At 45.2% G+C, this 57,671-nt stretch carries 56 protein-coding genes and 1 pseudogene (1 of these 57 cut by a window edge); 2 read left to right on the plus strand and 55 right to left on the minus strand.

Features of this window, described 5'->3' with window-relative positions; genetic code table 11:
* The 33 genes and pseudogenes from GPK81_RS09970 to GPK81_RS10125 all read right to left on the minus strand — a co-directional run.
* Positions 1-393 carry the beginning of a glutamate-5-semialdehyde dehydrogenase gene (locus GPK81_RS09970; protein ID WP_215706961.1) on the minus strand. Its footprint begins 858 nt before the window's first position, so only the first 393 of its 1,251 coding nucleotides appear in the window; it begins with the start codon at positions 391-393; its stop codon lies off the left edge, out of view.
* Positions 394-442: 49 nt separating this feature from the next.
* Positions 443-1,003 carry a 5-formyltetrahydrofolate cyclo-ligase gene (locus GPK81_RS09975; protein ID WP_215706962.1) on the minus strand — a complete coding sequence of 187 codons (561 nt, stop codon included), beginning with the start codon at positions 1,001-1,003 and terminating at the stop codon, positions 443-445.
* The gene (locus tag GPK81_RS09980) at positions 981-1,202 is read right to left on the minus strand and encodes a DUF896 domain-containing protein (RefSeq protein WP_118064326.1); all 222 of its coding nucleotides are present in this window, start codon (positions 1,200-1,202) and stop codon (positions 981-983) included. The genes GPK81_RS09975 and GPK81_RS09980 overlap by 23 nt, the downstream gene beginning before the upstream one ends.
* Positions 1,203-1,219: 17 nt before the next feature.
* Positions 1,220-2,083 (minus strand): glutamate 5-kinase, encoded by an 864-nt coding sequence (proB, locus tag GPK81_RS09985; RefSeq protein ID WP_021977760.1) that lies wholly within the window; start codon positions 2,081-2,083, stop codon positions 1,220-1,222.
* Positions 2,084-2,205: 122 nt separating this feature from the next.
* Positions 2,206-3,258: a DUF3048 domain-containing protein gene (locus GPK81_RS09990; RefSeq protein WP_215706963.1), complete on the minus strand. Its 1,053-nt coding sequence runs from the start codon at positions 3,256-3,258 to the stop codon at positions 2,206-2,208.
* Positions 3,259-3,334: 76 nt separating this feature from the next.
* Complete coding sequence (gene ybeY / locus GPK81_RS09995) at positions 3,335-3,829, minus strand: rRNA maturation RNase YbeY (protein ID WP_021977758.1); 495 nt, start codon at positions 3,827-3,829, stop codon at positions 3,335-3,337.
* Positions 3,826-4,851, minus strand: a complete 1,026-nt coding sequence (locus GPK81_RS10000) for a PhoH family protein (protein WP_118064259.1) — start codon at positions 4,849-4,851, stop codon at positions 3,826-3,828. The genes ybeY and GPK81_RS10000 overlap by 4 nt, the downstream gene beginning before the upstream one ends.
* Positions 4,844-6,049 carry a sporulation protein YqfD gene (locus tag GPK81_RS10005; RefSeq protein WP_215706964.1) on the minus strand — a complete coding sequence of 402 codons (1,206 nt, stop codon included), beginning with the start codon at positions 6,047-6,049 and terminating at the stop codon, positions 4,844-4,846. Before GPK81_RS10005 ends, GPK81_RS10000 begins: the two co-directional genes overlap by 8 nt.
* Positions 6,046-6,312, minus strand: a complete 267-nt coding sequence (locus GPK81_RS10010; RefSeq protein WP_021977755.1) for a YabP/YqfC family sporulation protein — start codon at positions 6,310-6,312, stop codon at positions 6,046-6,048. The genes GPK81_RS10005 and GPK81_RS10010 overlap by 4 nt, the downstream gene beginning before the upstream one ends.
* Before the next feature lie 56 nt (positions 6,313-6,368).
* Positions 6,369-6,911, minus strand: a complete 543-nt coding sequence (locus GPK81_RS10015) for a DUF2284 domain-containing protein (protein ID WP_215706965.1) — start codon at positions 6,909-6,911, stop codon at positions 6,369-6,371.
* 2 nt (positions 6,912-6,913) lie between these two features.
* A complete protein-coding gene (locus GPK81_RS10020; RefSeq protein WP_215706966.1) occupies positions 6,914-7,876 on the minus strand; it encodes a tRNA dihydrouridine synthase in 963 nt (320 codons plus the stop codon).
* Entirely contained in the window at positions 7,876-8,667 is a 792-nt protein-coding gene (locus GPK81_RS10025; protein ID WP_215706967.1) for an NYN domain-containing protein, read from the minus strand. Before GPK81_RS10025 ends, GPK81_RS10020 begins: the two co-directional genes overlap by 1 nt.
* A 104-nt stretch (positions 8,668-8,771) precedes the next feature.
* On the minus strand, positions 8,772-10,061 hold the full coding sequence (locus GPK81_RS10030; protein ID WP_021977751.1) for an L-cysteine desulfidase family protein: 1,290 nt from the start codon (positions 10,059-10,061) through the stop codon (positions 8,772-8,774).
* Positions 10,062-10,081: 20 nt separating this feature from the next.
* On the minus strand, positions 10,082-11,047 hold the full coding sequence (locus GPK81_RS10035) for an ABC transporter ATP-binding protein (protein WP_215706968.1): 966 nt from the start codon (positions 11,045-11,047) through the stop codon (positions 10,082-10,084).
* Complete coding sequence (locus tag GPK81_RS10040) at positions 11,044-12,003, minus strand: ABC transporter ATP-binding protein (RefSeq protein WP_021977749.1); 960 nt, start codon at positions 12,001-12,003, stop codon at positions 11,044-11,046. Before GPK81_RS10040 ends, GPK81_RS10035 begins: the two co-directional genes overlap by 4 nt.
* Positions 12,004-12,018: 15 nt before the next feature.
* Entirely contained in the window at positions 12,019-12,852 is an 834-nt protein-coding gene (locus tag GPK81_RS10045; RefSeq protein ID WP_118071465.1) for an ABC transporter permease, read from the minus strand.
* 13 nt (positions 12,853-12,865) lie between these two features.
* Positions 12,866-13,816, minus strand: a complete 951-nt coding sequence (locus tag GPK81_RS10050; RefSeq protein ID WP_021977747.1) for an ABC transporter permease — start codon at positions 13,814-13,816, stop codon at positions 12,866-12,868.
* A gap of 99 nt (positions 13,817-13,915) precedes the next feature.
* On the minus strand, positions 13,916-15,490 hold the full coding sequence (locus GPK81_RS10055) for an ABC transporter substrate-binding protein (protein WP_215706969.1): 1,575 nt from the start codon (positions 15,488-15,490) through the stop codon (positions 13,916-13,918).
* Between the two features lie 178 nt (positions 15,491-15,668).
* Positions 15,669-16,127 (minus strand): MATE family efflux transporter, encoded by a 459-nt coding sequence (locus GPK81_RS18340; RefSeq protein WP_334295255.1) that lies wholly within the window; start codon positions 16,125-16,127, stop codon positions 15,669-15,671.
* Between the two features lie 70 nt (positions 16,128-16,197).
* Positions 16,198-16,608: pseudogene (locus tag GPK81_RS18560) on the minus strand (MATE family efflux transporter); the annotation flags it as partial.
* A gap of 38 nt (positions 16,609-16,646) precedes the next feature.
* A complete protein-coding gene (groES, locus tag GPK81_RS10065) occupies positions 16,647-16,934 on the minus strand; it encodes a co-chaperone GroES (RefSeq protein ID WP_021977745.1) in 288 nt (95 codons plus the stop codon).
* 134 nt (positions 16,935-17,068) lie between these two features.
* Positions 17,069-20,071: a hypothetical protein gene (locus GPK81_RS10070; RefSeq protein ID WP_215706970.1), complete on the minus strand. Its 3,003-nt coding sequence runs from the start codon at positions 20,069-20,071 to the stop codon at positions 17,069-17,071.
* 165 nt (positions 20,072-20,236) lie between these two features.
* Positions 20,237-20,716: a 23S rRNA (pseudouridine(1915)-N(3))-methyltransferase RlmH gene (rlmH, locus tag GPK81_RS10075; protein WP_021977742.1), complete on the minus strand. Its 480-nt coding sequence runs from the start codon at positions 20,714-20,716 to the stop codon at positions 20,237-20,239.
* Positions 20,713-23,460 (minus strand): FtsK/SpoIIIE family DNA translocase, encoded by a 2,748-nt coding sequence (locus GPK81_RS10080; protein ID WP_215706971.1) that lies wholly within the window; start codon positions 23,458-23,460, stop codon positions 20,713-20,715. Before GPK81_RS10080 ends, rlmH begins: the two co-directional genes overlap by 4 nt.
* A gap of 27 nt (positions 23,461-23,487) precedes the next feature.
* A complete protein-coding gene (locus tag GPK81_RS10085) occupies positions 23,488-24,363 on the minus strand; it encodes an undecaprenyl-diphosphate phosphatase (RefSeq protein ID WP_118071470.1) in 876 nt (291 codons plus the stop codon).
* 187 nt (positions 24,364-24,550) lie between these two features.
* Positions 24,551-25,945 carry an NADPH-dependent glutamate synthase gene (gltA, locus tag GPK81_RS10090; RefSeq protein WP_021977739.1) on the minus strand — a complete coding sequence of 465 codons (1,395 nt, stop codon included), beginning with the start codon at positions 25,943-25,945 and terminating at the stop codon, positions 24,551-24,553.
* The gene (locus GPK81_RS10095; RefSeq protein WP_215706972.1) at positions 25,945-26,832 is read right to left on the minus strand and encodes a sulfide/dihydroorotate dehydrogenase-like FAD/NAD-binding protein; all 888 of its coding nucleotides are present in this window, start codon (positions 26,830-26,832) and stop codon (positions 25,945-25,947) included. The genes gltA and GPK81_RS10095 overlap by 1 nt, the downstream gene beginning before the upstream one ends.
* Positions 26,833-26,997: 165 nt before the next feature.
* Positions 26,998-27,711: a ClpP family protease gene (locus GPK81_RS10100; RefSeq protein ID WP_021977737.1), complete on the minus strand. Its 714-nt coding sequence runs from the start codon at positions 27,709-27,711 to the stop codon at positions 26,998-27,000.
* Positions 27,712-27,778: 67 nt separating this feature from the next.
* Entirely contained in the window at positions 27,779-28,522 is a 744-nt protein-coding gene (locus GPK81_RS10105) for a YebC/PmpR family DNA-binding transcriptional regulator (protein WP_021977736.1), read from the minus strand.
* 156 nt (positions 28,523-28,678) lie between these two features.
* The gene (locus GPK81_RS10110) at positions 28,679-29,026 is read right to left on the minus strand and encodes a type II toxin-antitoxin system PemK/MazF family toxin (RefSeq protein ID WP_021977735.1); all 348 of its coding nucleotides are present in this window, start codon (positions 29,024-29,026) and stop codon (positions 28,679-28,681) included.
* A gap of 156 nt (positions 29,027-29,182) precedes the next feature.
* Positions 29,183-30,352 (minus strand): alanine racemase, encoded by a 1,170-nt coding sequence (alr, locus tag GPK81_RS10115; RefSeq protein WP_118064287.1) that lies wholly within the window; start codon positions 30,350-30,352, stop codon positions 29,183-29,185.
* Positions 30,349-31,866 (minus strand): bifunctional ADP-dependent NAD(P)H-hydrate dehydratase/NAD(P)H-hydrate epimerase, encoded by a 1,518-nt coding sequence (locus GPK81_RS10120; protein ID WP_021977733.1) that lies wholly within the window; start codon positions 31,864-31,866, stop codon positions 30,349-30,351. Before GPK81_RS10120 ends, alr begins: the two co-directional genes overlap by 4 nt.
* Before the next feature lie 61 nt (positions 31,867-31,927).
* A complete protein-coding gene (locus tag GPK81_RS10125) occupies positions 31,928-32,575 on the minus strand; it encodes a redox-sensing transcriptional repressor Rex (RefSeq protein WP_021977732.1) in 648 nt (215 codons plus the stop codon).
* Between the two features lie 214 nt (positions 32,576-32,789).
* Between GPK81_RS10125 and abc-f the strand changes: the two genes are divergently transcribed.
* Positions 32,790-34,706, plus strand: coding sequence for a ribosomal protection-like ABC-F family protein (gene abc-f, locus GPK81_RS10130; RefSeq protein ID WP_215706973.1), 1,917 nt, complete (start codon positions 32,790-32,792; stop codon positions 34,704-34,706).
* Positions 34,707-34,751: 45 nt separating this feature from the next.
* Here abc-f and GPK81_RS10135 read toward each other — a convergent pair whose 3' ends face one another.
* Both GPK81_RS10135 and GPK81_RS10140 read right to left on the minus strand, forming a co-directional pair.
* The gene (locus tag GPK81_RS10135) at positions 34,752-35,528 is read right to left on the minus strand and encodes an inositol monophosphatase family protein (protein ID WP_021977730.1); all 777 of its coding nucleotides are present in this window, start codon (positions 35,526-35,528) and stop codon (positions 34,752-34,754) included.
* Positions 35,529-35,562: 34 nt separating this feature from the next.
* A complete protein-coding gene (locus tag GPK81_RS10140) occupies positions 35,563-36,429 on the minus strand; it encodes a pyridoxamine kinase (protein WP_118064291.1) in 867 nt (288 codons plus the stop codon).
* Positions 36,430-36,521: 92 nt separating this feature from the next.
* Here GPK81_RS10140 and pdxR point away from each other — a divergent pair, with 92 nt between their 5' ends.
* On the plus strand, positions 36,522-37,874 hold the full coding sequence (pdxR, locus tag GPK81_RS10145; RefSeq protein WP_215706974.1) for a MocR-like pyridoxine biosynthesis transcription factor PdxR: 1,353 nt from the start codon (positions 36,522-36,524) through the stop codon (positions 37,872-37,874).
* A gap of 60 nt (positions 37,875-37,934) precedes the next feature.
* On the opposite strand, the gene GPK81_RS10150 is transcribed toward pdxR, so the two are convergent.
* The 20 genes from GPK81_RS10150 to GPK81_RS10245 all read right to left on the minus strand — a co-directional run bounded on the left by GPK81_RS10150 (position 37,935) and on the right by GPK81_RS10245 (position 57,637).
* Positions 37,935-38,576: a precorrin-8X methylmutase gene (locus GPK81_RS10150; protein WP_118064295.1), complete on the minus strand. Its 642-nt coding sequence runs from the start codon at positions 38,574-38,576 to the stop codon at positions 37,935-37,937.
* Positions 38,573-40,099, minus strand: a complete 1,527-nt coding sequence (locus tag GPK81_RS10155; RefSeq protein WP_215706975.1) for a cobyric acid synthase — start codon at positions 40,097-40,099, stop codon at positions 38,573-38,575. The genes GPK81_RS10150 and GPK81_RS10155 overlap by 4 nt, the downstream gene beginning before the upstream one ends.
* Complete coding sequence (gene cobD, locus GPK81_RS10160) at positions 40,084-41,136, minus strand: threonine-phosphate decarboxylase CobD (RefSeq protein WP_215706976.1); 1,053 nt, start codon at positions 41,134-41,136, stop codon at positions 40,084-40,086. Before cobD ends, GPK81_RS10155 begins: the two co-directional genes overlap by 16 nt.
* Positions 41,137-41,189: 53 nt before the next feature.
* On the minus strand, positions 41,190-42,164 hold the full coding sequence (gene cbiB, locus GPK81_RS10165; RefSeq protein WP_119247858.1) for an adenosylcobinamide-phosphate synthase CbiB: 975 nt from the start codon (positions 42,162-42,164) through the stop codon (positions 41,190-41,192).
* On the minus strand, positions 42,151-43,554 hold the full coding sequence (locus GPK81_RS10170; RefSeq protein ID WP_215706977.1) for a cobyrinate a,c-diamide synthase: 1,404 nt from the start codon (positions 43,552-43,554) through the stop codon (positions 42,151-42,153). The genes cbiB and GPK81_RS10170 overlap by 14 nt, the downstream gene beginning before the upstream one ends.
* The gene (locus tag GPK81_RS10175) at positions 43,551-45,527 is read right to left on the minus strand and encodes a bifunctional cobalt-precorrin-7 (C(5))-methyltransferase/cobalt-precorrin-6B (C(15))-methyltransferase (protein ID WP_021977722.1); all 1,977 of its coding nucleotides are present in this window, start codon (positions 45,525-45,527) and stop codon (positions 43,551-43,553) included. The genes GPK81_RS10170 and GPK81_RS10175 overlap by 4 nt, the downstream gene beginning before the upstream one ends.
* Positions 45,520-46,251: a precorrin-3B C(17)-methyltransferase gene (cobJ, locus tag GPK81_RS10180; protein WP_021977721.1), complete on the minus strand. Its 732-nt coding sequence runs from the start codon at positions 46,249-46,251 to the stop codon at positions 45,520-45,522. The genes GPK81_RS10175 and cobJ overlap by 8 nt, the downstream gene beginning before the upstream one ends.
* Positions 46,244-47,326, minus strand: coding sequence for a cobalt-precorrin 5A hydrolase (locus tag GPK81_RS10185; protein ID WP_215706978.1), 1,083 nt, complete (start codon positions 47,324-47,326; stop codon positions 46,244-46,246). Before GPK81_RS10185 ends, cobJ begins: the two co-directional genes overlap by 8 nt.
* A gap of 3 nt (positions 47,327-47,329) precedes the next feature.
* Positions 47,330-48,088: a precorrin-4 C(11)-methyltransferase gene (gene cobM, locus GPK81_RS10190; RefSeq protein WP_021977719.1), complete on the minus strand. Its 759-nt coding sequence runs from the start codon at positions 48,086-48,088 to the stop codon at positions 47,330-47,332.
* 3 nt (positions 48,089-48,091) lie between these two features.
* The gene (gene cobI / locus GPK81_RS10195) at positions 48,092-48,793 is read right to left on the minus strand and encodes a precorrin-2 C(20)-methyltransferase (RefSeq protein WP_119247857.1); all 702 of its coding nucleotides are present in this window, start codon (positions 48,791-48,793) and stop codon (positions 48,092-48,094) included.
* Positions 48,794-48,842: 49 nt separating this feature from the next.
* Complete coding sequence (gene cbiD, locus GPK81_RS10200) at positions 48,843-50,036, minus strand: cobalt-precorrin-5B (C(1))-methyltransferase CbiD (protein WP_215706979.1); 1,194 nt, start codon at positions 50,034-50,036, stop codon at positions 48,843-48,845.
* Between the two features lie 55 nt (positions 50,037-50,091).
* Positions 50,092-51,432, minus strand: coding sequence for an MATE family efflux transporter (locus GPK81_RS10205; RefSeq protein WP_021977716.1), 1,341 nt, complete (start codon positions 51,430-51,432; stop codon positions 50,092-50,094).
* A gap of 270 nt (positions 51,433-51,702) precedes the next feature.
* Positions 51,703-51,936 carry a hypothetical protein gene (locus tag GPK81_RS10210; RefSeq protein ID WP_215706980.1) on the minus strand — a complete coding sequence of 78 codons (234 nt, stop codon included), beginning with the start codon at positions 51,934-51,936 and terminating at the stop codon, positions 51,703-51,705.
* Between the two features lie 771 nt (positions 51,937-52,707).
* Complete coding sequence (gene tnpC / locus GPK81_RS10215; protein WP_215706981.1) at positions 52,708-54,324, minus strand: IS66 family transposase; 1,617 nt, start codon at positions 54,322-54,324, stop codon at positions 52,708-52,710.
* A gap of 150 nt (positions 54,325-54,474) precedes the next feature.
* Positions 54,475-54,819: an IS66 family insertion sequence element accessory protein TnpB gene (gene tnpB, locus GPK81_RS10220; protein WP_215706982.1), complete on the minus strand. Its 345-nt coding sequence runs from the start codon at positions 54,817-54,819 to the stop codon at positions 54,475-54,477.
* Entirely contained in the window at positions 54,813-55,226 is a 414-nt protein-coding gene (tnpA, locus tag GPK81_RS10225; protein WP_173759467.1) for an IS66 family insertion sequence element accessory protein TnpA, read from the minus strand. Before tnpA ends, tnpB begins: the two co-directional genes overlap by 7 nt.
* A gap of 144 nt (positions 55,227-55,370) precedes the next feature.
* Positions 55,371-55,595, minus strand: coding sequence for a hypothetical protein (locus GPK81_RS10230; protein WP_215706983.1), 225 nt, complete (start codon positions 55,593-55,595; stop codon positions 55,371-55,373).
* A gap of 77 nt (positions 55,596-55,672) precedes the next feature.
* The gene (locus GPK81_RS10235; RefSeq protein WP_215706984.1) at positions 55,673-56,422 is read right to left on the minus strand and encodes an adenylate/guanylate cyclase domain-containing protein; all 750 of its coding nucleotides are present in this window, start codon (positions 56,420-56,422) and stop codon (positions 55,673-55,675) included.
* A 15-nt stretch (positions 56,423-56,437) separates the two neighbouring features.
* A complete protein-coding gene (locus GPK81_RS10240; protein WP_215706985.1) occupies positions 56,438-57,019 on the minus strand; it encodes a hypothetical protein in 582 nt (193 codons plus the stop codon).
* A 168-nt stretch (positions 57,020-57,187) separates the two neighbouring features.
* Positions 57,188-57,637 (minus strand): VanZ family protein, encoded by a 450-nt coding sequence (locus GPK81_RS10245; protein ID WP_330627626.1) that lies wholly within the window; start codon positions 57,635-57,637, stop codon positions 57,188-57,190.
* Positions 57,638-57,671: the final 34 nt, after the last annotated feature.

Genomic DNA, 57,671 nt, shown 5'->3' on the forward strand with positions numbered 1-57,671 from the left:
ATCAGAAGTTACATTTGGGCGTGCCTCATAAATGATCCCGATCACGCCTAGTGGTACCCGTTTCTGTCCGATCATAAGTCCGTTGGGACGTTTTTTCATGCCGGTAACTTCTCCTATCGGATCTTCAAGACCTGTAAGCTGGCGAAGTCCGTCTGCCATTCCCTCAATGCGCTCTGGTGTCAGCATCAGACGGTCAATGAGACCCTCGGACATCTGATTTTTTCTTCCGTTTTCCACATCCAGGGCATTGGCTTTCAGAATTTCTTCTGTGTGCTCCACAAGAGCTGTTGCTGCAGCTTCAAGGGTTTTGTTTTTGTCATTTGTAGAAAGATTTCGAAGAACGGTCTCTGCATCTTTTGCATTCTGTCCCAGTTTTTCAAGCATTTCATTCATTTCAAATACTCCTGCCTTTCTTTCTGTCTCTTTATTGCATTTCAGCATTTTACTGCATATCGCGATAGATCTTTTCTTCGGTAACAACAACCTGTGGCCGGATATCTGTCGGTTCTGTGGGAACTTCCGGAAGGATCTGGAAGGAAAAACATACCGCAACTCTGCAGATTCCCGGATGTTTCTCCAGAAATCGATCATAAAAACCGCCGCCATAGCCTACACGGTCACATTTCTCATCAAATGCAACTCCCGGCATGATCATCATGGCATCTTCCCATGAAACAGTTTCTCCGTCTTCCCTTGGCTCCGGAATTCCAAAATAACCGGATTCCAGCTGTGAAAAGTCCGTCAGTTTATAAAATATCATATCTTTCCCGAATACCTTCGGTACAGCCACTTCTTTGCCATCTTTCCATGCCTGCTCGATCATATAACGGGTGATCACTTCATGATTGTAATCTGCATATGCCATGATCCGCTCTGCGTTTCTGTATTCCGGAAGTTTCGTCAGTGTCTCTGTGATCACATGGCTTTTTTCCTGAATCCAGGCATCATCATGCTCTTTTCTGGCTTTAAAGATTTTTTTTCTAATTTCCTTTTTTTCTTCCATATTTTTCTCCCAGGTTGGTGATACTGCCATCCTTTTCTTTGATATCGATATTATTCAGATGTGCACGAAGGCTTCCCTTTACCGCATCCAGATACTCTTTGCGCAGCTTCGCCTGTTCTACTTTTTCCTCTTCCGTGAGGCCTACACTTTTCTGTTTATGTGCCAGTGCGTTGATTCTGTCGATCTTGATATTGTCCATCATAATAATTATTCTCCTTACAGCAGTTTCTCAATATAATCAATGAGGAAGAATTCTTCCTTCTTGTTTCCAACAAACAAAGTTCCGCAGTTCTTACCCTCCACGATCCTGTGGATATTATGGAAATCATTTCCATTGGCAATAACCATGTCCGCTCCGGCTGCTGTTGCAATGATCGCAGCGGTAAGTTTAGTTGCCATTCCACCGGTTCCCACATTGCTTCCTGTGGAAGATTTTCCAAGTTTTCTCATATTGTCATCCATATTTTCTACAATGTCAATAAACCGGGCATCAGGATTGGAATTGGGATCGTCCGTGAAAAGTCCGTCAATGTCAGACATCAGGATCAGAAGATCCGCGCCGATCAGAGCCGCAACTACAGAAGAAAGTGTATCATTATCTCCGAATTTTACCAGATTCTGGAATTCATAGGAAGAGACAGAGTCATTCTCATTTACAATAGGGATCACGCCCTCTGCCAGAAGCTGATTAAAGGTATTCTGAGCATTCCTGCGGTTGGTATTATTGACCATAGTATTCTTGGTCATCAGGATCTGCGCCACCATCTGATTGTATTCTCCAAAAAGTTTCTGATAGATAGTCATCAGTCTGGCCTGGCCAACTGCCGCACATGCCTGTTTCTTTTCAAGCTCAGCAGGTTTTCCCTTCATTCCCAGAGCTGCTGCTCCCACAGCAATGGCTCCGGAAGATACCAGAACCACATCTTTCCCCTGGTTGTGAAGATCACTGAGTTCTCTTGCAAGGATCTCCAGTTTACGAAAATCCAGTCTTCCTGTTTCTGAATGGATCAAAGATGAAGATCCGATCTTGATTACGATACGTTTCTTGTCTTTCAGACGTTCTCTGTAATTTGCATTCATGTTTCCAATTCTCCTGATACCTGTATATTCACTGCATGATCCGGACAACCATATTATTGTCCGGATCTGCTTTTTTCTTTATATGATACGGGCTCTGATTCGCTGTATACGCTTCCCGCTTTCTATTGATATGTGACAGAATCAATCCTGTCGTTCTGTACGATCTCAACCCAGGTAGTTCCCTGATTTAAACGGATCTCCTGTTCATTTCCATCATAATAATGAGTTATTCCCCAAGGTGAATCTTTCTCCCAGCGGATATCGATGGCTTTTCCTCTGGTAATAAACTTACCTTCTCCTCCGGAAATGGCATCAATGTTCAGATATCCGTTTCCGTCGTAAGCCGGGCATGAAGAATACTGCAGGATAATATTATCGCAGGTTATCTGCTGGTTATCCAGCTGATCTACATGTTCCTTTCCGAACTGGAACCGTTTGTATTCCCCGGATGTCTCATCGTATTCATACCATGGATGGTTATCTGTGAAATTATCCAGTTTCACTATATTAGCGGTGATCCCATCCTCCGGTACGATTTCCACCCCATCTTCCACAAAAAGATAATGTCCCTCGTAGTCTTCTTTATATTCCTGGCTGTATCCCATGGCATCAATACCAGCCTGAAGGTGTGCAGCATCTGTATAGGCATTGTGAGGTGCCTTCCTGTCACTGGTCCGGAAAAATGCCAGTTTTCCCATCTGGATCCCGTTGAGATTGTCGATCACATGCTGTTCTAGATAAGGCAGGGCATAAGCCGCCTGTCCATAATGCGCGTAGATCGCATTGAATTCATTGGCATAAAAGAGATAATAATCGCGGCAGCTGCGTACAGACCCGATCCGTTCCAGCTGATCGTAATCTTCAAGAATTCCCATAAGACGGGTAATGTTTCCCTCTACCGGAGCTTCATACACAACTCCGGCATGATTGATCCCACTCTGCGGCGCACCGGAACTGTTGTTGCCCATCATAACGGCAACCGGCCGCCGGCGTCCGATGCTCTCGGGAACATTCTCACCGGTAAGATAGCTCTTTACCTGTGTTTCTGCCTGACTGCCTGTATTCGGCTCAAAGCCTACCAGATCCTGCTGTGCTCCGAATGCAGGGACGCTCTGAGCGACACAGATGCATGCTGTCATAATACCTGCCAGAATATCTGTCTTTTTCGTTCTCATATATTACCTCCTTTTCTTCCGGCGGAAAGATCTTCCGCTTAACTTTTTTCGCGGTTACGCTATCTTCCGATCTGTCTTATCGATTGATACCCAGCTCTTTAAGTGCATTCGCCTGCTTGGCTTCCATGACTTTCGCCTCATCCTCTGTCATATGGTCATACCCAAGAAGATGAAGCATGCTGTGGGCAACCAGAAAGCAAAATTCCCTTGTAACACTATGTCCGTACTCCTCTGCCTGAGCAAAAACTTTCGGCACTGAGATCATGATATCTCCAAGCAGAAGTTCGTCACTGTCCAGATCAAAATACGATTCATCCTCTTCCACCACAGAATAATCTGCCGGAGTTTCGAAAGGGATCATCGGAAAAGACAATACATCGGTAGGGGCCTGGATATTCCGGAATTCTGTGTTTACTCTCTTGATCTCCTCATTATCGGTAAGAACCAGATTGACCTGTCCATCATAAGGACATTTCTCCATTTCCAGAACCTTATCCGCAACCTGGGATGCAAGGGCAGCATAATCGATCCCGAGCTCCTGGTCTGTTTCATATTCGATATTTATGGTCATCTTCTGTACTCCTTATTCTTCACAGCATACCTGTCATCTTTCCGGGATTTGGCAGGTTTCTGTTTTTTCTCATAATCATCGTAGGCCTGCACGATCTGCTGTACAAGGGGATGACGTACAACATCCTTGCTGGTCAGCTGGCAGAACCCGATATCATCAATCTTCTTCAAAACCTTCATGGCCACATCAAGGCCTGACGCCGCATCTTTCGGAAGGTCTTTCTGGGAAGCATCGCCTGTGATGATAACCTTGGACCCAAAACCGATTCGTGTCAGGAACATCTTCATCTGTGCAGGAGTGGTATTCTGTGCTTCATCCAGAATGATAAATGCATTATCCAGAGTACGACCTCGCATATAGGCAAGAGGAGCAACCTCGATCAGACCTTTTTCCATATTTTTTGCAAAGCTGTCTGCCCCCATGATCTGATAAAGTGCATCATACAGGGGACGAAGATACGGATCGACCTTACTCTGGAGATCTCCCGGAAGAAATCCCAGTTTCTCGCCGGCTTCAATGGCAGGTCTGGTAAGAATAATCCTGGAAACTTCTTCATTGCGGAATGCGGTTACTGCCATAGCCATGGCAAGATATGTCTTACCGGTTCCTGCAGGCCCCACTCCAAATACGATCATCTTCTTACGGATCTGTTCCACATAATCCTTCTGTCCAAGTGTCTTGGGTTTAATGGGTCTTCCCTGTATGGTATTACAGATAAAGTCCTTGTCGATTTCCTCCATCACGGAACCGATCTTCTCCATGGCAAGAGAAAGTGCATAATTCACATTCTGCTGTGTGATGGTATTGCCTCTGCCCGCAAGGGTATTCAGTTCCTCCACGATCGCCTTCGCCTGTGTAGCTCCCTCCTGGCTTCCCAGGATTTTAAGAGAACCATCCCGGAAGATCATGGTTACGTTCAGAGTTCTTTCGATCAGCTTCAGATGCTCGTCAAACTGTCCGAAAATATTCGCCTGGCGGTCTGCCGGCACATCCACATATAATTCGATAATGCTGCTAGCCATCCTCTGGTGTCCTTTCTTTCGGCTGCGTCTTTCTTTCTGTAGGGCCTTCCTTTCCTGTCTTTTCTATGACAGTAAGAGAACCTCTGCTGACGCAATCCTGATGTTTTATTTCTATTTTAACATTATTTTCAGATATTTGAACCCCTTTTTCTATTAATTTTTCTTCATAAATATAAAGCCTCTGAATGGCCTGTTTTTTTGCGGCCTTTTCTGTCAGTTTTTCTTTTCTGATCTCATATTTTCTGGTGGTGATGATTCCCGCGGAAATGGGGAGTCGAAAATTTTCAGAAGGTACAAACGGATATTCACAGATCAGACGATCCTCATTCTTCTTCGCAGCAGGAGACAGATCCAGGATCCAGTTTTTATTTCGGATAAAAAAACTCCGTTTTTCTTTTTCCCTGTAAACTTTTTTCTCTATAGTAAGTGGAAATGTATCATAATAATCAATGGTATAGCGTACATAAACATCTGCATCTGCCTGAACATACTCATAACGGACTACCTCCTGACTGTCATCTGTAATGTTGACAATACCGGAAATCAGTTCCTGTCCCTTTTTTACTTCTTCACCACTCTTGATCAGGGGAGTGCCCTGTCGTGTGACCACAGACTCTACAATTCCATCCACAGTTGAAAAAAGGCTGCAGGCAGCTTTTGATGTTTCTTCAGATAATTTCGTATCTCCTTCCCGGATTTCAAAACCCAGCCTGGTCCCGGAAAGTTTTGCCGATACCCAGGTAATTTCCGGAAACTCCCGCCGCATCTCTTCTGCCAGTGCATTGCAGTGGATCTTCTTTTTGGATACTCCACAACAGATGCCTTTCTCTTCCAGAAAGTCTACCAGCTGTGGCGTAGGATTTAAAATATTCCCCTCTATATGAATGTTCCAGACCCTTCCGGACAGAAAAAAAAGGACTCCGATCACCGTCAGAACTCCTGCCGGCAGGAGTTTATTCCGTCTGCACGCCAGCAGAAAAAAAACAGGTCCTCTTTTTTTCAGGATATGAATATGTACACCCGTTTTCCTCCGAAGAGGACCGATCAGAAAAAAATCTTTCACCCGCATTGTCAGCAGAAGTTCTTTTTCTCCTGTCTGAACGATTCTCCTGAACATTATCCCACGGCTTTTGCACAGATTCAGGAACCGTTCACGCTGTTCGCCTGTAACGGACAGTCTTACAAAACCAGGAATCATTTTTTCTTTCCCTCCTCAAGCAGAATGCTTTCGATCCGTCCGCAGACACACATTTCAAATGCTGTATAACAGGAAATTTCCAGGCGTTTTCCATGGATCACAAGTCTGCCGGACGGAGTCAGAATTATGATCTCCTCTCTTGTATAGCGCTGAAGATTCCTGTAATTTTCAACGATCGCCCGGCGTTTTCCGGTAAGGATCACCTGTGTTTCACGAAACGCCGGTTCCACCGGCAGATCCAGAAACTCCGACATTTTTTTCATAAAAAAATCCTCCGGCATTTATCATTAATCTATGCCAGAGGATTTCTTCATATGTATTATTTGCGGATCAGAACCATGGAAAACCAGAGAATGGTATTTCCCCCCAGATTATATTCCATCTGTTCCCGTTCCACGATCTCATTTACCACGACACCATAGCTTTCCAGACAGGGATGCATATGTTCCGGAAAACGGCAGGGTTTTCCATCCAGATACGCACATCGTTTACAGTAATCACAGGATTCCGTGGAAAGAGTAAAGGTCTCATATCCTTCTCCCTCCAGAAAATCCCGGACTTTTTCTGTAAGATCTTCGTGTGCCATTCGTGTGGAAAGCATCTCTTCCATATTCATCATGTCCGATACTTCCGCCACACTGGAAAAAAAGATCGCCTGTGGAAAACTGTGAATCTTTTTCTCACATTTCGGAAGTTCTCCTACTGCCGGGGGACAGGCCCAGGTGCTGCCATAGCGCTCACATTCCTGTTTGCAGATTGTCCGTACACGTTCCTGCACTTTGATATCAGCTGTGTCCAGCAGACGATACTCAAAAATCGGATACTGGGCAATAAAATCTTCAAATTTTTCTTTTATATCCATACTTACAAAATCTCCTGTTCTCCAAAAAGGCTCATAACTGCCGCCTCATAGTCACCCAAATGCTGGGATTTTTTGATCTTTTTGAGGTATTTTGCGTAATTGGTAAATCCCGGTGCCATATAGCTCCACAGTTCTTTCATACGAAAAAGCACATTTCGTTCTCCGGAAAGGTACTCCTGATACTCCCGATAAAGACAGTCATGGAACTGGCGCATTTTCTGCTTATACTGAGACTGACGGTCTTCTTTTTTCATTCTGGTTCCGCACATAATTTCATCCAGAAGGTAAGGCCTTGCAATGATCCCCCGTCCGTACATGAAGCTGTCCGCATCCGGAAATTTTTCCTGGATTTCCTGATAAGCTTCCACGGAAAAAATATCTCCGTTGTAGCCCAGCGGAACTTTGATTTTTTTCCGCGCCTCTTCGTATAATCCATACCGCGGAGTTCCCTTATAATGGTCCTTCAGAAGGCGTGGATGGATGATCAGCTCCTTTATTGGATATTTGCTGTAAATTTCAAGAAGTCTTTCCCAGTCTTCCTCGTAATCGGTGCCCACGCGCGTCTTAATGGAAATCTCCATCCCTGTGTTAGCAAAGATCTCGTCCAGAAAACGGTCAAGCTTTTCCGGTTCTCCCAAAAATCCGGCCCCTTTTCCCTTGGCTGTTACGGTTCCTGAAGGACATCCAAGATTCAGATTCACTTCTTTATGGCCATATTCATCCCGAAAAATATGTGCGGTTTTGACAAAGTCTTCCGCATTATTGGTCAGGATCTGGGGAACCACCGGAAGCTTTCCGTTTGTGTCAGGGGACACTTCTTTAATTTCCTTGCTGCTGAGTCTCTTGTTTGGCTTGGCGGTAATAAAGGGGGTAAAATATTTATCCATGGGATAAAAGCATTCATTATATGCATTGCGGTAAACCCAGTTGGTAACACCTTCCATGGGTGCCATATAATTCTTCATTACCGTTCCTCCTTCATACGGAAATAAATCTGTTTCCTTCCGCCACTGCCGGTAGGAATCCTGCCGGTTTCATAACTGCCCAGGGATTTGATAAACGGAGTCAGCTTGGAATACCCGTAATTACGCACATCAAAATCCGGAAGACGTTTTCCCAGCTGATCGCCCAGCTGTCCGGAAGACAGCCAGCCTTCCTCGTCAGAAAATTTCTCGATAATGGCATTAATTGCTTTCCGTACTCTTTTCAGGTCTTTATTCTTCTTCGAGCCGGAACTGTTCTGTTTATTATTCCCATTTCCTGCTTTCTTCGCCTCTGCTGCAGTTTCCAGATCTTCTTTTTTCTCTTCTTCCTGCTGATTGCGGTAAAGGAGATCCAGATATTTAAACTGATTACATGCGGAAATAAAAGGTTTGGGCGTCTTTTCCTCACCCATGCCCAGAACCAGCATTCCGGATTCCCGGAGTCTTGCTGCCAGTCTGGTAAAGTCACTGTCCGAAGAAACAATACAATATCCATCCACATTTCCGGAATAGAGAATATCCATGGCATCAATGATCATGGCCGAATCCGTGGCATTTTTTCCCGTAGTATAGCTGTACTGCTGAATGGGAATAATAGAATCCTCCAGAAGAACATTTTTCCAGGAAGAAAGCCTGGCACTGGTCCAGTCTCCATAGATCCGTTTATAGGTAGCGATGCCAATGTTCGCCACCTCGTCCACAATGATCTTGATATATTTGTCTGATACATTATCAGCGTCGATCAGTATTGCAATTCTTAATTCATTGTCCATAAATCCAACCTTTTCTTTGTCAAGCGGATAAAAGCATCCGCAGTCGGTTAATCTGTGCCGTCTCCGCCCCGGCGTCTTTTAAGAACAGTATAACTGAAATTTCCTCAGTGTTCCAGCATGATCTTAAGGATTTCTCGGTCTGTTTCTTTCATTCCATCTTTTCCGATCTGCCCCACACAGCTGATGGTTTCTGCTGTTTCTTCCTGAAGAATTCCCGTGTAAGGAGCATAGGACTGACCGTTCATGGCAAGATGATGAGCAAGAAACGCCGCATCCAGACTGGCCGCGATCTTGGCAGCACAGGAGATCTTTGCTCCATCGCAGATGATTCCCGGAATGTTCGCCAGAGTATTTTCGATAGTCTTTTTGATCTGGGAAATACTTCCCCCTACCATATAGGTGATGGCTGCTCCTGCCGCACAGGATGCAGACACCGCACCACAGAATGCCGATAGTTTGCCAATATAATATTTCTGATACACAGTAAGAAGATTGGAAAATACAAGTGCCCGGTACAGACTATAGTCCGGCAGCTCCATTTCCCTCGCATAAACGATCAGAGGGACGGAACAGGCGATTCCCTGATTTCCGCTTCCGGAGTTAATGACAACCGGCATGTCACATCCGCCCATACGCGCCTCGGAAGCCGCAGCGGTAAGGCTTCGCATTCTGGTAAGCATATCATGGGAATAATTTTCACGGATCACACGTCCGATCCCAAGTCCGTATTTTCCGGTCATTCCCTCATGGGCAATGGCCATGTTGCTTTTGATCTGGGTATCCAGAAGAGTTTTTACATCAGAAAGTTCTACGGTATCTGCAAACTCCCGGATATCCTCCAGATTTAAAAGACTGCGGTCTGCCGCTTCTTTTTCTTCCAGTGCCTGATCCGCATCCAGCAGGATTTCTCCGTTTTTTTCAATTCTGGTCACATTAATGTGATCGTATTTGATCTCCAGACAGACAGTATCTTCTCCTGCACACATTTCAATTACAATATGAAGTACAACCGGGGTGTCCAGAAGTTCCACTTTACAGATATCCGCATCCAGAAGTTCCCGGCAACGTTTTCTTCCCTCGTCTGTTACTTTTGAGAGAACCTCCATATCAAGCGATGCATCGCCTGCCACCGCACCAAGAACCACTCCTGCGGGAATCCCCTTTAATCCTCCGGAGTTTGGAATGATGACACAGCGCACATTCTTTATAATATTTCCGGAGCATTTTGCCACAATATGCTCCGGTTCTCTTCCAAGAACTTCTCTTGCCCTTGCCGCACCGTAAGCCAGAGCAATCGGCTCCGTGCAGCCCATGGCAGGAACCATTTCTTCCCTCAGAATGGCCAGATAATTATCATATATATTTTTTTCCACCTTTTTCTTTTCCCTTCTCATATTGTCCGAAATTCCTGATATCAGTATTTATGGCAGGCCACCAGATGTCCTGGCTCTGCTTCCCGAAGCAGTGGAACTTCCTGTCTGCATCGTTCTTCGCACCATGGACAGCGGTTATGAAACCTGCATCCGCCAATGGAACGTGACTGCACGCCGTTATCTGTTACGATCTGATCCAGTGTTTTTACTCTCGGGTCCGGTACCGGAATGGAAGAAATCAGCATTTTTGTATAGGGATGCAGCGGATTGGAATAGAGTTTGTCTGCATCTGCGATTTCCATAAGATTTCCCAGATATAGAACTCCGATCTCATCGCAGATTTTCTGTACCACCTGCAGCTGATGGCTGATAAACAGGTAAGTAAGTCCGTATTTTTCCTGAAGATCCTGAAGCATCTGAACGATCTGCGCCTGGAGAGAAACGTCCAGTGCGGAAATGGGCTCATCGCAGACCACAAACTCCGGCTGTACGGAAAGTGCCCTGGCAATGGAAATTCTCTGTCTCTGTCCACCAGAAAACTCATGAGGATATTTCAGAAGATCCTGCTCTTTAAGGCCAACAACCCGGATCAGTTCTTTTGCACGTTCTTTCCGCTCTTTTGGAGTATACAGCTTATGGATTTCCATAGGCTCACAGATAATATCCTGTACAGTATGGCTTGGATCCAGAGATGAATACGGGTCCTGAAAAACAGACTGCATTTTTTTGCGGTATGGAAGGAGTTCTTTTTCTCCCATGGCTCCAATCTCCGTTCCTCCGTAAAAGATCTCCCCGCCTGTTGGCTTATGATAGCGGAGGATTGCTTTTCCGATGGTAGACTTTCCGCTTCCGGACTCTCCTACCAGACCAAAAGTTTTTCCCTTTTCAATGGAAAAGCTTACCTGATCTACGGCTTTCAGGATACCCGGCTTAAAAGACAGAAGTTTCGGAGATTTCTGTTTAAAATATACTTTCAGATCTTTTACTTCAATTAAAGAATTGCTCATTTTTCCTCCTCCCTTCTGTGACAGAGAATCTTATGTTCCTCCGAAGATTCATAATATTTCGGAAGACAGGCCTCGCAGGTTTTATCCGCATACTTGCAGCGGTTCAGAAACGGACATAAATTTCCGCTTCCGTCAGAAAGATCTCTTTCCAGAAACTGTTCAAAAGTTCCTCCCACACGTGGCATACTTGCGATCAGTGCCTGGGTATACGGATGGCCCGGATTAAGAAAAATCTCCTCTACCGTTCCCTCTTCCACCACGTAACCCCCGCACATAACAGCTACTCTCTTACAGGTCTGTGCCACAACGCCCAGATCATGGGTGATCAGAATGATACTCATATTATTTTTTTTCTGAAGTTCCAGAAGAAGATGAAGGATCTGTGCCTGAATGGTTACATCCAGAGCTGTCGTAGGCTCATCGGCAATAAGAACTTTCGGATTGCTGCTCATGGCCATGGCGATCATTACACGCTGGCGCATACCACCGGAAAGCTCATGGGGATAACTACGCATGGCTTTTTCCGGATCTGTGATCCCTACTGCCGTCAGCAGCTCAAGCACCCGGGCCTTTGCCTCTTTTTTTGTCATAGAAGTATGACGGCGGATCAGCTCCACCATCTTGTTTCCTACGGTATAGACCGGATTCAGTGCAGAAAGAGAATCCTGAAAAATCATGGCAATCTCACCACCACGGATTTCCCGGAGCTCTGCCTCACTTTTTTTCAGAATATCCTCACCCTGAAAAAGGATTTCTCCTCCCATAATCCTGCAGTTGGACGGGCCAAGACGGAGAATGGATTTCGTTGTTACACTTTTTCCACTTCCGGATTCACCTACAATTCCGAAAAAATCTCCCTCTTCAATGGCAAACCCGGCATCTTTTACTGCCTGTGTTTCTCCAAGATCCGTAAAGAAAGACACTTTCAGATCTTTTACTTCCAGTAATTTTTCCATTTGTGCATGTCCTCCTTACTTAGGCTCAAATACTTTTCTCAACACTTCTCCCAGATAGTTGAAACTGATAACCGTGATCAGGATCAGAATACCCGGAAAGATGGCAAGGTACGGAGCCTGCTGGATATAACGCTGTGCATTGCTGAGCATGCTTCCCCAGGAAGCTGTGGGCGGCTGGATGCCCAGGCCGAAAAAGCTCAGTGCGGACTCCATCAGGATCGCGTTTGCAATATTCATAGTTGCGGCAACAATAATGGTCGGCATGATATTCGGAAGAATATGATGCACAATTGTGGAAAACTTTTTCTGTCCGGAAATCTTTGCATAGATAACATATTCTCTCTCATTCAGGGAAATCGTCTCACCACGGACGATCCTGGCAATGTTCATCCAGGTCAGAAATCCAATGATCAGGACAATATTCTGTAAACCCGGTTTCAGAAAAGCGTTCATAACGATCATGATCAGGAATGTAGGAAGGCTCATCAGTGCATCTACCAGACGCATCAGTACCGCATCCACGGTTCCTCCTACAAATCCACTGATGGAGCCCACAATCACTCCAAGGGCTGTAGAAAGGATCATGGACAGAAATCCAACCAGAAGAGAAGCTCTTCCGCCATAAATACAACGTGCCAAATAATCCCTTCCCATATCGTCGGTTCCAAAGAGATGTGACATAGAAGGGGCGTTCAGTCTCTCTGTAGCGCTGATGGCATTGGGGTCCACCGGATACAGAAAGGCAAAAATAGAGATCAGTGCCAGAAGAAGGATAGCCACTGCTCCTGCAACTGCCAATTTATTTGTCTTAAAACCAAGTTTAATGTTTTTCCAGATATTTTCTCTCATGACCCTTCACCTCCTAACATCCGGCCTTGCGAATTCTCGGATCAAAGACAGCGTACAGAACATCTGCCAAAAGATTTCCGAGCACCACAAGAAGTGCTGTAAACATGGTAATGCCCATGATCAGGGGATAGTCATACTGCATAACGGCAGTAACCGCCAGCTGTCCGATTCCCGGCCATGCAAAAACCTGCTCTGTAATAATGGCTCCGGAAACCAGTGACTGCAAACTCATTCCAAGAACTGTGATCATGGGAAGCATGGCATTTTTCAGTACATGGCGGAACAGAATCCCGGACTCTTTCATTCCATAGGCTTTCTGCACCATAACATAATCTGAGGACATCTCCGTAATGGTACTGCTTCTCAGATACCGGATATACTGGGATGCATTGGCAAAAGTCAGCACCGCACAGGGCATCACCATGTGAAGCACCAGATCTCCAAAAGAGCGGTCCCCGTCTGAATGCATACCAATACTTGGAAGGATATGAAGATGCACACTGAACAGGTAGATCAGCATGATACCGAACCAGAAAGTGGGGATGGAAATTCCCACATAGCAGAAAAGACTGGTGATTTTATCCAGAATTCCGTTTTTATTTTTGCCGGAATACAGTCCCAGCACAATAGCAATAAGAAATCCCAGCAGCATACTGGTTCCCATAAGGATCACTGTCGCCGGAAGACGTTCCAGCATCTGTGTCAGTACCGGACGGTTATTCATCAGAGAATTCCCGAAATTTCCGTGAAAAATCCTTCCCAGCCACAGGAAATACTGTTCATAAAGAGGCTTGGTAAGACCCAGGCTTTCTCTTAAGTTCTGAATGTATTCTTCACTCATATTCGGCTCCACATAAGTCAGGACCGGATCTCCGGGAGCTGCTTTTGTCAGTGCAAAACAGAGAACAGAGACAATAAACAGTGTCAGAATACACTGCACCAGACGGTTTGCGATTTTCTTCAAAATGTACCTCCTTTATTTTCCCTGAAAACAGGAAATCGGCTGGCGCGAAAAACGCGTCAGCCTCTTCCTTTCTGTGATTATCTTTTATAAATTTATGTTTTATTTCTCCAGTGTGTAGATCTTGGAATAATCATAGTAAATCGTCTTTAACAGACATTCATCAAATCCGCCAAAATCCTTATTTACCGCATAGAATCCATTGGAATACGCGATCGGATAAATATACATATTATCGTTGATGGTATTCTGAATTTCTTTATATATGTCACTGCGCTCTGTCTCATCTGCTGTACTGTTTCCTTTTTCCCACAGTGCATCCAGATCCGTATCCTTGATCTTGGAGTAGTTGGAACGGCTGTCAGAAGAACACATATCTGCATAAAGGCTTGGTTCCTCACCTAAGGTATAAAAGCTTAATACCAGATCATAATCTGTACATTCCGGATCTTTGGTCTTATTCTTGAATGTTGATTCATCAGTCGGAACAAGATTTACAGTAATTCCTACATTTGCAAGTGCAGACTGTACATACAGAGCCTCACTCTCCATGGTCTTGTCTGTAGAGATATACATCAGATTCAGAGAAAGCGCTGTCTTTCCTGCTTCTGAAAGAAGCTGCTGTGCCTTGGCCGGATCATTGTCATAGGTATTGTCCGGTTTTGCATAATAAAGAGTATCCGGTGTAAACAGGGAATCCGCCGGCTCTGCATAATCTTCGGAAATGAATGCAAACTGACAGAATTCCTCCTTATTCAGTGCGTATGCTATTGCCTGGCGTACTTTTACATCCTGAAGATCTTCATTCAGCTCATTCATGAACATGGCATTGACACGTCCGGAATTGTAAGTATTGATATTTACGTTGTCGTATGCGCTGACTGTATCGTAATCATCAGCGCTGATCAGACGTGCATCCAGATCACCACTTGCAAGTGCCGCATTGGCAGAACTGGAATCTTTAACGATCTTGAAAGTGATGGAATCCAGATTTACATCTTCATAATAATCATCGAATTTTGTTACTTTAAGGTACTCACCGGATTTGTACTCCTCGAACTTAAACGGTCCGTTTCCTACCGGCTCATTGTTCAGATCGCTCTCTCCGATATTTTCCACACCTTCATAAATGTGTTTCGGAATACAATAAACCTGGCTTAAACCGCCAAGAAATCCTGCGGAAGAAGATCCGAGGGAAAGCTTCACGGTAAGGTCATCGATTTTCTCTGCCTCTACCGCCTTATCATTCACATATCCGTAAGAAGAATATGGCACATTCTGTTTCTCGTCTACCAGAACCTGCATGGTAAATACCACATCATCAGCGGTAAGAGGCTCACCGTCATGCCATTTCAGTCCGTCTTTCAGCTTCAGAGTAAACTCGCTGGCATCATCGTTAGCTGTCACACTCTCACAAAGTCCGTTTCCGTAATACATTTCTCCATTCACGATCTCAAAAAACGGGCTGTAAAGTGCCTGCATCATATCAAAACTTGTCTGATCCACAACATACAGCGGATTGATATTCTGAGGATCTGTGGTTTCTGCAATTGTAATATTACCGCCGGCAGCCTTGGCTCCTTCGGTGTTCTCTGCCGCAAATACTGCTGTTCCTGCCATAACAGTCGTTCCTGCTACTGCAGCTGCCAGAAGCGCTGCCAGTACTTTTTTTCTCATCTCTTTGTTCCTCCTCTGGCTCAGCGGGTATTCCCGTTTTCCCACTGAGTTACTATGATATATGTACGATGGTACTATATCCTCATATTTTTGTCAAGCCTATCCTGAAATTCTATCCGGAATTTCCCTTTCGCACATAAAACCTTATCTTTTATTCTACCTACAGGCAAGACAGGCGTCAAGAAATATTTGTCATGGTTTTGATCCAGTGCCCGTAATTGCATTTCAGGAATGCGGGTACACACTTAAAAATCTGATCTGCGTTAAGGCAGCACACCACAATGGCCGGTGATGCTTTGACCACAAATGCCATAAACATAGATAATGGGATCACAATCGCCCAGGTACTGATCAGATCCACCTTCATGGAATAGGCAATACTGCCACTTCCACGGATAATGCCTCCATTGGTAGGCATCTGATAAGACATTCCTACCATCACCACACTTAAGATCATAAGAAATGTATTGGCCATTTCTCTGGTTTCCGGAGAAAGCTGGTAAAGGCTTAAGACCGGAATACGGATAAAGAAAAGCAGCACGCCGCAGATAATTCCCATGAATACAAAAAGTTTCTGAAGTTTCTTGGAATAGAGTTTTGCAAGCTTCAGATCTCCAGAACCTATCGTTTTTCCCATGGTGACCGATGCTGCAGTTAATTATCAGAGTCATGACAGAAAGCCCGAAAGCGATCCCCGCGATTTCCACACAGCGCAGCGTAGCCAGCAGAATCTGTGTCACCGCAAAGAAAAAATAGGTAAAACGGATAATCGCAAGATAGGAAAGTCCGGCTTCAATAATTGTCTGGTCTGTTGTAAAAAGCCCCAGCAGCTGACGTGGAAAAAAGCTTGCCAGAAGAAACAGGATGAGAGCAATAAAAATGCCTGTGCACATGGCCCAGGCACTGATCTTTCTCACCGGTTTTGTCTCTTTCTTTCCCCAGTACTGGCTTCCGAATATGACAAGTCCGTCTCCCAGCGCCATGAGCAGCTGCTGAAAGACGAACTGTACCTGATTTACAGTGGTTACTCCGGATAATGCAGTCTCGCTGAATGCACCAAGCATAATGTTGTCAGCAAGGTTGACACTTAAAGTTACTACATTCTGCAAAACCAGCATGGATCATAATTTCAGAAAATTACGGTAAAAATTCTTCATCAGTCTTTTACAATGGCAATAATATCATCGGCATTGATGACCAGATATTTCTCACCTTCGTATTTGATCTCAGTTCCTGTGTATTTTCCGTAGATTACACGGTCGCCGGGTTTTACCTGTATCGGAACTTCTTTCCCGTCTACGATCTTACCGGAACCAACAGCAATAACTTCTGCCTGCTGTGTCTTCTCTTTGGAGCTGTCCGGAAGAACAATACCGGATGCTGTCTTATCCTCTGTCTCAAAATATTTCACGATTACTCTGTCTGCAACTGGTTTTAATGCCATGTTTATTTCCTTCTTTCTGTATTTATTAGCACTCTTTTAATACGAGTGCTACTCTTTTCTTATCATACTACAAATCCGGAAATTGTCAAGATATTTACCGCAATCCACACAGTTTCATCAGGATCCTATCGTTTTTATTCTTTGTCGCTGATTTCTATAGGTTCTGTCTCATAAATAAATTTCACACTGCCCTCCATATCGTCTGAACGCTGTGTAAAACTGTCATAGGAAACATCTTCCGCCTTCAGAGCTTTAAAACGGTCAATAACATTCTTCAGATCTTTGTTCACACCGTCATCCAGTTTTTTCACACCTTCTTTATAGAACTTTGTCTGTCCGTCACTTAAAGTCTTTGCACCTTCACTCAGCTTGCTGATTCCTTCCTGCACCTGACCGCTTGCATCTTTCAGCTTATCCGCGCCGTCAGACAAAGTTCCCACTCCAGATGACAGTGTCTGCATTCCGCTCTTCAAAGCCTGAGTTCCGGACGCAAGACTTCCGGCACCAGATGCAAGCTGGCTGGCACCATCGTTCAGTTGTTTTCCTGACGAAACAAGCTGATCCGCTCCCGATGTCAGAGTACTGCTGTTTGAAGAAAGTGCCAGAACGCCGCTCCGAAGCTGTGCAAGGGCTTCTTCAATCTGTTTACTTCCTGCTGTCAGTGTTTTTCCTGTCTTTTCCAGAGAGGAAGCTCCATTTATCAGCGAATCTGCGGTTTTATTTTTTTTGCCCTGCAGATCGGTAATTCCTGAATTCACAGCATTTCCCAGTGTATCCAGCGTATCTGCGTTCTTTTCGAACTGCTCTCCTGCTGCCGAAAGATTACTCTGATAGCCAGACTGAATTTTCTTATTTTTCTGAGACAGTGTATCTGCCGTATCTTTTAATGTACTGATCTCTGTCTGAATTCCCGGAAGCTGCTTTCCAAGATCCGAAAGGGCATTATCCATAGTTTTTACCGTATCAGAAAGCTGTTTTCCAAGATCATCCAGTGAACTTCCGGTATTTTTAAGCTTCTGGCCATCTCCTGCCAGATCCTGTACCTCCTGTTCAAGTTTATTGACCGCATCATGAAGCTCTGTGATCGCCCATCCTGTTGAATCCACGGTATCTACCAGTGCATTCAGACTCTGAACAGCACCCTGCGTTTTCTGTGCGGCAGTACTTGTGGAAGATGCAGTACTTTTCAATGTATCTGCTGCATTTTTTAATGGTGAAGTATCTGACGGCTGTCCTTTCAGAGAGGAAGTATCAATTCCGTCCGCACTGCTTCTGGCGGCCTGGACTGCTTCAAGTGCAGCCTGCACCGCCGCCCTGGTTCCCTCATCCATGGTACTGTAATCAATCCCGGAAAGCGAAGACTCCGCTGCGGAAAGGTTATTCCTTACATCAGAAATCCCCTGATCCACGGTTGTTGTGTCTATTGTCGTTTCTCCTGCGCTGCTGATCCAGTTTTCTATTGTCTCTGCCTGGGTATTCATTATATCTGCGTTATCTTTCAGGGTATCCGCAGCCTCCTGAACATCCGGTGTTATCTGAGAAATATTTTTCCCGTCAGAGATCTTTGATATGTTTTCCTGAAGCGCTGATATTTTCTGTCCAAATTGTTCTACGCTTTCAACATATCTCTCCACCTGACTGTTATACGCAGAAATTTTTTCTGCATATCCGGAAGTATTTTCCGAAAGATCCGCTATCGCATCTGCATCCAGAGAAGTACTGAGTGACTGCATTTTATCTGCCGCCGCTTTCGTATCCTTCAATGTCTCATCCATTCCCGGGATCAGAATATCCATGCTGGAAAGCAACGTCTTTATCTCTTCCAGATACCGGACCATACTGTCAGAAAGTGCAGAGCTTCCTTTTATGTACTTTTTCATATAATCCGTTAATGAAGAAGTTCCTTTCACATAGGCAACAGTTCCCTCTGCAAGCTTGCTGCCACCGGATACATAACTGTCCACCCCCTCTGTATAAGACTGGACGCCTTTTTTCATTTCAGACATACTGCCACTTAACGTATCTACTCCGCCTGTATACTGTTTCAGACCTGAAGCAAGAGTTCCTGTTCCCTCTGTATAGGCAGAAACTCCCTGAGCAAGTGTGGCTACCCCACTACTTAAAGCGGCAGCTCCGCCATTTAACGTTCCTGCTCCGTCATCCAGCTTCTGTGCGCCGGATTCCAAAGCAGAAACACCGGTACTTAATGCATCTATCCCCTGATCAAATTCTTTATATTTTTCATTCAGGGTATCGACACCTTCTGAAAGTGATTTTGTTCCTTTCATCAGTTTGGACGCAGCCTTTGTCATTTTTTTGATAGAATCCTGGAGATCATCAATACTGTCCAGATCATTCAGATTGATCTCATCCAGCACATCTGTCATGGCTACCGTAAACGAAGAACTCATTTCACATTCTGTGACATCGGCCTCCACTGTAAATTCTTCCGGAATACTGATATCCTTCGCCATATCTTCGCTCAGATCCAGGCTTTCTTTCAGCCCAGGCATGGCTATACCAAGCACAATGTTTCTGGAATCATCCTCCACTACCTTGCCATTATCTACAGTTACATTGGAAAAATGATCTGTAGAAAGGATCATTCCTGTAAGCATCATGAACGGTGAGTATAACTTTACACTTTTTCCACTGATTTTTTTTGTTGTAACTGCATGGTTTTCATAAGCAACATGTATTTTCAGATGGCCGGTTTTTCCGGCAAGGTCTTCCGGTTTAATCTTTCTTCCATCAAGTTCATAGGAAAAAGTCACTGTCACTGGAAGATCTTTCTCTGTTTTTCCTTCATAATGAATATCTCTTCCATCTGTTTCCCAGGTAAGCGTTTTTCCATCCTGGGTAAAACCTTCATCACCTTTTGTATTTTTGATATCACTTAAATCTGAAATATCCGTGATTGTCGAATCAGATAATGTCTTTGCGTTTTTAAGCCATTCTGACACGGTAATCTCTTTTATTGTCCCGTCTGCCTCTGTATTAACATAAACAGTTTCTTCCTTGCGGATACTGTTATCTGCATCTGTCTGCTCCGTGGCACCTGTGATCGTACCTGCTCCCAGTAATACAGACATACCCGCGGCCAATACTGCAGCTGATCTTCGTTTTCTGTTTTTCATACCGAATAACTCCCTCTGCCATGATATTAGTTAATTATCTATAACTTTGTTATACAATAACGAGTTAGTTTCGTCAATCTTTTTTGCCAATTTTTACTTTTTCTGTAGAAATTCAGATATAAAACAGCCTTTCACAGATAGCTGTGAAAGGCCGCTCTCTCATTCTTATTTATGATATGGCTCTCCGTTGATGATCCGGTAACTGCGGTAGATCTGTTCCAGAAGGATCACACGCATCAGCTGATGTGGAAAAGTCATCTTCGAAAAACTCAGCGCATAATCTGATCTCGCAAGAACTTCTTTTCCAAGGCCGATGGAACCTCCGATCACAAACTGGATATGGCTGACTCCACGGATGCCGAGGGTATTGATCTTTTTTGCAAACTTCTCCGAAGTAAGCTGTTCCCCGGCAATCTCCAATGTGATCACAAAAGCATCATCACGGATATATTTCAGAAGGCGTTCTCCTTCTTTTTTACGGATAGCCTCCTCCACTGTTTCACTTGCATTATCCGGTGTCTTCTCATCGGATACTTCTATGATCTCCAACTTACAGTAACGGCCAAGGCGCTTGGAATACTCTGCGATCGCATCTCTTAAATATTTCTCTTTTATCTTTCCTACTGTCAGGATACTGATCTTCATCCGCCGTTCTCCTCCAGATAATTTTCAAATTCTTCTGCTGACATAAGAACCTTTCTGGGTTTCGTTCCTTCTTCCGGTCCCACGACACCGGCATCGCAAAGCTGATCCATGATTCTTGCCGCACGATTAAAGCCGATCTTAAACATACGCTGGAGCATACCGATAGAAGCTTTTTCTTTCTCAATAATAAACTTGCCTGCTTCTGTAAAATACACATCCCGGTCGCCGCCTGCTCCTCCGGGAGCACTGGCTGTGTTCACCTGTTTTTCAATTGCAGTATCATAAACTGCACCCTGATTTTTGTCAGAGACATATTCCACAACAGCGCTGACTTCTTCGTCGGAAACAAAAGCGCCCTGCAGTCTGGCCGGCTTCTGATATCCCTGAGGATAAAACAGCATATCGCCCTTTCCAAGAAGTTTTTCTGCACCATTCATATCCAGAATGGTTCTGGAATCCACACCGGAAGATACCGAAAATGCGATCCTTGACGGCATATTAGCCTTGATAAGTCCTGTAATAACATTAACAGACGGTCTCTGAGTCGCAATGATCAGATGGATTCCCGCCGCACGTGCAAGCTGAGCCAGACGGCAGATCGCATCCTCAACCTCTCCGGGTGCAACCATCATAAGATCTGCAAGCTCGTCCACGATGATCACGATCTGTGGCATTTTTTCCGGAGCTTTCTCGCCTTCCGGCACTCGCATATTGGCAACTTTCTTGTTATATTCACCCAGATTACGTACTCCATATTCCGCAAAAGCATTGTAACGGCTGGTCATCTCGGAAACGGCCCAGTTCAATGCGCCTGCAGCTTTCTTCGGATCTGTGACAACCGGAATGAACAGATGTGGGATTCCATTGTATACACTCAGCTCTACCACCTTCGGATCGATCATGATCAAACGCACTTCATCCGGCGTTGCCTTGTAAAGAATGCTGATGATCAGGGTATTGATACATACCGATTTACCGGAACCCGTAGCTCCCGCGATCAGAAGATGCGGCATCTTGGCAATATCCGCTACAACCGGTTTACCGGCAATATCCTTACCTGCTGCAAAGGAAAGTTTGGATTTTGCATTTTTGAATTCGTCGGACTGCAGAAGATCCCGAAGCATAACCGGACTGTTTTCTTTATTTGGGACTTCGATTCCCACAGCCGCTTTTCCCGGAATCGGCGCTTCAATACGGATATCCGGCGTTGCCAGGTTCAGTTTAATATCATCGGAAAGTCCGACGATCTTGCTGACTTTCACACCCATTTCCGGCTGAAGTTCATAGCGGGTTACCGTAGGTCCGCAGCTGACATTGGTAATTGTTACATTTACTCCGAAATTATGAAGTGTCTCCTGAAGTTTCTGGGCTGTTTTTCTTAAATGCGCATCAGAATCCCCCTGGGCTTTTCCATCTCCACGTTTCAGCAGTTTCAGAGGCGGATACTGATATGGTTTTTTCTCCGGTATTTCCGTGCTGCTGATCTCATGCTGGATATTTTTAATTCCATGCTCAATCTCCGCCTGGGAAGATTTCGGATTTCTGGTGGACGGATGAGAAATCCTCTCTGTTTCTTCCGGCTGCGCTGCTGTCTCATCGTCGATATCCGGAACGGATGTCTTTTCTGTTTTTGCTGACGATTTTCCGGTCCTGGATTTCTGCTTCTGGGATGATATCTGACTCATCTGAGGAATATCCGCATCCTCGTATCCATCATAGTCATCCTCTTGCGCTTCCTGCATATCCCGTTCAAAATCCGGCTCTTCTGTTTCTTCCCGTGGTGTCTGCGGCTGCGAACGATGGATCTGAAATTCCAGAGGTTTCTGCTTGGGAGGTTTTATTTCTCCTTCTTCCGCCTCCTCCGTCAGATCTGTATCTTCAGTTGGAAGTGCAGCTTTTTCTTCATCAAGAAAAGAAGGAAGATTGAACTCACCTTTACGGTTGGCTCTTACTGCCTCCTGTCTCTCTTTCTCAGCTTTTTTGGATTTTGTTTTACGCTTTCCGGATTTTTTTGCCGGATTTTCTTCCGAAAGAGCCAGTTCCTCCTCTTCCAGTTCTTCCTCCAGCTGTCGGATCTTCTCTGCCCTTTTCTCCGCCCGGATCTTTCTGCGGAGTTCTTTCTGTTTCTCTCTGTCCGGCTGTGCCTCCAGATATGCCTCACGTCCCTCTCTTGCAGCATCCGCGAACAGATCCAGAATTTTATTCATAAATCCAAAAAAGGATCTCTGCGTAATGATGATCATAGACACCAGCAATACCAGAACAATGATCACTACACCCCCAACTGTGCCAAATGCAGATGCTGTTGAAATGCAGACAGCACCTCCCAGCACTCCGCCACCAGTGTGGTATTCTGAACTGAGCGCATAATAATCCGCAAAGGTCGTACTCGGTGTATATCTTTCTGTAAGCAGCTGTAAAAGTCCGCACAGAAAAATAAAAAATACAATTCCTGCAAAAATCTTTTTATATGCAAGACGATTCTTATTATTAACGATCAGAAAAGTAACGCCTCCAAACAGAACGATGGGGAAAAGGTACGCACACAACCCCATAATCCCAAAGCAGATACTGCTGATCGCATTTCCCACAATACCGCCCATACCAAACGCACTGATCATCAGGATCAGGCAGGCCGCAAACATAACAAGAATTAAAATTTCCGTCTGAAACCGATTACCGGTATCCTGCTGTCTGGACGCAGTTTTACTTTTTCTTTTTTTAGTTGTTTTTGAAGCTGCCATTGTCAGACTCCTCCCGGTTGATTAAAATCAAATATAATTGGCTGCCAGAATAAGAATCCCGGCTGCAAAGGAATAAAACGCAAAATAACGCAGTCTGACCTGATTCGAAAGCTTAAGCATAAAACGGATCACCAGATAACCGGTAACCCCAGCCACGATCATTCCAAGAATATATGTAAAACCCTTTCCAACTGTCATGCTGACAGCAGTAAATTCTCCCGCTTCTACAAAAAAAGCTCCGATCACTGCAGGTATGCTCATCAGCAGAGAATACTTCACCGCAAATTTCCGGCTGAGGCCGCAAAAAAGACCTGCACTGATCGTAAGACCAAATCTGGAAAGACCTGGAAGCACAGAAATTCCCTGGCATATTCCCATCCACATGGCATCTCCGAAATTCGCTTCCCGCGTGCCCTTATTACCGTTTATATTGCTGTAATCCACAACCAGCAGAATCACGCCGGTAAGAAGGATCCCGATCCCGGAAAACATATGAGAAGATGCACTGCGTACTACCAGACGTTTACACTGATATCCGATCAGAATGGTGGGGATCGTTGATACAAAGATCAGCGCGGTAAGTTTCCGATACGTTCCGCTCACAATCTTTGCATAGGTTAAATTCTTTCCTGTTCTCCTGTTATAAAGAAAAATATTGGCATTTCCGATCAGATCCAGAAACATTCCGATCAGTTCTATTCCGATCTTCTTAATATCTTTCCGGAAAACAAAGATCAGCGCTATCATGGTGCCCAGATGTAACATCACTTCAAAAAGTACGCCGGAACCCCGGCTTCCACCAAGAAGATCCTGTACTGCGCAGAGATGCCCAAAACTGCTTACAGGCAGAAATTCGGTGATTCCCTGGATAATTCCTAATATAATCGCATGTATCACTGACATAATGATATTTCCTTTTCTAAAAATTTTTCCAACATATTATAGCATAACTGAGTAAAACTTACAATCCACACTTGGCAAAACTTTCAAACATGTGTTCTTTTTTGTGTTGAGGCAAAAAAATCCCCCGACCGCAACAAAAAGCAACAGTCGGAGGACCTATTCATCTGCTTATGAACAGAATTTTTACTTATTTATTTTTCAGATATTCATCGATACCTCTTGCACCAGCTTTACCTGCACCCATAGCAAGGATTACAGTAGCTGCACCTGTAACGGCATCTCCGCCGGCATATACACCGTCTTTGGATGTCTTACCAGTCTCTTCTTCGGCAACGATACATCTTCTCTTGTTGATGTCAAGGCCTTTGGTTGTGGAAGAGATCAGAGGGTTCGGTGAAGTACCAAGGGACATGATAACGGTATCTACATCCATGTCATACTCGGAACCAGGAATCTCTACTGGACGTCTTCTTCCGGAAGCATCCGGCTCGCCAAGCTCCATCTTTACAACCTTCATACCATTTACATGGCCGTTCTCATCTACAAGGATCTCCTTCGGATTGGTAAGAAGATCAAAGATGATACCCTCTTCCTTAGCGTGGTGAACTTCCTCTGCTCGTGCAGGAAGCTCTGCCTCACTTCTTCTGTATACGATATGTACCTCAGCACCAAGTCTCAGAGCTGTTCTTGCAGCATCCATGGCAACGTTACCACCACCGACAACTGCAACTTTCTTGCCTGCCGCAATCGGTGTATCGTAAGAATCATCGAATGCTTTCATGAGGTTGCTTCTTGTCAGGTACTCGTTTGCAGAGAATACGCCGCTTGCATTCTCACCCGGGATACCCATGAACATCGGAAGACCTGCACCGGAACCGATGAATACAGCCTCAAATCCCTCATCTTCGATCAGCTGATCGATCGTTGTGGATTTACCGATAACAACGTTTGTCTCGAATTTAACGCCAAGCTCTTTAACTTTCTCGATCTCTTTCTTAACGACTTTCTGTTTCGGAAGACGGAACTCCGGAATACCGTAAACAAGAACACCGCCCAGTTCATGAAGAGCCTCGAATACAGTCACATCGTAACCAGCTTTTGCAAGGTCACCTGCACAGGTAAGTCCTGAAGGGCCGGAACCGATGACTGCAACTTTATGTCCGTTCTTAACCTCTGCTCCTGCAGGTTTGATATCATGCTCCAGAGCATAGTCAGCAACAAATCTCTCAAGCTTGCCGATGGAAACAGCCTCGCCTTTTTTGCCACGGATACACTGTCCCTCACACTGGGATTCCTGTGGGCAGACACGACCACAGATAGCCGGAAGTGCGGAAGATAATCCGATCACTTTGTAAGCTTCTTCCATGTTGCCCTCTTTGATGTGTTCGATAAATCCAGGAATATTGATGGATACCGGACATCCCTCTACACATTTCGGTTTCTTACATCCGAGACATCTCTGTGCCTCTTCCATTGCCTCTTCCTGATTATATCCAAGACATACTTCCTCGAAGTTTGTCGCACGTACCTTCGGATCCTGCTCTCTTACAGGAACTTTTTTTAACATTTTTGCATCTGCCATTACTTGTCACCTCCGCACTGTCCGCATCCACCGTGGTGGGTATCGCCTTCCTGAAGCTTCAGTAATGCACGTCCCTCCTGGGTCTTATACATCTGACTTCTCTTCATAGCCTGATCAAAGTCAACGAGATGTCCGTCGAACTCCGGTCCGTCTACACAGGCAAATTTAATCTCATCGCCGACCTGAAGACGACAGGCACCGCACATACCGGTTCCGTCAACCATGATCGGGTTCATGCTGACAATTGTGTGGATACCAAGTTTCTTGGTAAGAAGACAGACGAATTTCATCATGATCATCGGTCCGATCGCTACACAGACATCATAATGTTTGCCTTCGTTTGTTACAAGATCCTCAAGAGTCTTGGTTACCATACCGGAACGGCCATAGGAACCATCATCTGTTGTAACGTAGAGATTGGAAACAGATGCAAGCTCTTTCTCAAGGATAACCATATCCTTTGTCTTGGAACCAAGGATAACATCTGCTGTGATACCGTGCTCATGAAGCCATTTAACCTGCGGATAAACAGGTGCAGTACCAACACCACCGGCTACGAATACCATTTTCTTTTTCTTAAGTTCTTCGATATCCTCGTGTACGAACTCAGATGGACATCCAAGAGGTCCTACGAAATCACGGAAAGAGTCTCCCCCTTTCAGAGCAGACATCTTGATCGTAGATGCTCCGATCTCCTGGAATACGATAGTGATCGTACCAGCCTCGCGATCGTAATCACAGATTGTGAGCGGGATTCTTTCGCCCTTCTCATCAAGTTTCGCAATGATAAATTGTCCTGGCAGACAGTGGCTTGCCACACGTGGTGCATGCACAACCATAAGATGGATCTTAGCTGCCAGCGTTTCAGCTTTTAAAACCTTATACATGGTCTTCCTCCTCGCGCAAATTATAAACCTTTATTAATAATACGCTAAAAATCCGCATATGGCAAGGGGAGATTTACAATTTCCGTCGATTTTCTTTACCACGGCACAGCGCAACCACGTTAGTCATGTTTAATCAATATAACCAAAAATCGCATAAAAAAACGATCATTTCTGTAATTTTCGCTCTTCGATCAGGGCATACAGTTTATCCAGCGCCTCCCGGATCCCGCCAACTTCATCAATCACCCCTTCCTTCACTGCCTGTTCTCCTTCCAGCATGGTCCCCACGTCTTTTACCAGCTGAGAAGTATCCAGCATCAGTTCCTCCATCCGTTCTCTGGTAATCCCTGAATGTTTCGATACAAAGGCCGTGATGCGATCCTGGATCTTTTCCATATTGCGGTACGTCTGCGCCACACCGATGAACATTCCGTTCTGGCGCACCGGATGGATGACCATGGTAGCACTTGGCACGATAAAAGAATAGTCCGCGGAAACCGCCATGGGAACGCCTATGGAATGTCCGCCGCCCAGCACAAGGGAAACCGTGGGAATACTTAAAGACGCGATCATTTCCGCAATCGCCAACCCCGCTTCCACATCGCCGCCCACTGTGTTTAAAAGGATCAGAAGTCCCTCGATTTCCTCATCGTCCTCGATCAGGGCCAGTTTTGGCAGTACATGTTCATACTTGGTAGTTTTGCTGTGTGACGGCGCAGATTCATGGCCTTCGATCTCCCCGATCACTGTCAGAAGTTCCACCTTATGTTTCCGGGAATTTCCATCCAGCACGACCTGTCCGGTTTCCTGGATCTGCTTATCCTGGCTTTCTTCACGGTCCAGTTCCTTCTGTTTTCCCTCTTCTTTATTTTTTTCCATAAAAAATACCTCCGGAATCTGAAATTCTGGAGGTATTATATGCAAAATATTACTTTCTATTCAGAGATCACTCGTCCCAGTTTGTCCATACATCAGTAACATCATCATCCTCATCAAGAAGATCCAGTGTTCTGTGGAGATCCTTGATCGCCTGGTCATCGGTGAGCTCTACGTAGGTCTGCGGGATCATGGCGATCTGCGCCTCCATAAGCGGAATTCCGGCTTTCTCAAGAGCCTCACGTACAGCGCTGAAATCATCCGGATCTGTGAGAATCTCGAAGCTGTCTTCCTCCTCACTGAAGTCCTCTGCACCTGCGTCCAGAGCTGTCATCATCAGCTCGTCCGCATCCATCTCACCGCACTCATCTTCAAGCTCTTCTTTGTCGATGATGATCTGGCCTTTCTGATCGAACATAAAGGATACGCATCCCTGGGTTCCGATGCTTCCGTTACCCTTGGTAAAAGCGTTACGTACATTACCGGCAGTACGGTTCTTATTATCTGTAAGAGTCTCCACGATAATGGCAACACCGTTCGGGCCATATCCTTCGTATACAGCTTTCTCATAGCTATCTGCAGAATCAGCACCTGCTGCCTTCTTGATTCCACGGTCGATGGTATCGTTCGGCATATTGTTTGCTTTTGCTTTTGCGATGACATCACGAAGTTTGCTGTTGTTTGCAGGATCCGAACCGCCGGCCTTTACGGCCATAACGATCTCACGGCCGATGACTGTGAAGATCTTACCCTTCTTGGCATCATTTTTCTCTTTCTTATGTTTGATGTTGGCAAATTTTGAATGTCCTGACATGTTATCTTCCTCTCCTTGTTACCGTATATTTTCTTTCGTGCCCTTGCTTGTTCCGGGTACCGTTTTACATAATTGCAACTCGGTTTAATATAGCACTTATGGAAGATTTCGTCAAGAATCAGAATCCAAACCTGTCAAAAATCCCATGAAATCGCCCTAAAATGTAAGTTCCAGGCTGATCTCAAGTGCATGATTCACCTTATCAAGCATAACACTGTCCAGATGACACACCTTATCTTTCAGCCGCCGTTTATCAATGGTGCGAAGCTGTTCCAGAAGGATCACGGAATCCTTCTCGATCCCATAAGCAGATGCATCGATCTCAATATGTGTCGGCAGTTTTGCCTTGTTCATTTTGGATGTAATCGCCGCACAGATCACTGTGGGGCTGTGTCGGTTGCCCACATCGTTCTGAATGATCAGCACCGGCCGTATTCCCCCCTGTTCACTGCCTACAACAGGCCTTAAGTCCGCGTAAAAAATATCCCCTCTTTTTATAACCACACAATTCACACTCCGATTCTGGTCCGACTTTTTTATAAGCCGTATTCCTTTTTACAGATAAGTATTTCCACAATTCCTCTGTGTATACCATGCGTGATACTTTTTTACCGGACTTCTGCCTGGTTCGAAGTCTTAATAAATCTGAAATCTATAAATTTACTGGAAAAAGCTCTCTTCTTCTCCGCATTCCTTTCCGTCTTTGATATAAATCCTTGGAACTCGTTTGCTGATCTCACAGACAAACTCATAGGAAAATCTTCCGGAAAGATCACCCAGAGTTTCCACACTGATGAATTCATCTCCATCTCTTCCCATCAGTGTCACCTCATCACCGGCTTTTACCTCCGGGATATCTGTAACATCCACCATAAACTGGTCCATACAGACACGACCAAGGATCGGAGCTTTTTTGCCATGGATCAGGACCCAGCCTTTATTGGAAAGCTGTCTGGGATATCCGTCCGCATAACCTACCGGAATCGTTGCCATTCTGGTAAAACGCTCCGTAACAAAAGTTCCGCCATAACTTACCGCAGTCCCACGCTCCACATTTTTTACATAGGATACATGGCTTTTTAATTCCATGGCAGGAGTCAGCTTCACAATATCCCGCTCCACTTCTTCGGATGGATAGATACCGTAGATCGTGATACCGGCGCGGACTACATTAAGATTTGCCTCCGGCACACGGATGATACCCGCACTGTTGGAACAATGGCGTACCGGAATATGAACGCCTCTCTTCTCCAGAAGATCCGCAAAACGGAGATAACGGTCAAGCTGCACCAGTGCCGGAGACCGGTCAAACTCATCCGCTCTGGCAAAATGGGTAAACATTCCCTCGATCACCAGATTCGGGATTTTTGAGATTTCTTCGATCTTTACTGCGTTTTCCGGAATATCCGCATATCCGATCCTTGTCATTCCCGTATCCAGAGCCAGATGAATATGTACATTTTTTCCAATGCGTGCACCAGCTTTTGCATATTCTACTGCTGTGTTAAGATCCGATATTGTGATCCGGACATCATTCGCAGCAAGTTCCTCATAGTATTCCTCAAACACAAGGCCAAGGATCAGGACAGGCTTGGTGATTCCTGCATGTCGAAGTTCCAGCGCTTCTTCTGCGGTAGCCGTGGCAAATCCCCAGATATAGTCATAATCCTGGATCAGACGTGCAATAGCTCTGGCACCATGGCCATAACCGTCCGCTTTGATCACAGCAATGATCTTTGTCCCTTCTTTGACATTTTTATGCATTTCCTCAAAATTGTGAGCAATGGCATCCAGTGATACCAGCGCCTTGACTCTCTCGTATTTTTTCATGATTTTGACTCCTCTTCACATATCGCTAAAGCCCGGGGCAGATATGCGATGATATCTCCCGCCAGCATACTGCGTTTTCCTTTTTCTGCAGCTGCAAGATCACCGCAAAGTCCGTGAAGATAAACACCTAACGCGGCCTTTAAAACCATGGAGGGTTGTTCCTCCGTTTTCAGATACATACATAAGATCCCGGCAAGAAGTCCGGCAAGTACATCCCCGCTTCCTGCAGTTGCCATTCCGGAATTACCGGAAAGATTCAGATAAATATCATCTTTGCCGTCTGTAACAACCGTACATGCATCTTTCTGAACACATACCGTTCCTGTTTCCTTTGCATAATCCACAGCTGTCTGTGCGATTGTTTCCTGAATTTCTCCAATGGATCTGCCGCAGAGCCGGCTCATCTCTCCAATATGAGGAGTCAGGACTACATTCCCGCCCAAAAATTCCTTCCACTGCGGATGCATAGCCAGAAGATTCAGTCCATCCGCATCCAGGATCAGCGGTTTCTTCTCTCTGGCAGCTGCCGTAAGAAACCACTGTGCTCTCTCACGGCTTGCCACCGATGTTCCAAGCCCTGGACCGATGACGATCACGTCACACCAGGAAAGAAGCTGTTCGTTGGATTCTTCGTCAAACCTGCTGCATACCATTGCTTCCGGAAGAAGGATCTGCAAAGGAATCCTGTTCTCTTCCACAGTCTGGATCTTTACCATTCCCGCTCCGGTCCGAAGTGCCGCGCTGGCACTCAAATAAGCAGCACCACACATTCCTGCACTTCCGGTAACAAAAAGTATCTTTCCAAAAGTCCCCTTGTTCCCACCGGGATCACGTTCCGGAAACAGTTTCAGATCTTCTTTCTCCAGACATCTCGCCGATGCTTTTACAGCTTCCTGCTCATAGATCCCAATGTCAGCTATAACGATCTTTCCCGCATACAGCCTTCCCGGATAAAAACAAAGACCTCTTTTCCGGTAACCAAAAGTAACGGTAAGATCGGCACTGAAGGCAATTCCCATTTCCAGGCCAGTATCTCCGTTCACTCCTGATGGGATGTCAACAGCAATTTTTTTCGCCCGGGCACTGTTCATCTCGTGGATGATCTCAGCATAATGTCCCTCGATCGGACGCGCCAGGCCTACGCCAAACACGGCATCTACTATAGTAGTATATTCATCCCAGGCCGGGTTATTCACTTCCGGGACCTGATAACCTGTAGCGATCTTATACTGAAGCAACGTTTCCCTGGTCATTTTTTCTTTGTTTCCGGCCATATAAAATTCAGCCCGAACACCTTTCAGATGAAATAATCTGGCAATGGCAATACCATCTCCTCCGTTATTTCCACTCCCGCATACCACCAGGATCTTCTCGCTCTTCCCAAGATATTTCTCTGTTTCCTCAACTACTTTCAACGCTGCCCGCTCCATCAGAACTTCAGAAGCAACCCCGATCTTGTGGATCGTAGCATTATCCAGCTTCTTCATTTCTTCGCAGGTAACAATTTTTTTCATGCTGCACTTTGCCTCCCCTCTTTAACAGAGAAAGCTGCCGTTTCCGGCAGCCCGCTAAAATTTATTTCTCTACATGTTCCTGCCTGTATTTGCTCAGATTATAAGACAGTGTCATCAGGCTCTCAGAAAGATGCACGTTCTCTACGATCACATCATCCGGTGTCTCAAGATCAAGATGTGCAAAATTCCAGATTGCCTTGATCCCGTTCTCCACCAGAATATCTGCCATTTCCTTGGCCTTATTCTTCGGAAGAGTGAGAATTGCGATCTCTACGTTATTTTCTCTCAGGAAGAATGGAAGTTCGCTGAGCATCTGGATCTCAAGTCCGCGAACCGCAATGCCTTCCAGCACAGGATTTACGTCAAAGATTCCTACCAGCTTAAATCCCCTTTTCTCAAAATCCACATAATTGGCAAGTGCCTGTCCAAGATTACCGGCACCCAGGATGATCATCGGGTGGGCGATATCCAGTCCCAGGATCTTACCGATCTCTGTATAAAGATAATGTACATTATAGCCATACCCCTGCTGCCCGAAACCGCCGAAATTATTAAGATCCTGACGGATCTGAGAAGCTGTGGTATGCATCTTCTTACTTAATTCATTGGAAGAAATACGCTCTACATTGTCTTCCATCAGCTCTCCTAAGTAGCGGTAATAGCGTGGCAGACGCTTAATCACCGCTTTCGAGATTTGTTTTGTCTCCACGATAGTTTCCCTCCTTACTTTACACTAGGTTAATTATACCGAATTGACATTTTCCTGTCAATCAAACTTGTAAGTTATGTACAAATTTCTTCATATTTTTTTAAAAAATTGATTTTTTCTTTGAATTCCTGGCGGTTTCCGTTATAATAAGTGGAGGATTTTCCCTGTTTATTTACTATTCAGGGATAATTCTTTATACAGGAGGACAGTTTTTATGATTTTATCATGTCAGAATATATGCAAAGCTTTTGGCGAAAAAGTAATTTTAAATGATGCATCTTTTCATATTGAAGACCGGGAAAAGGCAGCTCTTATCGGATGTAACGGTGCTGGAAAGACTACTCTTCTTCGTATCATCATGCAGGAGATTTCCGCGGATTCCGGCACGGTAGTACTTGCCCGGGACAAAAATATCGGCTATCTTGCCCAGTACCAGGATATCCACGGACACCATACCATCTACGAAGAGCTTCTTACCACCAAACAGCATATTATCGATATGGAACGCCGTATCCGTAATATGGAGCAGGAAATGAATACCGTAAAAGGCGATGACCTGAACCGCCTGATGGAGACATATACCCGTCTCACCCATCAGTTTGAACTGGAAAACGGCTATGCTTACAAAAGTGAGCTCACCGGTGTCCTGAAGGGTCTTGGTTTCACGGAAGAAGATTACGACAAACAAATCGAGAAACTTTCCGGAGGCCAGAAAACCCGTGTGGCACTTGGAAAGATGCTTCTCTCCAAGCCGGATATCCTTCTTCTGGATGAGCCTACCAACCACCTGGATATGGAAAGCATCTCCTGGCTGGAAACTTATCTTCTGAATTATCCGGGAGCTGTTTTCATCGTTTCCCATGACCGTTATTTTCTGGATAAAGTCGTCACCAAAGTTGTGGAGATCGAAGCCGGACAGACACGTGTCTACAGCGGCAACTACTCCGCCTATGCCCTTAAGAAGGCGCAGCTGCGCGATGCCCAGTACAAGGCGTACTTAAACCAGCAGAGAGATATCAAACATCAGGAAGCAGTCATTGCCAAACTGAAATCTTTTAACCGCGAAAAATCCATCAAGCGTGCAGAAAGCCGCGAGAAGATGCTGGACCGTGTACAGCGTATCGAAAAACCTCTGGAAATCCAGGACCGTATGCGTATTTCCCTGGAACCGCGTGTATTAAGCGGAAATGATGTACTCCATGTGGAGGAACTTTCCAAATCCTTCCCGGGGCAGACCCTGTTTTCTGATATTTCTTTTGATATCAAGAGAGGGGAACGTGTAGCTCTTATCGGCAATAACGGAACCGGAAAAACAACGATGCTGAAGATCATCAACGGACTTATCGAGGCAGATGCCGGCAAGTTTTCCCTGGGTTCCAAAGTTCAGATCGGATATTATGACCAGGAACATCATGTTCTTCATATGGATAAAACTATTTTTCAGGAAATTTCCGACACGTATCCGACTCTTACCGAAACGGAGATCCGAAATATGCTTGCAGCATTCCTCTTTACCGGGGATGATGTATTTAAAGAAATCTCCGCACTTTCCGGTGGAGAAAGAGGTCGTGTTTCTCTTGCCAAGCTGATGCTTTCCGAAGCCAATTTCCTGATCCTGGATGAGCCTACCAACCATCTGGACATTGCTTCCAAGGAAATCCTCGAGGAAGCGCTGGTAAGCTACACCGGTACCGTCCTTTATGTCTCTCACGACCGTTACTTTATCAACCAGACCGCAACCCGGATCATGGAGCTTACCAACCAGGCCGTAGTAAATTACATCGGTGATTATGACTATTATCTGGAGAAAAAAGAAGAGCTGACCAGTGCTTACGCTCCGGGAAGTGACTCTTTGGAAGCGTCATCAGAAGAAAAGGCCGTTTCCGAAAACAAGCTTTCCTGGCAGCAGATGAAAGAAGAACAGGCCAAAAAAAGAAAGCGGGAAGCCGAACTGAAAAAAGTAGAAGCCCGCATTGAAGAACTGGAAACAAGAGACGGCGAAATTGATGAAACCATGGTTCTCCCGGATGTCTGTACTAACGTTGCGGAATGTACCAAACTGAGCCGTGAAAAAGCAGCTATCGCCGAAGAACTGGAAGAACTTTATGAAAAATGGGAAGAGCTGGCCTGATGGTCAGCTCTTTTTACCGGTTGATCCGGCGCTACATCTGTCCGTTTATAACAGTTCCTTCAGAAGATTCTCTTCAAACTGAGGCACACAGGCAAGAATGTCTTCATTTTTAAGATAAGATGGTTCTTCACCTTTCCAATTCTTTACTACACCGCCGGCTTCACGGAGGATAACCGTTCCCGCGGAATAATCCCAGGGTTTCAGGTCACGTTCAATATATCCATGCTCTCTTCCGCAGGCAACATAACACATGTCAAGTTCTGCAGAACCGGTACGTCGGAAATCCCCGCATTTCATAAAAATGCTGTAAAAAATGGGAAACAGATTTCTGGCTTCCTCTTTTTTATAAGGAGTGGAACCATAGGAAATAACCGCATCACCAAAATCCGGAGTATCCGATACCTGGATCTTTCTGCCATTAAGATAAGCACCTTCCCCTTTTGCCGCCTGGAACATTTCATCAGTAAAAGGATTGTAAACAATTCCAAAAACGATCTCGCCTTTTTCATAAAGTCCCAGTGCCACAGCACTCATATGAAAATCACGGATCAGATTGGTGGTTCCGTCAATAGGATCAAGGATCCAGTAGGTTTCCTCCTTTGAAAGCCCCAGATTTTCTTTCTCTTCCGCGATCAGGGAAATTTCCGGAAAAACCTTTCCAAGTTCTTCTTTCAGAAAGTTCTGTACAGCCAGATCTACATTTGTCACATAATTGGCAGCACCTTTTATCATCACTTCTTCCTCATCCATCTCTTTCAGGATAAGATCTTTTGTCTGTTTTACAAGATCTGCCACTTTTTTCTGTTCTTCTGCAGAAATCATTCTATTTCCTCCTTCACCATAAGCCATTTCTGATCTAACGGATCAGTCTGCCAAGCTGCTGTTCGAAACATACACCATCATTACGGTCTGTTCCCTCTTCCACTGCGTCCCGGATAGAAGCAGAGATAAAATCCACTGCCATGTTTACACAGTTTTCCATAGGATATCCCTTCACCAGCCCCGCACTGAGTACAGAGGCAAAAAGATCTCCGGTACCGGAATAACTGCCACCTGTTTTCCCGGCGAATACCCAGGAGCACTTTTCTTTTTCCAGAACAAGATTTCCCATTTTCAGTGGCTCGTCCTCTTCCCGGTGATCCACTCCGGTGATCACGACCGCAGGAAGAGAAAATCTCTTTACAAGTCTGTATCCGGTTTCCCTGATCTGTGCCAGCCGTTCCTCACCGGAAAAACTCTGAAATTCCTTCCAGATTTCTTCCATTTTATTTTTCCCATAAAGAAGGAGCAATGCTTCTGTCAGATTTGGGGTGATCACATAGGAACGTCTGGCCAGTTCCCGAAATCTGCTGCAAAGTTCTTCTGTATAGATGGGATAAACTGCTCCGTCATCTCCCATTACCGGATCTGTCAGGATCAGCGTATCCTCTCCTGCAAATGTATCAATAAATTTCAGGATCTTATCGGCCTGTTTCTCATCCGAGAGAAATCCCGTGTAAATTCCGTCCGGAACAAATCCTCGTTTTTTCCATTCTTCCATATATGGAGCCATATGTTCTGTAAAATCTTCACAGAAATAGGTTTCATAGCCTGTCTGATTACTTAAAACAGCGGTGGGAAACGGACATGCCTGCACTCCCATCACCGAGATCACGGGAATTGCCGCTGTCAGCGAGCACTTTCCCAGCCCGGAAAGATCATTGATCACTGCTATTTTCTTCATCTCACTTCTCCAGTCTTGAGTTTTTTTCTGTATTATTATAGAATGAATTGTCAGGTTTACGCAATCATTTTTGGAAGGAAATTATCATACCTATGTTAAATATATCCACAGAACACAAAAAAGAACATCTCTACCTGGAGGTTTATCATTATTACCGGAAACTGATCATGGAAGAACGTCTTCTTCCGGGCAGCAAAATGCCATCACTCCGTAAATGCGCCCAGGAACTGAAATTAAGCCGTACCACTATAGAAAATGCATATCTTCAGCTTGCGGCAGACGGTTATATCATTGCCAGGGCACAGAGTGGTTATTACGTCACAGACATTGCCACCAAACAGCATCCTGTCATCCTGGAAAAGCATTCCGAAAACATGGTTCCCTGCCTTTATGATTTTGCTTCTTCCGGTGTTGACCGGGAGAGTTTCCGTTTTGATCTGTGGCAGCGCTATATCAAAAGTGCTCTCCGTCAGGATAACCGTATGCTTTCCTACGGAGAACCCCAGGGGGAAAAAGATCTCCGGGAGGTTCTTTCAGATTATATCCGGGAACGGCGAAATGTGATCTGTTCCCCTGACGATATCGTGGTAGGTGCCGGACTTCAGAGCCTTCTCCAGATCCTCTGCCCTCTGATCCGGGAGAGAAAAACCGTTTCATTCCCTACCCCGTCATTTATCCAGGGCAGTACGATTTTTGAAGATTACGGATTTGATGTCCATTACCGGGACAAAAACTGCGATGTGATCTATGTTTCCCCTGCCCACATGACCAAGTGGGGAGAGATCATGCCGGTGAAACGGCGTCTGGAACTGATCCATCATGCGGAAGCAAACAACCACCTTATCATTGAAGATGATTTTGAAAACGAATTTGTTTACCTGCAGAAACCTACTCCTTCTCTCTTTGGACTTGCAGGCGGGGAAAATGTTGTTTATATTGGTTCCTTTTCCAGACTTCTGCTGCCTTCGATCCGCGTAAGCTTTATGGTACTGCCTTCATCCCTCCGGGAACTGTATGCCCCAAAAGCTTCCTTTTATAATCAAACCGCTTCCAAGGCAGAACAGATTGCTCTGTGTCAGTTTATCCGTGACGGACATCTGGTTTCCCAGACAAGAAAGCTTCGCCGTCTGTACGCCCAGAAGCTGAAATCTCTTTCCTGTGCGGTACGGGAAGTCTTCGAAACAGACTGCCAGATCAAAACAGGGGCCGCCGGAACCAGTCTGGCTCTTACAATTCCCTGCACTGTCAACGGTAAAACACTGAAAGAGGCAGCTCGTGCAGAGGGTATGCGTCTGGAAATCCTGAAAGAAACTTCCAGTGACATTACCCTGGTTCTTTCCTGTTCTTCCATTCCCGTAAAAGATTTTCTGCCTGCATGTCAGCTGTTGAAAAATATTTCAGACAACTGCTGCAGCTTTTCTGCTTCTTCGGACATCCTTTCATAAAAAAAGGGCCTTCGCTGCTGTTTCTGAAAAAACAGACCACGAAGGCTCTTTCTTTATTCTTTAATCTCTTCGATTATCGATCATATAAAGCAGTGCATTTACAATACATGCGGCTATATTACTTCCGCCTTTGCGTCCTTTTGCAACAATATAAGGCACATCTGCGTGCATGATCAGTTCCTTCGACTGCACTACATTCACAAATCCGACCGGAACACCAATGATAAGCTCCGGAGAAATTTTTCCTTCCTCGATCAGCTCATAAAGGCGGACCAGTGCAGTAGGCGCGTTTCCAATGGCAAAGATCAGCTTCTCATCCATTTCTGCTGCTTTATCCATACAGGCAGTGGCTCTTGTAGTCCCGTTTTTTTTCGCAAGAGCAGCCACATCCTCATCTGACATAAAACAGTACGCTTCTCCACCGTAACGTGCAAGCGCCCGCTTATTAATACCCGCTTTTGCCATCTGGGTATCTGTGACAATGCACGCACCATTTCTGATCGCTTCCATTGCTTTTTCCACGGCACCATCCGAAAAGCAGAGATTTTCTGCATAGTCAAAATCCGCACTTGTGTGGATACAGCGTTTTACGATCAGTTCTGTTCCCGGGATCAGCGGTGTATCCCCAAGTTCTTCTGTAATGATCTCAAAACTTCTTTTTTCGATCTCCATGGGTTTTACATTTTCAAGCTCAACTTTCATTTCTGTTCATCCTCCGTAATCCCGTTTTCCAGTATCTCATATATTTTTTTCATATCCAGATGCTTCCGAAGCTCAGCTGCCAGGATATCATACTGTTGCTCTTTAAATGCCGCAAAATCCACCCCTGTCATATTCTCCACATCAATTCCTTTTTTTTCACCGATAACACGGATCATGGCCTCTGCTGATGCTTCCTTATCAAAAATGCCATGGATATACGTTCCACAGACATTTCCGGAAAAAGCACCTTCTTCTTTCTTTTCGCCGCTGACACTGTCTGTGATCCTGGTGACAGTTCCGGCATTTTCTTTCAGGATACTCTCTCCCATATGGATCTCATAACCCTCAACCTCTGCGCCGGAAAGCGGTGCGAACACTCCGGAAAGCTCTCCAAAATGTCCCTTTACTCTTGTCCTTGTCTTCTTTTCGGCAAATACCGTCTCCATTGGGAGCAGGCCCATTCCCTTCATGGAACCTCCGTTTTCAACACCATGAGGATCACTTAATGTCTCCCCAAGCATCTGATAACCGCCGCAGACGCCAAAGATCAGCTTGCCTCTGGAAGCTTCCTTTAAGACTGCCGCCTCCATTCCGCTCTCCCGCATCCAGATCAGATCACCCATGGTATTCTTCGTTCCCGGAAGAATGATCATATCCGGCGAATGGAGATCTCTCGGGTGCTTCACATAACGCAGGGAAACTCCCGGAATACTTTCAAAAGGATTAAAATCTGTAAAATTGGAGATCCTTGGTGTACGGATCACCGCAATATCAATAACTCCGGCTTCCTGCTTCCGGTCAAAACGCTCCGTCAGGCTGTCTTCATCTTCTACCTGGATATCCAGATAAGGAGCCACACCGACCACCGGGATCCTGCTTCTCTCTTCCAGCATTTCCACACCCGGGTCCAGAATGGTCTTATCTCCACGGAACTTGTTGATGATCAGTCCCTTAACCATCGCCTTTTCGTCTTCTTCCAGAAGTTCCACTGTACCGATCAGCTGTGCAAAAACGCCTCCCCTGTCAATATCACCAACAAGGAGGACCGGTGCCTTGGCCATTTTTGCCATTCCCATATTTACGATATCTTCATCTTTAAGATTGATCTCTGCCGGGCTTCCTGCACCCTCGATCACAATAATGTCATTTTCTTCGGCAAGGGCATTGTAGGCTTTCATAACATCCGGAACCAGTGTTTTCTTATATTTAAAATAATCTCTGGCACTCATGGTCCCCAGAACTTCCCCGTTTACGATCACCTGGGAACCAACATCATTGGTAGGCTTCAAAAGGATGGGGTTCATAAGAACCGAAGGTTTGATCCCGGCTGCTTCCGCCTGCATGACCTGAGCCCTTCCCATCTCCAGACCATCCTCTGTGATAAATGAATTCAGCGCCATATTCTGTGATTTAAAAGGAGCCACGCGATAACCATCCTGTTTAAAGATCCTGCAAAGCCCTGCAGCAAGCAGGCTTTTTCCTGCATTGGACATGGTTCCCTGTACCATTATTGCTTTTGCCATAATATACCTCCCTCAAGTACTTCGATCAGTCTTATATTCTCCTCATGACGCTTCACCGCAACCCGGTAATAACCTTTTTTCAGACCAGGATAATTGCTGCAGTCACGGATCAGTATTCTCTTCCGCAAACAGAAATCAAACAATTCTTCCGGGCCTTTAAAGAAAATATAATTGGCCTCTGACGGAAATACCTGATATCCGATACGGGTCATCTCCTCTTTCAGCCACTGTGCTTCCTGAAAAACAAGCTGCCGTCCCTTTTCCACATACTCCGTCTCTTCAAGTGCCTGGATTCCTGCTGCCTGTGCCATGGTGGAAACGTTCCAGGGCTGAACGCACAGTTCCATTTTTTCCAGAAGTTTTCTGTTGGAACAGAGGCCATATCCAAGACGTACACCGGCCATAGCATACCGTTTTGTAAATGCCTTCAGGATAAAAAGATTGTTAAATCCGGAAAGTGAACGTTTCAGAGAATACTCCTGCGGCTCTTTTACAAAATCAAGAAAACACTCATCCACAACCAGAAGGATCTCAAGCTTTCTGCATTTTTCCAGGATTTTTTTCAGAAGCCTGTGTGGGATCAGCATGCCGGTAGGATTGTTGGGATTGCATAAAAAAGCTATATCCAGACCTTTATGGAGGATATCCAGATACGAATCACCCAGTACAAATCCGTCATTTTCTGTGAGCATATAATATTCCAGCTCACACCCCATACTTGCCAGTGCCTGTCCGTACTCTGCAAATGTAGGCGCAGGGATCAGTGCCCTTTTGGGATTTACCGCACGGCAGAGCGTAAAGATCACCTCTGCCGCCCCGTTTCCGCAGACAATTTCTTCTTCTTTTACACCTTCATACTCTGCGATTTTTTCCCGGAGAAGGCTGCACCCCACCTGAGGATACTGTGCAATATGATCCAGACTGCGGATAATGGCCTGTTTCACATGTTCCGGTGTCCCAAGCGGATTTAAGTTTGCTGAAAAATCCAGGCAGTCTTTATATTTATATACGTCTCCCCCATGTATGTGTTTTGTCATTGGTCATTCTCCTGTCTGTTCTGTAATTGTCTTCTCTGCTTTTTCACAGTCTGTTAAAGAAACATCAAACGGATTCCTGCACTGATCGCCGCAAAAACGATCACGCCCAGCACAGATGCCGCATACATCAGACGGTTGGCTCTCCTGATATCTTCCGGCTCCACCGGACGGATCGGATCACCAATCGTAGGTTTTTCATATAATTTTCCAAAATAATATGCATTTCCAGCAAGCTGTACATCCAGAGCGCCCGCCATGGCAGCTTCGGTCTGTGCGGAGTTGGGACTTGCATGGTTTCTCCGGTCTCTTTTGTAGATCTTTGCCGCATTCTTCGTATCCATCCCTGTAAAAACAGTTCCTGCTACCATCAGCCAGCCGGAGAGCCTGGCAGGGATATAATTTGCCAGATCATCCAGTTTGGCTGCAACACGGCCAAAATACAGGTATTTATCATTTTTGTATCCCAGCATGGAATCCATGGTATTGATGCCTTTGTACAGAAACATCAGCGGCACACCACCAATGGCCATATAAAGCATGGGCGCGATAACACCATCCGAAGCATTTTCCGCAACTGTTTCCACTGCTGCTTTTGTCACACCGGTTTCCGTAAGCTCTTTGGTATCACGGCCAACGATCATGGAAACCGCATAACGCGCCTCATCCAGTGTCCCGTTTTTCAGGCTGTCATAAACTTTCATGCTTTCATCTTTCAGAGAACGGGTGGCAAGCAGCTGATAGCACCAGAATACCTCCAGCACAAAACCGGCCACCGGCAGAAAACGATAAAGATAATAAAGGACCAGAAATGGCACACCACCACTGAACAGACAGATAAGAACTACGGTCACAAAGCCTCCTGCCAGCTCTCCTCCATGACTTTTCGGAAAAATCTTCCGAATGGCTTTCTCCAGTACCGTGATCAGATTTCCGATAACACAGACAGGATGGTACAGCCATCTGGGATCCCCGATAAGAAGATCCAGCACAAATCCAAGGATCAGTGCCAAAAGACTATATTTCAGCATCTTTTTTCTGCCTCCGTTCTTTTTTATATTCCAGCGCATTTTTAAGGAAATGTACGGGAACTTTCGGATTTCCATAATAATAAAGATGGGGAAATCCTGCCATCAGCCGTCCCTCATAATGCATACAGTCCCAGCCTCTTGTGGATGCCGGTTTGGATGCATGAAAATCGGTTCCGCAATCTGTGGAGTCAAAATAATGGAATTCATGAGCCGGGATCTCACCAAGTCCGGAATCCTTTTTTTCCGTAAGAGTAATATATCCAAATCTGGTCAGTTTCGGTGTACGGAAAGATCTTCCCGGGATCACGCCGCAGACTTTGCGGAAATTTCCCTCCATATCTTCCATTTCCTGATGAAGATACATAAAACCGCCGCATTCCGCCAGACAGGGCATTCCACCTTCCACGGCCTTCCTGATCGAGCTGCACATCTCCTGGTTTTCCTCCAGGGCTTTTCCATTCAGCTCCGGATAACCGCCACAGAGAAGAAGCCCGTCCAGATTCCCGGGAAGCTCTGTATCATGGATCGGGGAAAAATGTACCAGTTCTGCTCCCATCTGTTCCAGCAGACTTAAATTATCTGCATAAAAGAAACAAAACGCCTCATCGTCCGCCACACCGATCCGCACCTTTTCTGACGAGCGATATCCAAACGCACTGTCTTTCCGGATAAGATCCGAAAATTCCGGTATAGATAGTTCTGGTGCTTTTCCTGCCAGTTTCAGGATTCCGTCAATATCCAGTGTTTTTTCCAGTATTTCCGAAAGTTTCCCCAGCCTGTTTTTAAGTTCCGGGATCTCTTCCGGAAGCACAAGACCCAGATGGCGGCTTTCGATCACACAGTCCTCCACTTTCGGGACATATCCCAGCACTTTTACAGAAAGCTCCTCTTCCAGAAGTTTTTTCATCCGGGGATACAGCATTGGAGACATCTGGTTGAAGATCACGCCCTGGATATGACTGTCGTTTTTATATTCCAGAAAGCCTTTCACATAGGCAGCCAGAGACACACTCATCCCACGGCTGTTTACGATCAGGATCACCGGCGTATCCGTAACAGAAGCCAGATCATAGGCACTGGCTCTGGATGTGGTGCCTCCCACACCGTCATAATATCCCATAACGCCTTCCATTACCGCAATCTCACAATCTCCGGCATTCTTTGCAAGAAGATATCTCGTACGATCTCCATCTGTAAAAAAAGTATCCAGGTTCCTGGATTTTGTTCCGATCACACGGCTGTGGAACATCGGATCAATATAGTCCGGTCCGCATTTAAAAGATGCAGTTTTTAACTTCCGGTTCACCAGTGCCTGAAGAAGTCCGCAGGTGATCAGTGTTTTTCCGCTTCCGCTGGCACCTGCCGCGAGAAGTATCCTTGGAATCTTCACCGAATTTCCTCCCCTCTTCCACTGCAGGAAATGATATAAATAGGATTCTCTCCCATCATCATATGATAGCGCCCTATGGATTTGGATCTTGCCGCCGCAAGCTGCACAATATCCACATCTTCCAGTCCAAAATCACGGATGGCATTCATGGCTTCTGTCACAGTTTCCAGGGTAATACAGTTGATCACGATCCTTACTTTCGGATTTTTTTCCAGAAGAAGGTTTATGATATCCTGCATATTTCCGGAAGATCCGCCAATAAACGCATGGGTCGGAGCAGGAAGTTCTGTCATGGCTTCCGGCGCCACTCCCGGTATGATCACAAGGTTATCCACCGCGAATTTCTTTTTATTTTCTTTCAAAAGAGCAAGGGCATCTTCTTTTTTCTCAATGGCATAAACCTGGCCCATCCATGCACGCAGAGCCATCTCTACAGACACGGAACCTGTGCCCGCACCCACATCATAGCACACCGAATCTTCGGACAGGCGAAGCTTGGAGAGAGAGACGGTACGCACTTCCTCCTTGGTCATAGGCGCTTTTCCACGAAGAAATTCTCCATCACTGATCCCATGGACTGCAGACAGTGGCGTAGCCTTTTCATTGCAGGCAGTCACCACACTCAAAGCATCTCCACGATACTCTGTAAGGTTTGCCGCCTTATCATGAAAGATCTTCTCGTTTTCGTAGGAAAGATTTTCTCCCACATAGAGCGTCACATCTCCCATTCCATAATATACAAGCCTGGATGCCAATACAGCCACTCCGTCTTCTGTTCCGAGAATCGAAAATACTTTTGGATTATGGCGTATCAGGGAGATCAGATTACAGTTCCGTCCATGAGCACTGACGATCTTCGCGTCATCCCAGGAAAGACCGATCTTCGACATAAAATATACCACAGAAGAAATTCCGCAGATCACCTCAACATTGCCATCCAGCTGATCGATCAGCTTCTTCGCACCACTGTAAAATCCCACATCGCCGGAAAGGGCGATCGCCACCGTACGGTACTTCGGATGTTCCCTGATGTACTCCACGATCTTTTCGCTCCGATATTCATGAAGAACCATCTGACCGGGTTTCTGCACTGCTTCGGTCATACGTTTCGCCCCGATAAGAAGTTCAGCCTCATTGAGCGCTTTTTTTCCCTCCAGCGTCAGCGTCTTCTCTGCTCCCATGCCGATTCCCACAAGAGAAATCTTCTGAGACAGCGTAAATCCAAACATTTTTGAAAGAAATACTCTTGCATCCTGCAGGGAAAGCCCCTCTTCTTTCAGAGGTCTTCCAATGATCACAGGAGTAACCCCGCAACGCTGGCAGGCCTCCATCTTCTCCGGAAATCCTCCCGCAAGACCGGTATCTTTTGTCACCAGATAACTGCACTGAAACTGGCGCAGCATCGCTTCATTGATCTCAGCGGAAAACGGTCCCTGCATTCCTATGAGGTGTTTTCCTTCGATTCCAAGTTCCGCACAGGAGCGGATCACAGAAGGAATGGAAAGGACTCTGGCAAATAAACGCTCTTTATAATCCGGAATTCCTGTAAATTTCGCCAGTTCCTTACTTCCTGTTGTAAGAAAAATATTTCCCTCTGTACCGGAAAGAAACGCTGCCGCTTCTTCTGTGCTTTCCACATAGATGGCTTCACTGTTCTTCTCTCCTTCAGGGCGAAGGATCCGCTGATACAAAACACCTGCGCTCTCACAGGCTGTGCGGATATTTTTCGTTACTTCCGCAGCATAAGGATGAGTGGCATCCAGAACGATCTCCGGGTTCTCCTTACGGAAAAGTTCCTCCATATCCTCTGTTTTCAGCCTGCCGGCACTGACATGAAGAAATTCATTTTCCTGTAGAAGAGATCCGCCATATTCCGTAGCTGCACATGCATAAACAGAAACCCTGTTCTCCGCAAGAAACTCACAGAGTGCATAACCTTCTGTCGTGCCTGCAAAAACAATGGCTTTATACATTCTTATATCCTCTTGGTGTTACCATTTTACCATTGATATTTCTGGTCTGGGAATTTCCCACAAAAACAGTGGTAAACATATCTACTTCTGTATCCCGGAGTTCTTTCAGGGTCATTACCTGTGCATGTTCTCCGTCACGGGCGATCTGTGCAACCGTACCGCAGACAGTATCCGGAGATTTGTATTTCATCATCAGATCGCATGCTTTCTGAAGATAATCTTTACGCTTTCTGCTGGAAGGATTATAGAGACACACTACAAAATCTGCCTGTGCGGCTGCCAGAAGTCTTGCCTCGATCTTTTCCCATGGTGTGAGAAGATCGCTCAGGCTGATCAGGCAGAAATCATGGATCAGCGGTGCTCCCAGGACTGCCGCTCCTCCCGTGGCTGCTGTCACACCTGGAATGATCGTCAGCTCCACGTCCGGGTAATTTTCTCCGACTTCATACATCAGTCCTGCCATTCCATATACACCGGCATCCCCACTGCAGATCATGGAAACAGTTTTTCCTTTTTTTGCTTCCTCAAAAGCAAGGACACAGCGGTCTACCTCTTTTTTCATGGGTGTGGTCATAAATTCTTTTCCTGCAAAATATTCTTTTACAAGATCCACATATACTGTATAACCGATGATCACATCACTTTCATTTAATGCACGGATCGCTCTTCCAGTCATCTGGTCGTATGCGCCCGGTCCAATTCCTACAACATAAATCTTACTCAAAATGTATCCTCCGATTTCCGGCTGCAAGAGCGGTAGTCACACCGTCCCGGCCTGTTTTTTTTCTGATCAGGGTTCCCTGTCCGGATGCAAGCACCGCGCTTCTCTCACAGACATTGTCAACTCCCGTTATTTTTTTCACAAATTTTGACGGAGTGAATTCTCCTTTTACTGCTTTCAGTTCTTCTTCTGTGAACGTCTCAAAAAGAAGATGCCAGGATTCTGCCAGGGAAAGCAACCCGGGTTCCTCTTTTTTCAGGTCGATGCTGGCTATGGAATGTAGCGCTTCCTTATAAAGATCTGCTTCCTGCAGGCATTCGATCGCTGCGCTTTGAATTGATGCAGCATCCTTTCCCTTCCGGCATCCCATGCCAAGAACTGCCACCGGGGGAACTACATGCACAGTATTGGAAAATGGCAGACAGCCTCTGTGCAAAGTGACCGCAATACCGGTTTCCGGCACTTCCCCGGCTGATTCATCCATCTGCCCTGTAACTGATGGGATTCCGTCTTTCCCACAGAGCATCAGCCCGTCCGGCAGATCGCCTTCCCATGGAAATTCACTGTAAAAACCGATCTTCTCTCCTGCAAGCAGTGCGGCAGATGCTTCCTTGGCCGCTTTCATATGGAAAATGGCACACCCGTTCTTTTTTGCAAAAACATCTACTGCAAAACGGCTGTGAAGATCTGTCGCCGTAGTCACCACCGGCGTAGCGTGAAGATATCCGGCACAGCGGACCGCCAGTTCATTGGCTCCCCCAAGATGTCCGGAGAGAAGAGAAATCACAAACTGCCCGCACTCATCAATTACCAGGACTGCAGGATCTGTTTTTTTCCCGGCAATATACGGTGCAATGCTGCGAACGGCAATTCCACAGGCCCCGATAAAGATCACGCCATCTTTTCCCGTCCGGAACTGTTCCCCTGCCCACTGGGAAGTGGAGATGGAAACGGAATCCGGAAGATAGCGGCTTTTTTTTGCAAGAGTGACCTGCTCCCCTTCTGTTTTCAGTGCTTTCTGAAGTTTTTCCCCTGTCTCCAGCCCTGTCATACTGAAGCAAATGATGGAAATGTTCATATTTTATTTCGTAGCCTCACGGAATTCTGTGGTAAATCCCGGATCATACAGCTTGGATCTGTCATAATGGGCAGCATTTACCGCATCACCTACCAGCATCAAAGCTGTTTTTGTGATATTGTTTTCTTTTGCTGTCTGAGCCAGTGTTCCCACTGTACAGATAAATTTCTTCTCATCCGGCCAGGTTGCCTTATAAACAATGGCAGCCGGTGTATCTTCCCGGTATCCGCCCTCTACCAGTCTGCGGCTCAGTTCTTCCAGCATACCTGTACTGAGGAAAATTACCATCGTTGCGTTATGGGCCGCAAAAGACTGAATGCTCTCTTTCGCCGGTACCGGTGTTCTTCCTTCCATTCTTGTAATGATCACACTCTGGGAAATATCCGGAAGTGTATATTCCAGGTTCAGTGCGGATGCTGCTCCGCAAAATGCGCTGACACCAGGACAGGAATCATACGGGATCCCTTTTTCATCCAGGATATCCATCTGCTCACGGATCGCACCGTAGATACATGGATCACCGGTATGAAGGCGGACTGTCATTTTTCCCTCTTTCTCCGCTCTCTCCATAACGGAGATTACTTCTTCCAGTGTCATTTTCGCACTGTTGTGGATGGTGCACACATCCTTGGAATATTCCAGAAGCTGAGGATTTACAAGAGATCCTGCATAAATGATCACATCCGCTTCCTCAAGATACTGTTTTCCTCTTACTGTGATAAGATCCGGTGCTCCCGGTCCTGCGCCTACAAAATGTACCATAATCTATTCCTCTCTTCTGTCTTTATTTTCTTTGATAATGATCAGAGAATAATATCCTGCATCCTCCGGGATCTCTTCTGCAGTTCTGTAGATCTTTTCATCCGGCATTCCGCAGTTTTCGATCATCATGGCTTCCGCTCCCTGAGCAAGAAGTTCTGCTTTCACATCTTTCATTTTCTTTCCGGCTTTCATGAGAACCTTGGTTCCCGGAAGTTTCAGGGCATCTTCGATCTGATAAGAAGCCGGAATCACATGAAGAGGCTCTGCCTTTTCCACAAGGCCTGTGTTCAGACGTGCGGAAACCGCGCAGAAAGATGTGATACCACAGACAATCTCTGTCTCATATCCCTGTGCCACAAGTCTGTGATGAACATAGAGATATGTGGAATAAACAGTCGGGTCTCCCAAAGTCAGAAACACCACATTTTTTCCCTGGTCAAGAACTTCCTTTACTTTCTGTGCCCCTGCATCATGATAACTTTTCAGAACTTCAGGGTCCTTGGACATTGGAAATGGTACTGCAAGAAGTTCCTTTTTTCCAAGCTCAGGATATGCTCCCTCTACGATCTTAAATGCTACTGTATCCTCCGGAATCTGTCCCGGAAGTGCGATCACCTCTGCCTCTTTTACAAGTCGGAGTGCTTTTAAAGTGAGAAGTTCCGGATCTCCCGGTCCTACACCTACACCGTATAATTTTCCTGCCATTTTTATTTCCTCCTGTTATATTTTTACGACAGGGATATATTCCTGTCTGTTATTCAGATTGTATCTTATGGATCAGTTTTTCCGCATCCCGGGTCTGTCCCAGAAAGCCATACACATTGGAAAACACCACTGCTCCCAGAAGGATCTGTTCATAAGACCTGTGATCCAGATAAAACTGTATCTTCTCCATAACGATATCCATCGTTTCTCTCAGAATCCCATATCTGTTAAGAACCTCCAGCGCTTCATCTGTAGTACCGGCTTTCAGGATCTCTCTGGCACATTCCAGTGGTCCTCCCGCACGGATAGCACTTGCACAGAGAACCTCCATCCTTCCATCTGCACAGTGAGAATGCGTGTTCATGATCCCGGCTGCAACTTTCACAAATTTACCGATATGCGCCACAAAAAGGATTCCTTTTACTCCCATATCGATGGCCATGTCGATCGTCTCACCTACATAATTGCTGCATTTGATATTGTTTTCAAAAGGGATGGTCATATGCTCCCGCAGATAATCCGCCCCGTAATTTCCAGGTGTTACCAGAATATATTTCTCTCCCTGGCAAAAATGCTGTTTCATCTCCACATGGATGCTTTCGATCAGGGCTTTTTCACTCATGGGCTCTACAATACCACTGGTTCCAAGAATTGAAATTCCTCCGATGATTCCCAGACGGGGATTAAAAGTTTTCTTTGCGATCTTCTCTCCCTCAGGAACCGATACCGTGAGCTTCAGCCCGCCTTCATAATCGTATTCCTGCGCCGCTTCTTCCGCTTCTTTCAGGATCATTGCCCGCGGGACCGGATTGATCGCCGCCTCACCAATCTTCTGCGACAGACCCGGTTTCGTGACACGGCCTACTCCGATGCCACCATCCAGAATGATCTGAGGACGGCCTGCACCGGTTCCGATATCTTCACAATTATCTGTTTCTGAATCCCGGCAGCAGATTTTTTCTGCTTTTACATACACCAGGATTCCGTTAGTCGTGTCCGGATCATCTCCCGCATCTTTCCGGACAGCACAGGAAACATAATTATCTCCACGAGTAATATCGTGAAGAGCCAGCGTAAGGGTGATACCCTTCGGAGTGGGAAGCGTTACCTCGGGAAGTTCCCTCCCGGATAACAGCATACGGACCGCACCACTGGCAGCCCCAGCCGCACAGGAACCGGTGGTGTAACCGTAGCGGAGGCGTTTGTTGTTTTTTATAATGTATTTGTTTTCCAGACCATTCATATGGGGCACCTCCTTTTTTTAATGAGTTTTTTGTAGGAAATTTTTTTCGTTTGTTCTAAATTACCTTATGCTCCAACCACTTGCGGCTGTGGAATCTCCATGTAAATATGATTCCGCGTACCGTCCAGTCCGCAAACATTCCGATCCAGACACCCATGGGGCCAAATCCCAGGACACGGATGAGAAATACGCACAGACAAAATCTGCAGGCCCACATGGTACAGCAGGATGTGATCATGGAAAACTTCACATCTCCGGCCGCCCGGAGTCCATATCCCGGGACAAATCCCATTGTCCACACGAGGGGTTTCACAATGGTGATCCAGTTGATCATGTGGATGCACATGGCTGCACTCGTTTTTTCCATGCCACCCAGGATGGTGACCGGTCTGGCCAGAACGTAAACGATCAGGCAGCTTACGATAATTACGCATTCTGCGATAACGCAGAGTTTTTTTATGTAATAAACCGCTTCGTCTTTCCGTCCTGCACCCAGGCACTGGCCTACGATGGTCATCAGGCCTACTCCCACACCGATAGCCGCAATACCATTCAGATTCTCCAGGATATTTGTCATTGCCTGCGCGGCGATGGCTGTTGTTCCAAGCGTGGATACAGTAGACTGGATTGCCAGTTTTCCCAGCTGAAACATGCTGTTCTCGATCCCCGAAGGGATTCCAAGTCCCAGAATACGGCCGATCATGCTCCAGTCCGGGCGGATCTTGAGGTAATTACGGACAACAATAGGCTGACGGTCTTTTCGCAGCTGGTAGAGAACTACCACTGCACAGAAAATACGGGAAACCAGTGTGGAGACTGCCGCGCCGGCAACACCAAGATGAAATACCCAGATCAAAATGGCATTTCCACCAATATTCATAACATTGGAGATCATGGAAATCATCATAGGCCCCCTGGTGTTCTCCTGGGCGCGGAAAATAGATGCCGCGGAATCATACGCCGCAATAAACGGGAATGACAGTGCCGTAAAAAAGAAATACGTTTCCGAAGCACGCATAACATCCGCTTCTACAGCTCCAAAGATCAGACGCAGCAACGGTTTCTGAAAGATCAGACAGACCGCCGATACTGCCACAGAAATCGCCGTGATGATAAAAAGTACCTGTCTTGCTGACATATTGGCTTTTTCATAATTTTTCTGTCCGATATACTGCGCACAGACAATTGCTCCTCCGGCTGCCAGTGCTGAAAAAGCCTGGATCAGAAGTACGTTGATGGAATCCACCAGCGATACCGCAGAAAGAGCCGCAGATCCCACATTACTGACCATCATGGTATCTGCGGTTCCCATTATCGAATTCAAAATCTGTTCCAGCACCACCGGCACCAGAAGATTACGGATCATCCGGTTGGTAAACATATGCTGCTGTTCCATTAACTACATCCCCCGCATTTTCATTTATAATCTGATAAAATATTTGTTTATATTTTATCAGGTGTGTCATCTTTGACATTATAACCTTTTCTTGCAGTTTTTCCAATATGTTTTGTGTGTTTTTCTGCATCGGCGGAGTATATAATGCGAAAAGCCACAGAGAAATGTTTGTTCTCTGTGGCTTGTGGGAGATGATGTTTGTGTTAACAATAATTTCGTCTGCACCTATACCCCTTGGGTAACAATCCTTGTAAGTGCCTCAAAGTAAAATTATATTTCTTCTTCGGACTGATACATTTCTTCTTCAATTTCACTTTCTGATTTCTCATCTAAGATTTTTTTAAATTTACAGCCCTTATTTCCGCATACTAGTATACTTCTATATTTTCCATTATGAAACTCCACATCAATATTTTCTTCCGGGCTCAAATCATTTCCACAAATAGGACATTTATACGGAAAATTATACCTGCCATTTTCATCTTTCTCATATTCCTGTATCATAAAAACCACTCCTACTTTCTTTTATAAATTATAAACTCATTTCAAAAAGATGATTTTAATCATATACATCAACTCCCAGATACAGCCAGTAAGTTCTGACTTACTCTATTTTTAACATCCAACTAATATTTAATCCTTTTGTATAAACAATCACTCCACTGTCACGCTCTTTGCAAGGTTTCTCGGCTTATCCACATCAAGTCCCTTTGCCACAGATACATAGTAACCCAACAACTGCAACGGAATCACGGCCAAGTGTTGTGATATAACATAGTTGTAACACAACAGTGATTATCAGAGCAGCGTAGGGAACTGTTGCTCCCAGTATATCACAGTTCCATTTCTTTTTACAGACGTTTTCTTTTATAATTCCGTAGTACAGTTAATCCTCAATAATCAGTACCTGTTCATTTTATCACATTTCTGAGAGAATCGCTCCAACAACATTTCTAAACATGAATTCGTGCAATTCGCTCGATTTGCGCGATTCGTGTTCATTTTATCCAAGAGGATCATCTCATAAACGCAAGACAAAAACTTCACCTGGTCCATCTTCAGGAATAGACCATCAGATTGTAAGTGCCTCAATGATCTTTCTGCTGGCTTCTAATTCCTGCGCCTGTTTCGCTGCGAGTACCCTCAGCATCAGTAATTCTTCATGCTCTGTCATGCCCGTTTTCCTCACGTTTTTTACGTAAGCGCAAAATATTGCTACGTTACTCGTAAATTACGCTTGCACCAAAATGATAGATGCAAGCGTTTTACTTTATTTTAGTTTTGACAGTTCGCTTTCGCAGTCTCGCTCCATGGAGCAAGTTGTTCCAGCTGTTCATCTGACATTTTATCGTTTGGCCGTTGTGATAAGAGATATGTCAGATATTTATAGGTATTCAGATCATTCGCTTTTGCCATCTCAACTATTGTATACACAATAGCACTAGCGGTGGCTCCTTTAGGACTGGCGCTGAACAGCCAGTTCTTCCGGCCAACAGTGAATGGCCTGATTGCATTCTCGCTAAGATTGTTGGATAAACTGCAATGACCGTCTTCCAGATAGGTCATCAGGGTGTCTTTCCGATTTTGGGCATAGTTCACTGCTTTCGCCAAACGGGTTCCCTTGTTTGGGCGCTGTTGATCCAGCCAATTCCAGAATGCCTTCAGTATCGGCTTCTCCTTTTCAAGACGAAATTGTTTTCTCTGCTCCGCAGTGTGATTTTTTGCTTTTGAGTACCGCTCACAATCAAACAGCTTGCAACAGAACTGTACTCCCTGCACTGCCGGAAGGCTGTAATCATACTCTTTCCCTTTCGGTATGGCATCTGTGAAGTAACGTCTCACATGTGCCCAGCAAGAGCAGCGCTTGATATCCGGCAGATTATTATAACCCTGATATCCATCAGTCTCCAGATATCCGCTGAACCCCTGTAGGAAAGATGCTGCATGGAACTTTGCCCTTGTCTCTGTATAATGATAGAGCAGGATCGGCGGAAGTCCATCTTCTCCACTGCGGAAGAGCCACATCCAGGAATCCGTTTCAGGATTACGCTCCGGTTCATTCAGTACCTGAACCCGGGTTTCATCTGCCATCAGATATTTACGCATCCGTAACTGACAGTGAAAATAATCATAAACATGACGGAGATAATTCTCGGCACAGTAAATGATCCAGTTAGCAAGCGTAGCCCGGCTTAATGGGACACCCAGTTGCTTCCAGTCCTCTTCCTGCCGGTTTAACGGCAGACCATTCTGGTACTTCTGGTGCATTGCCCATCCGACAACGGATTCCGATGCATAACTTTCCGGGATCAATGGTTCCTGAACAGGGACTTTGACAAATGTCTGATCATCCGGATGTTCCTCTGATATGGCACACTCCGGGCATTTATAGGTTTCACGATAGATATTTACTACTTTTCCTTTGGCAGGGGTAAAGCGAAATTCATGGCGGACGAATTCTTTCCCGATACATTCCATCTGCGTTCCGCAGGTTGGACAGTTTCGCTCCTCCTCCGGAAGAGAAATGATCTCGTTGCAGGAAGGAACATTTTTAAAGAGATCTGCATGTGTCCGTCTTGCTTTTCTCTTATGTTCCGGAACAGTGATGTCATCAGAAAGTTCCTGTTCCCATGTCGGATCTGCTTCCTGCTCGGCTTCATCAAAAAGATTCAACTGGCCATCGATATCTTTCCGTTTTTCACTGGAAGTACCAAAAAGCTTCTTCGTGAGATATTCAATCTGCTGACGAAGGTTTTCTTTTTCCAGACGGTCTGCTTCCAATGTTTTTTGTAAAGACTGGATCAGTTCTGTCTGTGTGGAAATGGTCTTATTCAGTTGGTTGATCATGTCCTTGTACGCGAGTATTTTTGAATCTTTTGAATTACCAGCCATATGTTTTCTGCTCCTTTTTCACTGCTCTTATTGTACCATAAAAAGCAATGAAAAAGAAGCAGGAAACCCAGCATTTACAAGGGATTTCAGACATGATACAGGATGAAAAGCTCCTCCGTTTCTGTTGGCTGGCATAGATGTTTTACGCGATCATTCCGTAGGCTTGAATGCCTTTGGTTGTTCGATTTCAAGCCCGGACATGAGCCAATCGAATTGCTGCCAGGTCAATTGTTTTACTTCCAACTGATTTCTGGGCCAGCGGAATCTGCCCTGGACTTCCATACGTTTATACAGCAGCACAAATCCGTCAGATTCCCAGAGCAAAGCTTTGATCCTGTCACAACGTTTTCCACAGAAAAGATACAGGGCACTTCGCCTTGGATCCATATGGAGTTGATCCTCTACAATAGCACACAGCCCGTCAATGGATTTCCGCATATCCGTTCTGTCTGTTACGATATAGATTTCATCGGCGGCTGTGATATCCCCTAACATTCCAACTCCTTCACAATGCGAAGCGTTTGAGCCAGAAGCTGAGGATCTGTTCCATTTGGTATTGTTAGATGAAAGCTTCCTACAGACAGCTTCATTGGCTCTGCTACAGAAAGGTTATTTCTTTCCGTAGCTGCCGGAATTATATTTAATGGCTGTTCATAAGGAATCGGGTCAGTATCATGAAAATCCACCCTGACAACTTCCTGGCTTTCTGGTGCACGATAGGTGCTTCCAGTTGACGCCGGCAAATCCACACAACCTTTCTGACGCAGTCTTTTTACCCAGTTGTAAAAAGTTCCTGGCTTAATATCATGTTCCACACACCATTGATGATCTGTCAATCCACTTTGACGGCATTCCATGATGAGACGGTATTGTTCTTCAGCAGGTATTCTTTTGCTTCTCATGAGCACACCTCCATAACTTGAATAGAGTAAAATGCTCGCATCTATCATTTCTAGCAAGAGAAAATGAAGTGAAATGCTTGCATTCTCTAATGATTATTATGGATTGATTTTTAGGGCAACACAATCCGTCGAATTATTTTGCGCTTACTCTGCCTTTGCCTTCTTCTCTTCCAGGGATGCCACTTCTTTTTCGGCCTTTTTCAGAGCAGTCTTCTTCTCTTTCAGTGTGTTCTTCTGCTCTTCAATCGCTTTCTGGATGGATACGATCTCAGTATTCAGAGATGCAATAGTCTCCTGCTTCTCTGCTATCTGGGTTGAATAGTTGGTATTGGTTTTGGGAAGGTTTTTGCTGCCTTTCGTTCTGGGCATATGTGATAACCTCTTTCCTTTTTTAGTGGTGGTTTAAGTATAACACTGTGTTGGGGTGCGGGGAATATTTGCCTTTATCAATCGATTTTCATACCAGAATTTATCCAATTATCAAATCCAGTTTTAATAATATTCGCAGTGTAATAATCTCCCTCTCCCTCGTCTTTATGATATGTAAACCATCCTTTGGGATTCTTGTCAGGATCATTCTTTATCAGCTGATCAATCATATTATTGTAACTACACGACCCAAAAACAATTGCTGGATTCCCATCTTTATTTCCATAATTAGCATAATGACAGGCTCTTGTTACAGCTTTTCCAATCCATATTTTACTGTTAATTCCGACACCTTTTCGTCCAGCTTTAACTACCAATTCTTGAGCTGAGGATAAACCAATTCCAACTTTAATTTCTGGTAAGCTGTGTTGCTTAAGGAGTTTGTTAAGCATCTTCATAAATGTATTTACATAAAAGCATTTATCTGCGCACTCATATATGTCAGTTTTCAAAGGACTGGTGTATACCGCATATACACAATCTCCGCGAATACCGATTTCTCGAAGATTATCGTCATCTCTCAAAATCTCAATAATCTCTGAGGAAAAACTTCGGAAAACCTTAGCCAATTTTTCCTTATCCTCATCCGCACACAGTTCTGTTGAATCGCGCATATCTACGAAAATAGCACTAACCCAACTATAATAACCGTTTGTGAATGTAAAATCATCGTCATTAGGAAGTTTATCTTGCTCTACAACTTCCATATCGTTGTCTAAAATTTCTTCTAACCTTTGCTTACCCGCTTTGTAATCATAATCTGCCATTAGCTTTTCTATCCCTCAATACAAATAGATTCCAATTAGAAGCATCACTATGAACGCAATAAATCCAATTATCGTCCATTTAATTCCTTTATTGTAGTTAATATGTTTTTCATTTGCTATTTTCGAATTTATGTACACTTGAGAAAGAAGATCTTTCAAATAGTCTTCTTTTTTTATGCTCAATATATCATTCTGAAAAATCTGATAGGACGGCCTATTGCTTATTTTTCCGAAAAACAGAACTGAATCTGTTATCAAACCAGGTTGCTGGTAAATGTTGGAGTTAATTCTTGCAACTAATGTTAAAATTAATCGTACAATACCATAACACAGCATGAATACAGAACTTCCAAGGAATACAATATATATAACCGTACAAAAATTTGCTGGCGGAAAAATATTCTGCAGCACCTTATACATTTCTGCCATGCCATCATTTGTGAAAATAATTGTTAATAAAACTCCTGTCAATGCAAGCACTGTACCCGCTTTTGAATCACAACTATTTATCCAACCATTTATTCTATCGAGTGAGGCTTTCGCCTCTTCTATTTGTTCCTCTGTGTCCAATGTATCTACTATTGTTGTTCCTGCCATTGTGGAAATCCTTTCACAATCCATTTATCAAATTCATTTATTGTAGCCATATCATCACATCTTCGCCGATCGTAAGACCGTTGCCTGCTGCTCACCACGAAGAGGTGTGTGATTATCCGAGCAACGTAGGGAGCTACCGCTCCTAGTATATCACAATTTCATCCAGTTTTACAGACGCTTTCTTGCCTTCATCACCGCGCAATACATCAATCCGCCGAGCAATCCGCCGACTGTGTTATAGAAAATGTCCGATAGTTGGAACGTACCCAAGCGAAGTAATAACTGCAGCATCTCAATGCTCACCGAAAAGATAAATGCTATCTTTCCGCTTTGCCACAGTATCTTCTTCCAGCCGCTTCCTATCTTTTCTTCGAACGTCCACATCACTACAGAACTAAACGGCACCATCATGATTACATTCTCGATGCACTCGGTGGTCAGCTTCTGTTCGCCGTTCACTGTCTCCCAGATGCCCCAGCCACCCATGACATCGGATAAAGGATTCATCCACAGGTTCCGGTTTAACAGGGTTCGGAACAGAACAAGTGAAGTCACAAAGGCCAAGAAGAATAGTTTTCTGAAGAACACGCTCTCTTTGAACTTCTGATACCAGGTCACTATGGCATTCTTCCAGCCTTTGCCTGCATGTATT

This window comes from Blautia sp. MCC283 (genome assembly GCF_018785565.1).
GTDB lineage: Bacteria > Bacillota > Clostridia > Lachnospirales > Lachnospiraceae > Blautia_A.

Excerpts from the sequence above, each read along its gene's own strand:
- GPK81_RS10210 (WP_215706980.1), bottom strand. The coding sequence starts at position 51,936 with ATGATACAGGAATATGAGAAAGATGAAAATGGCAGGTATAATTTTCCG.
- GPK81_RS10015 (WP_215706965.1), bottom strand. The coding sequence starts at position 6,911 with ATGGATATAAAAGAAAAATTTGAAGATTTTATTGCCCAGTATCCGATT.
- GPK81_RS10155 (WP_215706975.1), bottom strand. The coding sequence starts at position 40,099 with ATGGCAAAAGCAATAATGGTACAGGGAACCATGTCCAATGCAGGAAAA.
- GPK81_RS09990 (WP_215706963.1), bottom strand. The coding sequence starts at position 3,258 with ATGAGAACGAAAAAGACAGATATTCTGGCAGGTATTATGACAGCATGC.
- GPK81_RS10010 (WP_021977755.1), bottom strand. The coding sequence starts at position 6,312 with ATGAAAAAAATGTCGGAGTTTCTGGATCTGCCGGTGGAACCGGCGTTT.
- GPK81_RS10045 (WP_118071465.1), bottom strand. The coding sequence starts at position 12,852 with ATGAGAGAAAATATCTGGAAAAACATTAAACTTGGTTTTAAGACAAAT.
- cobD (WP_215706976.1), bottom strand. The coding sequence starts at position 41,136 with ATGACAAAACACATACATGGGGGAGACGTATATAAATATAAAGACTGC.
- alr (WP_118064287.1), bottom strand. The coding sequence starts at position 30,352 with ATGAAAAAATACGAGAGAGTCAAGGCGCTGGTATCACTGGATGCCATT.
- GPK81_RS10005 (WP_215706964.1), bottom strand. The coding sequence starts at position 6,049 with ATGATTCCTGGTTTTGTAAGACTGTCCGTTACAGGCGAACAGCGTGAA.
- GPK81_RS10055 (WP_215706969.1), bottom strand. The coding sequence starts at position 15,490 with ATGAGAAAAAAAGTACTGGCAGCGCTTCTGGCAGCTGCAGTAGCAGGA.
- cbiB (WP_119247858.1), bottom strand. The coding sequence starts at position 42,164 with ATGCTGAAATATAGTCTTTTGGCACTGATCCTTGGATTTGTGCTGGAT.
- groES (WP_021977745.1), bottom strand. The coding sequence starts at position 16,934 with ATGGCATTAAAACCAGTTGCAGACAGAGTAATCGTGAAATATTTTGAG.
- GPK81_RS10095 (WP_215706972.1), bottom strand. The coding sequence starts at position 26,832 with ATGTATAAGGTTTTAAAAGCTGAAACGCTGGCAGCTAAGATCCATCTT.
- gltA (WP_021977739.1), bottom strand. The coding sequence starts at position 25,945 with ATGGCAGATGCAAAAATGTTAAAAAAAGTTCCTGTAAGAGAGCAGGAT.
- cbiD (WP_215706979.1), bottom strand. The coding sequence starts at position 50,036 with ATGAATGGTCTGGAAAACAAATACATTATAAAAAACAACAAACGCCTC.
- GPK81_RS10235 (WP_215706984.1), bottom strand. The coding sequence starts at position 56,422 with ATGGCAGATTATGATTACAAAGCGGGTAAGCAAAGGTTAGAAGAAATT.
- GPK81_RS10230 (WP_215706983.1), bottom strand. The coding sequence starts at position 55,595 with ATGCCCAGAACGAAAGGCAGCAAAAACCTTCCCAAAACCAATACCAAC.
- GPK81_RS10150 (WP_118064295.1), bottom strand. The coding sequence starts at position 38,576 with ATGAAAGTTGAGCTTGAAAATGTAAAACCCATGGAGATCGAAAAAAGA.
- GPK81_RS10035 (WP_215706968.1), bottom strand. The coding sequence starts at position 11,047 with ATGAGCAATTCTTTAATTGAAGTAAAAGATCTGAAAGTATATTTTAAA.
- GPK81_RS10030 (WP_021977751.1), bottom strand. The coding sequence starts at position 10,061 with ATGAGAAGGGAAAAGAAAAAGGTGGAAAAAAATATATATGATAATTAT.
- GPK81_RS10105 (WP_021977736.1), bottom strand. The coding sequence starts at position 28,522 with ATGTCAGGACATTCAAAATTTGCCAACATCAAACATAAGAAAGAGAAA.
- GPK81_RS10020 (WP_215706966.1), bottom strand. The coding sequence starts at position 7,876 with ATGAAGAATTATATGGCACCCATGGAAGGTGTTACCAACTGGGTTTAC.
- GPK81_RS09975 (WP_215706962.1), bottom strand. The coding sequence starts at position 1,003 with ATGGAAGAAAAAAAGGAAATTAGAAAAAAAATCTTTAAAGCCAGAAAA.
- GPK81_RS10040 (WP_021977749.1), bottom strand. The coding sequence starts at position 12,003 with ATGGAAAAATTACTGGAAGTAAAAGATCTGAAAGTGTCTTTCTTTACG.
- GPK81_RS10070 (WP_215706970.1), bottom strand. The coding sequence starts at position 20,071 with ATGAAAAACAGAAAACGAAGATCAGCTGCAGTATTGGCCGCGGGTATG.
- rlmH (WP_021977742.1), bottom strand. The coding sequence starts at position 20,716 with ATGAAGATCAGTATCCTGACAGTAGGAAAGATAAAAGAGAAATATTTA.
- tnpA (WP_173759467.1), bottom strand. The coding sequence starts at position 55,226 with ATGAGAAGCAAAAGAATACCTGCTGAAGAACAATACCGTCTCATCATG.
- GPK81_RS10120 (WP_021977733.1), bottom strand. The coding sequence starts at position 31,866 with ATGAAAAAAATTGTTACCTGCGAAGAAATGAAGAAGCTGGATAATGCT.
- tnpC (WP_215706981.1), bottom strand. The coding sequence starts at position 54,324 with ATGGCTGGTAATTCAAAAGATTCAAAAATACTCGCGTACAAGGACATG.
- GPK81_RS10100 (WP_021977737.1), bottom strand. The coding sequence starts at position 27,711 with ATGGAAAAAAATAAAGAAGAGGGAAAACAGAAGGAACTGGACCGTGAA.
- GPK81_RS09980 (WP_118064326.1), bottom strand. The coding sequence starts at position 1,202 with ATGGACAATATCAAGATCGACAGAATCAACGCACTGGCACATAAACAG.
- GPK81_RS10185 (WP_215706978.1), bottom strand. The coding sequence starts at position 47,326 with ATGAACATTTCCATCATTTGCTTCAGTATGACAGGGCTGGAGACAGGG.
- GPK81_RS10205 (WP_021977716.1), bottom strand. The coding sequence starts at position 51,432 with ATGGAACAGCAGCATATGTTTACCAACCGGATGATCCGTAATCTTCTG.
- GPK81_RS10135 (WP_021977730.1), bottom strand. The coding sequence starts at position 35,528 with ATGATTTCTGCAGAAGAACAGAAAAAAGTGGCAGATCTTGTAAAACAG.
- ybeY (WP_021977758.1), bottom strand. The coding sequence starts at position 3,829 with ATGACCATAAATATCGAATATGAAACAGACCAGGAGCTCGGGATCGAT.
- pdxR (WP_215706974.1), top strand. The coding sequence starts at position 36,522 with ATGTTAAATATATCCACAGAACACAAAAAAGAACATCTCTACCTGGAG.
- cobM (WP_021977719.1), bottom strand. The coding sequence starts at position 48,088 with ATGGTACATTTTGTAGGCGCAGGACCGGGAGCACCGGATCTTATCACA.
- tnpB (WP_215706982.1), bottom strand. The coding sequence starts at position 54,819 with ATGTTAGGGGATATCACAGCCGCCGATGAAATCTATATCGTAACAGAC.
- GPK81_RS10175 (WP_021977722.1), bottom strand. The coding sequence starts at position 45,527 with ATGTATAAAGCCATTGTTTTTGCAGGCACGACAGAAGGTTATGCACTC.
- GPK81_RS10000 (WP_118064259.1), bottom strand. The coding sequence starts at position 4,851 with ATGGCTAGCAGCATTATCGAATTATATGTGGATGTGCCGGCAGACCGC.
- proB (WP_021977760.1), bottom strand. The coding sequence starts at position 2,083 with ATGAATGCAAATTACAGAGAACGTCTGAAAGACAAGAAACGTATCGTA.
- GPK81_RS10080 (WP_215706971.1), bottom strand. The coding sequence starts at position 23,460 with ATGGCAGCTTCAAAAACAACTAAAAAAAGAAAAAGTAAAACTGCGTCC.
- GPK81_RS10140 (WP_118064291.1), bottom strand. The coding sequence starts at position 36,429 with ATGAAGAAAATAGCAGTGATCAATGATCTTTCCGGGCTGGGAAAGTGC.
- abc-f (WP_215706973.1), top strand. The coding sequence starts at position 32,790 with ATGATTTTATCATGTCAGAATATATGCAAAGCTTTTGGCGAAAAAGTA.
- cobI (WP_119247857.1), bottom strand. The coding sequence starts at position 48,793 with ATGGCAGGAAAATTATACGGTGTAGGTGTAGGACCGGGAGATCCGGAA.
- GPK81_RS10240 (WP_215706985.1), bottom strand. The coding sequence starts at position 57,019 with ATGGCAGGAACAACAATAGTAGATACATTGGACACAGAGGAACAAATA.
- GPK81_RS10025 (WP_215706967.1), bottom strand. The coding sequence starts at position 8,667 with ATGGACAATGAATTAAGAATTGCAATACTGATCGACGCTGATAATGTA.
- GPK81_RS18340 (WP_334295255.1), bottom strand. The coding sequence starts at position 16,127 with ATGGGAAAAACGATAGGTTCTGGAGATCTGAAGCTTGCAAAACTCTAT.
- GPK81_RS10085 (WP_118071470.1), bottom strand. The coding sequence starts at position 24,363 with ATGTCAGTGATACATGCGATTATATTAGGAATTATCCAGGGAATCACC.